Raw genomic sequence first — 54,652 nt, 5'->3', positions numbered from 1 at the left:
CTTGTCGTTTCTTGGGGGAATCGGGGGAGTGGCGCGTGCCGCTGGATCAGGTCCTGGTGTTGCTGACCGCGGCCGCAGGAGCAGGGTGGGTCGACGCCGTCGTGGGCGGCGGCGGCCTGCTGCAGCTGCCCGCCGTGCTGATGACCGGCATGCCGACGGTCGAGGCGATGGCCACCAACAAGCTCTCGTCCGTCTTCGGCACCACCTCGGCGGCCGTCGCCTACGCCCGCTCCACCAAGGTGGACCGCCAGGTGGTGCTGCCGGGCGCGGCCCTGGCCGTGGTGTGCGCCGGGCTGGGCGCGTGGGCCGCCGCCTCCATCTCGGCCGAGGTGCTGCGGCCGGCCGTCATCGTGGTGCTGCTGGCGGTGGCCGCGTTCGTGACGCTGCGGCCGGCGATGGGCGCGGTGCCCGTGCCGCACCTGCGCACCCGGTCCCGCGTCGTCGCGGCGGTGGCCACGGCCGGTGTCGGGATCGCCTTCTACGACGGCGTCCTGGGGCCGGGCACGGGAACGTTCTTCATCATCGCCTTCACCACCATCCTCGGGCTGGACTTCGTCTCGGCGTCGGCCTCTGCCAAGATCATCAATATCGGGACGAACCTGGGCGCGCTGGCGGTGTTCGCGGTGCAGGGGCACGTGCAGTGGGGGCTGGGCCTCGGCATGGCCGTGTGCAACGTGGCCGGCGCCCAGTTCGGCGCGCGGATGGCGCTCAGGCGGGGCGCGTCGTTCGTCCGGATCGTGCTGTTGTGCGTGGTCGTTGCGATGGTGATCAGGCTCGGCTGGCAGCAGTTCGCCTGACCGCCGCGCCCGTTCTGCCCGCGCCCGTTCTGCCCGCGCCCGTTCTGCCCGCGTCTGTCGCGCCCGCGCCCGTTCCCCGGCGCGCGCGTCGAGAGGCGCCGGACATCGCTCAGGGCGCCCGTTCCTCGGCGCGGACGCGCAGCGCCGTCGCGGCCAGGGCCACGAATGCGGCCAGCAGCGCGGGAACGGCGAGCGCCCGGGGCAGCCCCGTCAGCTCGGCCAGGCCTCCGATGAGCACCGGCCCGGTCAGGAACCCCAGGTAGCCGAGCGCCGCCACCCGCGCCAGCGACCGCCCGGCGTAGGCCGGATCCCGGTGCCCGGCGGCCGCGAACACCTGCGGCACGATGCACGACAAACCCGCCCCGAAGAGCCCGAACCCGGCCACGCCCGCCACCGGATGCCCGGCCAGCAACGCCAGCCCCAGCCCGGCCGCCGCCAGCAGGCCGCAGCAGCGCACCAGCGGCACCGGCCCGAACCGGGCGGCCAGCCGGTCACCTGCCAGCCGGCCCGCCGTCATCATGATCGAGAAGGCCGCGTACCCGGCGGCGGCGAACCCCGGCGCGGCGGCCAGGTCCTCGCTCAGGTAGACCGAGCTCCAGTCCGCCGCGGCCCCCTCGCCCACCAGGCAGCAGAACGCCAGCACGCCCAGGAACACGATGCCCTTCGGCAGCCCGGCCCGCCCCCGCGCGCCGTCCGCCGGCTCGGGCGCGGGCCGCAGCGCCCACCGCGCCGCCCAGACCGCCAGCGCCGCGATCACCGCCCCGGCCGACCAGAACGTGACCGCCGCCGTCAGCGCGAAGTGCGCGAACAGCCCGCCCACGCTCGCCCCGGCGAACCCGCCCACGCTGAAGACGGCGTGGAACGACGACATGACCGGCCGCCCCAGAGCCCGCTCCACCTGCACGGCGTTGGCGTTCATGGACACGTCGAGCACCCCGTGCACGAGCCCGAACAGCAGCAGCGCCCCCGCCAGCGACGCCAGGTCGAAGGCGTGGGCCGGCAGCACCAGGACCACGCCCTGGGCCAGCGCGGCCGGGATCATCACCCGGGCGCTGCCGTGGCGGTCCACCAGCCGGCCCACCACCGTCATGCCGAGCACCGACCCGGCGGCGATGGCCAGCAGGGCCAGGCTCAGCTGGCCGTCGCCGAGCCCCAGCCGTTCCTTGATGGCCGGGATGCGCGCCGTCCACGTGCCGATGGCCGCCCCGGCCAGGAAGAACAGCAGGTAGACGGCCATCCGCTCACGGACGAGGACCCGGGGGCCGCTCACCCGCTCTCCTTGACCGTCACGCCGGCCGCCACCAGGGCGTCGCGTTCCTCCGGCGGGATGCCGGGATCGGTCACCACCACGTCCAGCCGGCCGATCGGGCAGACCGCGCCGAACGCCGTACGCGCGAACTTGCCCGAGTCGCACACCACGACCACCCGCCGCGCCGAGGCGATGGCGGCCTGCTTGACGGCCACCTCCGGCAGGTCGTGCGCGGTCAGGCCGTGCTCGGCCGACAGGCCGCAGCAGCCGATCACGGCCGTGTCGAAGCGCAGCGCCCTGATCGAGCTCTCGGTGAGCGGGCCTGTGACGTTCAGCTCGCCCTTGCGCACCTCGCCGCCGGGCAGCACCACCCGCACCCGCGGCGCGCCCGCCAGCAGCGACACGGCCTGCAACGCCAGCGGCAGCACGGTCACCCGCCGGCCGGCCAGCGCGCGGGCCACCTCCAGCGCGGTCGTGCCGCCGTCCAGGATCACCGCCTCCCCGTCGGCGACCAGCTCCGCCGCCGCCTGCCCGATGCGCCGCTTGGCCTCCACCGCCTCGCGCTCACGCACCCCGAACGGCGGCTCCTCGCCGCGCAGCAGCAACGACAGCGCGCCGCCCCTGACCCGGCGGACCACCCCCTGCTGGGCCAGCTCGTCCAGGTCACGCCTGATCGTCATCTCCGACACGCCGTGCTCGGCGGCCAGCTCGGACACCGACACGCTGTCGGCGGTCCGCAGGGTGTTCATGATGGCGCGCACACGTTCCATCTGTTCATACAAACATGGACAATGTGCGCAATACAATGGCGGGTATGCGTGCCAGCCGCCTGCTCTCGCTTCTCCTGCTGCTGCAGACGCGCGGCCGCATGACCGCGCCGGAGCTGGCGGCCGAGCTGGAGGTGTCGGTACGCACCGTCTACCGCGACGTCGAGGCACTGTCGGCGGCCGGCGTCCCGGTCTACGCCGACCGCGGCCCGGCGGGCGGCTACCAGTTGCTCGACGGCTACCGCACCCGGCTCAACGGGCTGACCGCCGAGGAGGCGTCGTCGCTGTTCCTGGCCGGGCTGCCGGGCCCGGCAGCCGAGCTGGGCAGGGCGGAGCCGGCGGCCAACGCCGAGCTGAAACTGCTGGCCGCGCTGCCGCCCGAGCCGCGCTCGCACGCCTCCCGGATGCGGGAGCGGTTCCTGCTGGACGTGCCCGGCTGGTACCGCTCCTCCGACGACGTGCCGCACCTGAGCGAGGTGTCGGAGGCGGTGTGGGAGCAGCGGCCGCTGCACATGACCTACCGGCGCTGGGGCCAGAAGGAGGTCGACCGGATCATCCACCCGTACGGGCTCGTGCTCAAGGGCGGCTCCTGGTACCTGGTGGCGGCGCCGCCCGACGGCTCGCCGCGCACCTACCGGGTGGCGCGCATCCTGACGCTGGAGACGCTGCCCGGCCGCTTCGCCCGGCCGGACGGGTTCGAACTGGGCTCGTTCTGGCAGGCGTACGCCAAGGAGTTCCGCGAGCGGATGTACACCGCCGAGGCCGTCATCAAGGTGGCACCCGGGCGGGAGGACCTGCTGGCGTTCACGATGGGCGCCGACGTGGTCGGCGCCGCGCTGGCCGCCGCCGGCGAGCCCGACCCCGAGGGGTGGCGCACGCTGACCGTGCCGGTGGAGTCGATCACGCACGCGCGCTGGGTGCTGCTGCGGATGGGCGCCGACGTGGAGGTGCTGGGGCCGCCGCAGCTGCGCGCGCTCATGGGCGAGGCGGTCGCCGAGCTGGCCAAGCTGTACGGCTGACACCGGGACACGCACCGAAAACCAGGCGAAATCCGGGCGCGTGTCTGTCAGCATCCCCGCATGTACCTTCTCGCATTCGCGGGCGCGTGTGTCCTGGTGGCCATGGTGCCCGGGGTCAGCACGGCCATCATCCTGCGCCAGACGCTGCGCGCGGGCCGCGGCTCCGGCCTGGCCGCCACACTGGGCAACGAGACCGGGATCCTGGCGTGGGGCCTGGCCGCCGCGTTCGGCCTGTCGGCCCTGCTCGTGGCCTCGCAGCTGGCCTACGACGTCATGCGCGTGACCGGCGCCGTCCTGCTGGTCGCGATGGGCGCCCAGGCGCTGTGGCAGGCCCGCGAGGCGGCGCCGGCCAGGCAGGAGGCGGTGGTCGCGCCGGGGCGGCGCGGGCCGTACCTGGCCGGGCTCGGCACCTGCCTGGCCAACCCGAAGGCCGGCGTGTTCGCGATGTCGTTCCTGCCGCAGTTCGTCCCCGCCGGACACGACGTGCCGCTGACGCTGGTGACGCTCGCCCTGGTGTGGGTGGCGGTGGACCTGCTCTGGTACGGGCTGCTGGTCTGGGCGGTGGCCAGGGCCAGGGCCGTCCTGGAGCGGCCCGCGGTCAGGCGCAGGCTGGAGCGGATCTCCGGCGTGCTGCTCATCGGGCTGGGCGTGCGGATGGCGGTGGAGTCGCGATGACGATCTGGCACGCCGAACACGGCACGGGCGACCCGGTGGTGCTGCTGCACTCGTCGGCGGCCGCCTCCGGCATGTGGGACGCCCAGTGGGAGGCGCTGGCCGACCGCTTCCGGGTGATCAAGGTGGACTTCCGCGGGTACGGGCACACGCCCTACCGGGCCGACGGCCCCTACAACCACGCCGACGACGTGGCCAGGGTGCTGGCGGCGCTGGGCGTCACCCGGGCGGCCATGGTCGGCTCCTCGGGCGGGGGCCGGGTGGCGCTGGAGCTGGCCTCGGCCGGGCTGGCCGGGCGGCTGGTGCTGCTCAACCCCATCGTCGACCTGGAACCCACGCCGGATCTGCGGGCGTACTGGGACGAGGAGGCGCGCCTGCTGGAGCGCGGTCAGGTGGAGGAGGCCACCGAGCTCAACGTGCGCACCCTGCTGGGCCCCGAGGCGGACGAGGCGGCCCGGCTGCGGCTGGCGGCGATGCAGCGGCACGCGTTCGAGGTGCAGCTGGCCGCCGACCCCGAGCCGGAGCAGTTCGAACGGGAGCTGTCGCTGCCGGACCTGGACGTGCCCGCCCTGGTCGTGACCGGGGGGCACGAGCTGCCGTACTTCGTGGCCACCGCCCGCCAGGTGGCCGGTGAGCTGCCCGCGGGGCGGCTGCTGGAGCTGCCGTGGGCCGGTCACCTGCCGAGCCTGGAACGTCCTGAGGAGATCAACCGGCTGCTGCTGGACTACCTTTAGAACATGACGGACGACCTGGCGACCCTCGTGAGGCAGACGCAGGACGACGATCCGCTGCTGGCCCTGCGCGCCGCCACCGCGCTGCGCCGCGAGATCGAGCGGCTGGAGGCGGTCCAGGTCAGGCGCGCCCGGGTGGCCGGGCTCGCCTGGGCGCAGATCGCCGACGCGATCGGCGTGAGCAAACAGGCGGTGCACAAGAAGTACGGCCGCCGCTAGCCTCCCGGCGTGGCCGATGACGTGTGGCCGTCTCCGCTGGTCGCGTCAGTCGGGGACCCGCACCGTCGCGATGCCCAGCGTGCTGGTCATCGGCAGCAGCCCGGCCTCGAAGACCGCGCCGAGGAACGGGGAGGCGAGCTGGGCCAGCCGCCCGGCGCGCTCCTCCCCGAGCAGCCGCCACGGCTCGGCGGCCAGGTCGTCGGTCATGCGCTCCACCTGGTCACGCAGCTCACGGCCGCGCTCGGTGGCCTGTCCGGCGGCGTCCACCAGCCCTCTGGCGGCCAGCCGCTCCGTGGCCTCGGCCCACTCCTGCTCGCTCCAGCCCCGCCCGGCGAAGTTCGCCACCGGCGCGGCCCCGATCGCCGCGAACGACACCAGCGCCTCGCACGGATCCAGCTCCGCCGCGGCCAGGGCCGCCAGGTGGCCGTCGCCGCGGTGCTCGCGCAGCACGGTGGCGGCGTGCCAGAGCGCCAGGTGCGGCTCGTCCGGCCAGGGCAGGTCCAGGTTGGCCGCCGCGAACGGCCGCCCGCCCACCGTGACGCTCTGCGCCGCCCGCCTGGCCAGCTCCGCCGCCTCGGTCACGTCCGGCCCTGCCACCCGGTCGCCGAGCAGGTGGCGATAGGTCTGGTCGATCGCCTCCAGCCGGGTCCGCAGCACCTTCTCGGGCGAGGCCACGTCCCACACGGCGGGCACGTGCTCGGCCACCGTCGCCGGGCTGAAGCTGTAGTACGCCGCCGTGGCCAGCCGCGCGCCCGCCGCGCCCAGCGGGGCGGTGCGGTAGGCGAAATAGCTGGGCCAGCGCGACGTCATGTCGTACCCCAGCTCCGCGGCCGCGTCGTTCGCCTGCGGCGAGAAGTACAGCACGGCGTGCACCGGCTCCAGCTGATGCCACATGCGGCGGGCGAGCTTGGACTCTGCTCTCATGACCACAATCCCTCACTGTCTAGGTAAGCTATGCCAGTGACGATAGAGGCCTGGCGCATCACTGGTCAATCCCAAATAGACAGTTATGTCGGGAGGTGGGCGGAGCTCGGCGTCCTCCTGGTGAACGAACTGCACGTCACGCGCGCCCGCGGCCGTCCCGTCACCCCGCCGGAGAACCGGCGGGCCGCACTGGAGGAGGCGCTGCGCTCGCACGACTGGACGCCCGGTCGCCCGCTGACGGACGCCGACGCCGATCGGCTGGCCGGCGTGGCCGCCGAGCTCCACCCCGCCTTCGCCGGCGACATCACCGCGCTCAACCAGGCCCTGGTCCGCCACGGCGCCGTCCCCAGCCTGTACGGTGACCCGCCGCGCCTGGCCTTCCACAGTGCCGAGGCGAGCCTGCCCGACGCCTGGGCCGCCGACGCGGCCACGGCGCTGGCCATGGTGATCGGGGTCGGGCAGGGGGAGCGGCTGCGCTCGTGCGAGGCCGACGGGTGTGAGCTGGTCTTCTTCGACGTCACCAAGAACACCTCGCGGCGCTTCTGCGGCCTGTCCTGCCAGAACCGCGCCAAGGCCAGCGCCTACCGCGCCCGCCGCCGCGCCTGAACACCCGCTGGACGCGCGTCACCGGTCGCCTGCCGGTCGCCCCCGATCGTCGGCCGATGGTCCGGTAGCGGGGTTTGTGTCGGTGGCGGCGTCCATGATGGGTGCCATGGCTTCATGGAACGAGTTCGGCGAGCAGGCGCCGGAGCTGGCCGCGGTGGCGCGCCGCCTCATGGACGCGTACACGCACAAGGTGCTGGCCACGCTGCGCAAGGACGGCTCGCCCCGGGTGAGCGGCGTCGAGACGAGTTTCCGCGACGGGGAGCTGTGGACGGGCTCCATGCCGCGCGCGGTCAAGGCCGCCGACCTGCGCCGCGATCCGCGGATGGCGCTGCACGTGACCTCACGCGACCCCGACCCGGCCGACCCGTCCTCGTGGGAGGGGGACCTGAAGCTGGCCGGCCGGGCGGTGGAGATCACCGACGCGGAGCTGCTGGCGTCGTTCGGGCTGCCCGGCACCGAGTCCCACCTGTTCCGGATCGAGCTGAGCGAGGTGGCGTGGACCAGGGTCACCGGGGACGAGCTCGTCATCACCGCCTGGCGCGAGGGGGCGGGGGTGCGGGAGTTCCGCCGCGACTGATCTACTTTGTAAAGGCGCTCGGCGGCCGTACGAACAAGATCAGTGGACGGAGAAGCCTCCATCGACGAAGAGCATCTGGCCGGTGACGAAGGCGGAGGCGTTTCCGGCCAGGAAGACGGCGGCGCCCGCGAAGTCCTCCGGGACCCCGTTGCGGCCGGCCATGTGCCGCGCCGCCATGACCTCGACCCGGCCGGGGATGGCCTGCGCGGCCTCGGTCAGCGGGGTCAGCACGAACCCCGGCATGATCGTGTTCACGCACACCCCGTTTGCCGACCACGCTTCTGCCTGCGATCGGGTCAGCCCGGCGAGCGCCGCCTTGGACGCCCCGTAGACGCCGCTGTCGCCGAACGCGCTGATCGACTGCTGCGAGCCGACGTTCATGATCCGGCCCCAGCCGCGGGCGGCCATGCGCGGGCCGAAGTGCTGGCCGAGCAGGTAGGGGGCGGTCAGGTTGACGGCGATCGTGCGCTCGTAGTCGTCCACGGTGAGCTCGGCCATGGGCTTGCGGATGTTGTTGCCGGCGTCGTTGACCAGGATGTCGATGTCGCCGGCGCGCTCGCAGACCCGCTGGACGGCGGCGCGGTCGCCGAGGTCGGCGCTGATCGCGGAGGCGGTGACGCCGTGCTCGCGCAGCCGGGCGACCGCCTGGTCCAGTTCGGCCTGTCCGCGGGCGACCAGCACGACGCCGGCCCCGGCGCGCCCGATCGCCTCGGCGATGGCGTACCCGATCCCGGAACTGCCGCCGGTCACCAGCGCGCGCCGGCCGTGCAGGGAGAACAGCTCTCGCAGATAGTCGGACATGGACGGTCAAGCTAGCACCCGCCCGCACCGGCCGCGGCGGGTGGGCGAGGTGTGAGCAAGGCCACAGCCGCGCCCGCCGCCGGCCGGTGCCGGAGCGGAGCTGGAAGGCCCGCGCCCGCCGCTCAGGACGGCGCCGCCGGACGCCGGCCGCGCTCGCGGAGGGGAGTGAGGAGGGCGGCGGCACGGCGTTCCCGGCCCCCGTTCAGCGCCTTGCGGGAGGGTGTGGAAACGGCCTTTGACCAGGGCGTACGCGGGCCGTGGCGGCCTAAGATCGACGGGTCTGGCCGCGCGGGGCGGCCCCCTTCCTTGGAGGTCCCGGGTGAATCGCACCATCCGTACGATCGACGACGTCATGGAGCTGCTGGACCGGATGTTCGCCGCCGGCGCCGACCGGTGGACGGAGCAGGCGTCCGGCTGGTGGGACGAGTTCTACGCCGACCGCTCCAGGCAGGTGCCGTTCTTCACGGGCGGGCCGGACGAGAGCCTGGCCTCGTACGTGGACAGAGGGCTGCTGGTGCCCGGCCGCGCTCTGGACCTGGGCTGCGGCCCGGGACGCAACGCCGTCTACCTGGCCTTGCTCGGGTTCGAGGTGGACGCGGTGGACCTGTCGCCCACGGCCGTGGAGTGGGGGTGGGAGCGGGCTCGCGAGGCGGGGGCCGAGGTGCGTTTCGTGTGCGGGGACGCCTTCACCTCGGCGCCGGCGGGGCCGTACGACCTGGTGTACGACTCCGGCTGCCTGCACCACCTGCCGCCGCACCGCCGGGTGAGTTACCTCGCTCTGCTGGAACGGGTGCTCGCGCCCGGCGGCCACCTGGGGCTGACGTGCTTCGCGGCCGGCCGCATGGGCTCCGAGCAGCCCGACGAGGACTTCTACCGAGACGGCCGCCTGCACGGAGGGCTGGCCTACACGCCGCAGGAGTTGCGCCGGATCTTCTCCGGCTACACGGAGGTGGAGCTGCGCCCGATGACGGAGCAGCCGCGCGACGCCCCGCTGTTCGGCCAGGCGTTCCTGTTGTCGGCGCTGTTCCGCCGCACGTAGGTTCGCCGGCGGCGCGTCAGGAGAGGGCGTCGAGGAAGGCCAGCGTGCGAGACAGCAGCAACGTGGCGGCGTCCGGGTCGTAGGAGGGCAGGGTGGGGTCGGCGAAGTAGTGCTGGTCGCCGGGGTAGAGGAACAGCTCGCCCTGCCCGGCCGACTCGACCACCTGCCGGGCGAAGCCGAGGTCGCCCTCGCCGGCGAAGAAGGGGTCGGCGTCCATGCCGTGCACCTGGACCGGCACCCCGCCGGGCCAGGCGTCGCCGAACTCCGACAGCGGCACGCAGGCGTAGTACAGCAGCGCGCCCCGCGCGCCGGGCCGGGTCTGGGCCAGTTTCTGCGCGCTGAGCACCCCGATGGAGAAACCGGCGTAGACCAGTTCGGCGGGCAGGTCACCGGCCGCCCGGGTGCCCCGATCGATCACGGTGCCGAAGCCGATGTCCTGGACGTAGGCCATGCCCTCCTCGAGGCCGCCGAAGGTGCGGCCCTCGAACAGGTCGGGCGTGTGGACGGTGTGCCCGGCCCGGCGCAGGTCGTCGGCGAACACGGTGACGCCCGGGGTCAGCCCCAGTGCGTGATGAAAGAGAGCGACAGTCGCCATGGTCTTCTCCAACCCGTTCGCCGTCAGTACACGTGTTCGATCAGGCAGCCTATGCCTGTCTCCTCGCTCAGGGCCGAGTTTTCGCCCACAGAGCCGTCCTGAGCGATGCCGTCCTGAGCGATGAGTTCCGGCCGGGCCGGGGGTCTGTTCAGCCGGGACCGCGAACGGTGAGGAGGCCCGTGATGCAGCTGCTGCACGTGGCGGCGGTGTCGGCCGGCTGCGCGCTGGCCCTGGTCCCGGCGCTGCTGCCGCCGGCGCGTTCCGGCGGGAGGTGGCCGCACGTCGTCATGGCGCTGGGCATGGCGGCCGGGCACGCGGGGTTCGTGGTCGTCGCGGTGCTCGCGCTGCTGGCCGCCGGTTGGCTCTGCGGTTCGCCGTCCCGGCGGGCGGAGTCCGGTCATCACATCCACGACTTCGTGGTGATGTCGGTCCTGCTGGTGCTGACGGCGACAGGGGGATCCGATCACGTGGGGGCCGGGCACGCGCATGGGGGCGGCTCGGCGGCGGGGGTGGCGGTGGTGATCGGGGTGCTCTGGACCTGCGCCCGTCTCGTCCGGATCCTGCCGGAACGGGACGGGCGCCACCAGGAGCAGGGTCAGGGGCGGCGTCAGAGGCTGGGCCTGGAGCTGTGCTCGGCCGGAATGGCGGCCAGCATGGCTTTCATGGCCGTGCTGGCGCTCTGAAAGGTCGCGATCGGCACGCGGCTGCCCGCGGTGACGTCACGCGGGTGCGGAGAAGGGATTGCGCGGGCCTGTGGCGCGGCGCTAAGCTCGAACATTGCATGTCTGCAAGCGAGCCGTTCACAGACCTCCTGTTAGGAGTATACCAGGGAATGACTAATCGTCAAGATGGTCTTGCGCAAGCCCTTGACAGCGAGCAGCGCACTGTGGCGTGGCTCTACGACCTGCTCGACGTCGCCAGGCAGCGCGCCGAGGCGATGCTGCGCGAGGTGTACGCCAGGGGCGCCGGCGCGGGAACACGCCAGGCGATGGTGGAGCGCGAGGCGCTGGCCTCGGAGCAGGCGCGGCGGCTGGCGCAGCTGAACGCGGTCGAGCGGGGACTGTGCTTCGGCCGCGTGGACGACGGGTCGGGCCTGCGCACGTACATCGGCAGGATCGGCCTGCGCGACGAGCGGCACGAGTCGGTGCTGATCGACTGGCGGGCGCCGGCGGCGCGGCCGTTCTACGTGGCCACCGCGACCGATCCCGGCGGCCTGGTACGGCGCCGCCACCTGCACCTGAAGGACCGGGTCGTGGTCGGGATCGACGACGAGGTGTTCGACCTGGAGCGGATGAGCGAGGGGGATCGCCGCACGCTGGTGGGCGAGGCGGCGCTGCTGGCCGCGCTGCGCAGGGGCCGCACCGGCCGGATGGGCGACGTGGTGGCCACCATCCAGACCGAGCAGGACCGGGTGATCAGGGCCGGGCTGCAGGGGGCGCTGGTGGTGCAGGGCGGGCCGGGCACCGGTAAGACGGTGGCGGCGCTGCACCGGGCGGCGTACCTGCTCTACACCCACCGCGACACCCTCGAACGGCGCGGGGTGCTGGTCGTGGGCCCCAACCCGATGTTCCTGCGCTACATCGGCCAGGTGCTGCCCGCGCTGGGCGAGACGCAGGTGGTGATGACCACGGTCGGCGAGATGTTCCCCGGCGTGCGCGCGACGGCGGCCGACACACCGCAGGCGGCGGTGGTCAAGGGTGATCCGCGCATGGCCGAGGTGGTGGCCGAGGCGGTGCGGCTGCGTCAGCGGGTGCCGTCCGGCGAGCTGGTGGTGGAGCTCGACGGCCTGCGCCTGCGGGTGCCGCACGAGACGTGCGCCCGGCTGCGCGAGCGGGCGCGCGCGGTACGGCTGCCGCACAACATGGCGCGCAAGCTGTTCGTCACCGAGCTGCTCAAGGAGCTGGCCAGGGCCGAGGCGCGGGCGCTGGAGGAGTCGCTGCACATCGAGGAGCTGGTGATCGAGGGCGAGCCCGAGCTGAGCGAGCCGCTGGACCTGGAGGGCGATCTCGACGAGCTGGACGTGGAGCTGGCCTCGGCGCGGCTGTGGGGCGAGCCGGAGGTGCGCCGGGCGCTGGATGAGCTGTGGCCGGAGCTGACGCCGCAGCGGCTGGTGGCGGAGCTGCTCTCCTCGCCGGAGACGTTGTGGGCGGCCTGCCCGCCCGGCCTGGACTGGCACCTGCTGACGCGCCCGCCGGAGGCGGAGTGGACGGACGGGGACGTGCCGCTGCTGGACGAGGCGGCCGAGCTGCTCGGCGAGGACGACTCGGCGCTGCGGGTGGCGGCCAGGCGGGCGGAGCGGGAGCAGGCCGAGGAGCTGCTGTACGCGAGCGAGGTGCTGACCACGACGGGCGTGGCCGAGGCGGGCGTCCTCGACCGGGCCGACGTCCTGGCCGAGCGGCACGCCGACGACGGCACCGGCCTGACCACCGCCGACCGGGCGGCGGCCGACCGTAGCTGGGCCTACGGGCACGTGATCGTGGACGAGGCGCAGGAGCTGTCGCCGATGGCCTGGCGGATGATCATGAGGCGGGTGCCGGCCAAGTCGCTGACCGTGGTGGGCGACCTGGCCCAGACGGGCTCGGCGGCGGGGGCGCACACGTGGGCGGAAGTGCTGGACCCGTACCTGGAAGGGCGCTGGCGCGAGGAGCGGCTGCTGGTCAACTACCGCACGCCGGTGGAGATCATGCGGGTGGCGGCGGACGTGCTGCGCGCGTACGCGCCCGGGCAGGAGCCGCCGGAGTCGGTACGCGAGGGCGGCGCGGAGCCGCGGGCGGTCCGCATGCCGGTGTCCGGGCTGCCGGAGCTGGTGGCGGCCGAGCTGGCCGAACTCCGGGCCGAACTCGGCACGGACGGCGAGACCGGGATCGGAACCGGGACCGGGACCGGGACTGGGGGTGGCTCCGGCGCCGGGGCCGGGGAGGGCCGGTTGGGCGTGGTGACGCCGGACGCGCGGCACGCCGAGGTGGCCGCGCTGTTCCCGCGAGGGGACCTGGACGCGCCGGTGGTGGTGCTGACGGTGACGCAGGCCAAGGGGCTGGAGTTCGACGCGGTGGTGGTGGTCGACCCGGCGGGGATCCTGGGGCAGTCGCCGATGGGCGGCCAGGACCTGTACGTGGCGGTGACGCGGGCGACGCGGCGGCTGACGGTGGTGCACGAGGGCGAGCTGCCGCCGGTGCTGTCCCGCCTGGCGTAGAAATCTACAATGTAAAGGCGGTGGGCCGGTTCAAGGCCAGCCGCCCAGCAAAAAACCCTTGGCAGCGAGGCGGGAAGGGTCAGGCGTCGCCCTCGTGGGCGAGCTTCTCGGCCACGTCGCGGATCGTCCGGGTGACGCGGTCGAGGGCGCGCAGGGTCTCGGTGTCGAGGTGCTCCATGATGCGCCGGTAGTGCTGGGCGCCGCTGTTGTTGATGTCCTCGATCAGCTTGGTGCCGGCGGGGGTGAGCTGGACGCGGCGTACGCGGCGGTCATGGGGGTCCTCGTGCCGGCCGACGAGGCCGTGGGCGACGAGGCGGTCGACGATGCCGGTGACGGTGCCGAGGCCGACGCCGAGGTTGTGGGCCAGGTCCTGGCCGGAGGCGGAGCCGGTGGTGGACAGGATCAGGATGACCTTGAGCTGCCTCATGGTGAGGTTGGAGCTGAACAGGGGGGATTGGTGCTGGGCGAACAGCCTGCCCAGGCCACGCTGGGTCTGGGCGATCCGGCTGATCAGCTCTTCGCGTTCGTTGCTCACACTCACCTCTCGCTTCCTGAGAAGGTTATCAGGAAAGCTCGGTCCGTCTAAATATTCGTTCAAGGCGAAGTGTTAGTGTGGGGCGAACTCTTGGAGGGGGAGTATGACCGCATTCGCCCGGCTGAGCCTGCTCAACCGCAGCCTTGTCATCTTGGTGGCGATCGTGCTGACCGCGTTCGGCGCGTTCACGATCCCGCAGCTCAAACAGCAGTTGCTGCCGTCGCTGTCGTTTCCCGGCGCGTTCGTGATCGCGCCGTTCCCGGGTGCGTCACCGGAGATCGTCGAAGATCAGGTTACCGCTCCGATCGAGGACTCCTTCCAGGGACTGACCGGGATGGAGCAGATGACGTCGACCTCGAAGGAGGGCCTGGCACAGATCCAGGTGGCCTTCGAGTACGGCACCGACATCGAGTCGTCGCTGAACAAGATGCAGCAGGCGATCAGCAGGGTGCGGCTGCCGGACGGGGTGGATCCGCAGGTCGTGGCGGGCAGCACCGACGACATCCCGGTGCTGGTGCTGGCGGTCGGCGACGGCGGCGACGAGCGGGCGATGGCCGACAAGCTGCGCCGGATCGTGGTGCCGGAGCTGCAGAGCGTGGAGGGCGTGCGGGAGGCGACGGTCACGGGCACCCGTGACGAGGTCGTCACCATCGAGCCGGACACGAAGAAGATGGCGCTGGCGGGGGTGTCGGCGGCGCAGATCCCAGACGTACTGAAGGCGAACGGCACGCCGATCCCGGCGGGCACGCTGATCTCGGGCGAGAAGTCGCTGACGGTGCAGGTGGGCTCGCGGGTCGACTCGGTACGCAAGCTGAAGGACCTGTATCTGACGCCCGCCCAGCCCTCGGCCGCGCAACAGCAGCAACAACAGCAGCAGGCCCAAGCCCAAGCTCAGGCTCAGCAAGCGCAGCAGGCTCAGGCTCAGGCGGGCAGGCCGGGGCAGGGCCAGACGGCGCAGCAGCCGGTCGCGCCCCCCAAGCCGAAGCCGCTCAAGCCGGTCAAACTGGGCGACGTGGCGAAGATCACGCGCGGTCTTGAGGCCGCGACGGCCATCACCCGCACCGACGGCAAGACGAGCCTGGGCGTGTCGGTGACGATGGTGCCCGACGGCAACGCGGTGGCGATCTCGCACGCCATCGCCGAGAAGCTGCCCGACCTGACCAAGGCGCTGGGCGACTCCTCGGACACGGCGGTGTCGGTGGTGTTCGACCAGGCCCCGTACGTGGAGCAGTCGATCGAGAGCCTGACCACCGAGGGCCTGCTGGGGCTGGCGTTCGCGGTGCTGGTCATCCTGGTGTTCCTGCTGTCGGTGCGTTCGACGCTGGTGACGGCGGTGTCGATCCCGCTGTCGGTGGTGATCGCGCTGCTGGTGCTGTGGGCCGGCGACTACTCGCTGAACCTGCTGACGCTGGGCGCGCTGACGATCGCGGTTGGCCGGGTGGTGGACGACTCGATCGTGGTGCTGGAGAACATCAAACGCCATCTGGCCTACGGCGAGGCCAGGTTGCCGGCGATCTTGACGGCGGTGCGTGAGGTGTCGGGGGCGGTGACGGCCTCGACGTTGACGACGGTGGCGGTGTTCGCGCCGATCGCGCTGGTGGGCGGCCTGGTGGGCGAGCTGTTCAGCCCGTTCGCGATCACGGTGACGGTGGCGTTGCTGGCCTCGCTGGTGGTGTCGCTGACGGTGGTGCCGGTGCTGGCGTACTGGTTCCTGCGGACGCCGGACCTGACGCCGGAGCAGGCGCGCAAGCAGCGTGAGGAGGCCGAGGCCAAGGAGCTGCGCTCGCCGCTGCAGCGGGCCTACCTGCCGGTGCTGCGTTTCGCCACCAAGTTCAAGCTGGTGACGATCCTCATCGGGGTGGCGGTGTTCGTCGCCACGATGGGGCTGGCCGGCGGGCTGCAGACGAACTTCCTCGACTCCTCCGGGCAGAACACGCTGTCGCTGTCGCAGCGGATGCCGGTCGGCACGGACCTGGCGACGACGGACGAGGCGGCCAAGAAGGTCGAGGCGGTGCTGGGCGCGCAGGACGGCGTCGAGACGTACCAGGTGAACGTGGGTGGCGGCAACGCCATGATGGGCGGCACCGGCGGCGGCGCCGACCGGGCCTCCTACTCGGTGACGCTGGTGGAGGACTCCGACACCGCCACGATCGAGAAGGAGCTCCGTACGGCGATCGACGGCCTGTCCGGGGTCGGCGAGGTCACCATCGGCGGTGGTGGCGGCGGCGGGGGCGGGTTCGCCTCCGACTCGATCGACGTGATCGTGCGCGCGCCCGACACCGAGGCGCTGCGCGCCGCGACGGACGAGGTGAAGCGGGCGATGGGCGAGGTGTCCGGCCTGCGCGACCTGTCGTCGAACCTGGAGACCAGCGCGCCCCGCGTCGAGGTCGTGGTGGACCGGGAGGAGGCCGCCGAGCGCGGCCTGTCGGAGGCGCAGGTCGGGCAGGCGGTGGCGCAGGCGTTCCGCGGCGCGCCGCTGGGCCAGATCGTCCTGGACGGCCGTACGAGTGACCTGGTACTGCGCGGCGCCGACGCGCCGGACGACCTGAAGGCGATCGGGAACCTGAAGCTGCCCACGGCGGCCGGGCTGGTGAAGCTGTCGTCGGTGGCCGACGTGCGCGAGGTGGCCGGGCCGACGCAGGTGACCAGGATCGACGGGGAGCGTTCCGCGACGGTGTCGGCCAAGGCGGAGGACTCCGGCGACCTGGGCACGCTGACGCAGGCGCTGACGACGAAGCTGGACGGCCTGCAGCTGCAGGCGGGCGCCTCCTACGAGATCGGCGGGGTGTCGGCCGACCAGGCGGACGCGTTCGCCGACCTGGGGCTGGCGATGCTGGTGGCCATCGCGATCGTGTTCATGATCATGGTGGCGACGTTCCGCAGCTTCATCCAGCCGGTGATCCTGCTGGTGTCGATCCCGTTCGCGGCCACAGGCGCGATCGGGCTGCTGGTGGCGACGGACACGGCGCTGGGCGTGCCGGCGCTGATCGGCATGCTGATGCTGATCGGCATCGTGGTGACGAACGCGATCGTGCTGATCGACCTGATCAACCAGTACCGCGAGCAGGGCATGGGCGTGGTGCAGGCGGTGATCGAGGGCGGCCGGCGCCGGCTGCGGCCGATCCTGATGACGGCGGTGGCCACGATCTGCGCGCTGACGCCGATGGCGCTGGGGGTGACGGGGTCCGGCGGGTTCATCTCGCAGCCGCTGGCGATCGTGGTGATCGGCGGCCTGATCTCCTCGACGCTGCTGACCCTGGTGCTGGTGCCGACGCTGTACGTGGTGGTGACCCGGGAGCGTGGGGGCTCGCGGCACGCTTCCGGGCGTGCGGAGGGGGAGAGCGCCGGCGAGGCGGGCCAGGAGAAGCTGGCCGGCCAGCCCGCGTGACGACGCCAGGGAAGTGACGCTCCGGCGGGCGACGACACCGATCGTCGCCCGCCGTGGCGCGCCTGTTGTCTCACCCGTCGGCGGGCAGCCGGCCGAGGGTGCTCATGAGGGCGGTGCGGCCGGTACGCAGGGCGGCGGCCGGGTCCGTGCCGGCGGGTCCCTGCCAGCGCAGGTAGACCATGGTCGTGCCATGGCGCACACCCACCGCGACATGAGCCGTCGAGCGGCGGACGGCGCCCTTGGGCCTGGGCGGCGGTTCGGGGTGCTGTACGGCGAACGTTCTGATCTGTCCCGTCCACGGGCCGCTGGTGAAGGGGTCGAGCCGGGGCTGGATGCTGTAGGACTGCCCGTCCTCGTCGAAGGAGCATGAGCCGTCCCAGCTGAGCGGTTTCCTCAGGGCCCGTTCGGCGCTGCGCTCGTCCGGCAGGAACAGCACCGCCTCGTGGACCGAGACGTCGCCGATCAGGCGACGGGTGACGGCCGGAGCGCCGGCGTAGGCGTTCTCCTCACGAGAGGGGTCCCCGCAGACCAGTTCATGTGAACGCGGCCCGCTTCCCGGGGTCGGCCAGGACGCCATGTCCTTGCCGTAGGAGGAGGCAGGGGGCAGGGCCGCGGCCATCCTGGCCGACGCCGACCGCATGGTCATGGCGGTGGAGGCGACGGGCGCGGGTCTGGAGGGGTCGCCGCCGGCGGCTGCCAGCGCGGACGCGGCCGACGCGGTGCCCTGGAGCAGGGCGTGCCGGCCGGGCTCGCCGCCCGCCTCGAACGGCCAGGCCCACGTCACCTCCGCCAGCAGCCCGCCGCGCGCGGCCACGATCGTCGCCACGGCGCCCCGGGAATCGTCGTCCGTCCAGGTGTCCGTCGTGACCAGGGTCCGCACGCCGCGCCAGCCCAGCCGGTCGTAGCCCGCCACCTCCTTGAGCGTCTGGTGGCCGGGACGGTCGCACTCCCCGGCGCCGGGGCGGGCCGCGGTGACCGCGTCCGCCGCCCTCTCGGGGGAGGTGATCCAGAAGCGGACCCTCAGCGGCTCGTCCATCTCCGGGGGCAGCAGCTCGCCGCTGTAGGCGGGAACGCCGCCGGGCGGCATCCGGGCCTCGCCGCTTTGCGGCGGGCACGAGGCCAGGAGGGGAGCGGCCGCAGCGGTGACGTAGGGGGCGCGGGTGGGGTCGTCGTCGAGCTGTGCGCGCAGCCGATCGGCGATCTCCTCGGCCGAGGTGGCGGCTCCGGCGGGGGCGGGCAGGGCGGGTGTCTTCAGCTGGTCGAAGGTGCCGAGGGAGAGGAGCAGGGTGATGGCGGCGGCCGCGAGGCGTGGCTCCCGGCGTCCGGCGAGATCCGCGACGGTCACGGCGCGGGAGGTCCGGTCGCGGTCGTCCCGGATGAACGGGTTGCCTTGGTCATAAATCTACATTGTAAAGGCGCAGGCCTGTTGTCGGCCAAACAATCAACGATCACACAAACACCGCAACGAGGCTGGAGGCCGGCGGATCAGGCCGCGCGCTCTTCGTCGTAGGTCTCGCGGCCCTTGAGGTGGCGGCCCTTCCAGCGGGCCGGTGGGCCGGTCGCGCGGGCGGGAGCGGGTTGGCTGCTCGTGCCCGTGGCCGCTGATCCGGTGGCCGGGCGGGGTGAATACACTTGTGCGACGTGACGTCGAAGCCGCGTATCCCGAATGTCCTGGCCGGCCGCTACGCCTCGGCGGAGCTGGCCCGCCTGTGGTCGCCCGAATACAAGATCATCGCTGAGCGGCGGTTGTGGCTGGCGGTGCTGCGGGCGCAGGCCGAGCTGGGGGTCGCGGTGCCCGAGGGCGCGCCGGCCGCGTACGAGAAGGTGGTCGAGCAGGTCGACCTCGACTCCATCGCCGAGCGCGAGCGCGTCACCCGGCACGACGTGAAGGCCCGCATCGAGGAGTTCAACGCGCTGGCCGGCTACGAGCAGGTGCACAAGGGCATGACCTCGCGTGACCTGACCGAGAACGTGGAGCAGCTGCAGGTGCGCGACAGCCTGCTGCTGGTGCGCGACCGGGTGGTGGCGCTGCTGGCCCGGCTGGCGGCGCTGGCCGAGGAGCATGAGGCGACGGTGATCGCGGGCCGTTCGCACAACGTGGCGGCGCAGGCCACGACGCTGGGCAAGCGGTTCGCCACGGCGGCCGACGAGCTGCTGGTCGCCTACCGGCGGCTGGAGGAGCTCATCGCCCGCTACCCGCTGCGCGGCATCAAGGGCCCGGTCGGCACCGCCCAGGACATGCTCGACCTGCTCGGCGGCGACCGTGGCAAGCTGGCCGAGCTGGAGGGGCGGGTGGCCGCCCATCTGGGGTTCGAGCACCGCTTCACCAGCGTGGGGCAGGTCTATCCGCGTTCGCTGGACTTCGAGGTCGTCACCGCGCTGGTGCAGCTGGCGGCGGCGCCGTCGTCGCTGGCCAAGACGATCCGGCTGATGGCCGGCCAGGAGCTGGTGACGGAGGGCTTCAAGGAGGGGCAGGTCGGCTCCTCGGCGATGCCGCACAAGATGAACACCCGCTCCTGCGAGCGGGTCAACGGCCTGGCCGTGGTGCTGCGTGGTTACGCCTCCATGGTCGGCGAGCTGGCCGGCGACCAGTGGAACGAGGGCGACGTGTCCTGCTCGGTGGTGCGCCGGGTGGCGCTGCCGGACGCGTTCTTCGCCTTCGACGGGCTGGTGGAGACGATGCTGACGGTGCTGGAGGAGTTCGGGGCGTTCCCGGCGGTGATCGCCGCCGAGCTCAGCCGCTACCTGCCGTTCCTGGGCACGACGAAGATGCTGATGGCGGCGGTGCGGGCCGGGGTGGGCCGCGAGCAGGCGCACGAGCTGATCAAGGAGCACGCGGTGGGGGCGGCGCTGGCGATGCGTTCGCGCGGGGCGGCCAACGAGCTGCTGGACCGCCTGGGCGCCGATGAGCGGTTCCCACTGGACCGGGAGCGGCTGGAGGAGCTGCTGGCCGACCGGGTGTCGTTCACGGGGGCGGCGGCCGATCAGGTGGAGGCGGTCTCGCGGGCTGTGGGCGAGGTCGTGGCGGCGCACCCGGAGGCGGCCGCGTACCGTCCCGGCGCGATCCTGTGATCACCGAGCTGCGCTCGGTCCGCGAGCTCAGCTCGGCGTGCGATGACGACGACCTGGTGATGTGGGCGGCGCAGGGCCTGACCGGCGCGGGCCGGGCCTGGGCGCTGGGTGACGCGGTCGTGGCGGGCAGCCCGGAGATCTCGCGGCGTGACCGGCTGGCGGTGTGGGGTGACGCCGCGTGCGCGGTGGAGCTGGTACGGCACGCGCTGGGCGAGCTGGGGCCTTCGTACCGGCCGCTGGGGGAGGTGGAGCTGATGGGCGCCGTGACGGCGAAGCTGGACGGGGTGGATGAGGCCGGCAGGTTCTCATGGATGAGCCTGCCCACCGCCCCAGCCGCCGCCCCGGCCCTCGTTCCTATCGCGGGCGACGGCGTGGGCTGGCTGGAGACGGAGGCTGAGGTCGCGGCGTTGCTGGCGGCCGCGGCGCCGCACTCCTACGCCGTTCCCGGAGCGGCGGGGGTGAGCCGGTGGGCGGGCGTGCGCGTGGACGGCGCGCTCGCCGCCGTGGCGGCCGACGCGTGGTCGGCCCCGACGGTGGGCCTGCTGGCCGGCGTGGCGACCGCTTCGGCGTTCCGGGGGCGGGGGCTGGCCGAGCGGGTGTGCCGGTGGGTGTCGCGGGAGCTGGTGGTGGCGTACGGGCGGGCCGCGCTGATGGTGGACGACGTCAACGCCGCGGCGATCGGCGTGTACGAGCGGATCGGCTACCGGCGGCGGCCGGTGATGGCCGCGCAGGTCGCCCCCTGACCGCTCGTACTGGCCACGACTCACCGCGCCCCGGCCGCGCCTCGATCAGGCCCCAACCAGGCCCTGGCCGTGCCTGGTCACGGTGCCCGGGCGGCGGTCCCGGGGGCCGGCGGAAAAACCGGATGTGGTTCCGGAAGCGCTGGTGCAAAGTTGGCGGAGTGATGTCCGATTTTGTACCTGGTATCGAGTTGTCGCGCGCCTTCTACGGCGAAGTGGTGGCCCCTCTGCTGACGGGGGTCGCGCACGGGGCGGCGCTGATCGGGCCCGGCTCGGAGGTGCTGGAGTTCGACACGGCGCGTTCGGCCGACCATGACTGGGGCCCCAGGGTGCTGCTGTTCGTGCCGGGGGAGCGGGTGGCCGAGGTGGAGGCGAAGGTGGTGGCGGGGCTGCCGGAACGCTTCGCCGGCTACCCCACCGTGTTCGGCTACCACGGCGCGGTGCGGCCCGGGGTGACGGTGACGGAGCTGGGCGGGTGGCTGCGCGGGCGGCTCGGTTTCGATCCGCGCGAGGGGGTGAGCCTGCTGGACTGGCTGTCGGTGCCGTGGCAGCGCCTGGCGGAGGTGACGCGGGGCGAGGTGTTCTGCGACGGGCTGGGGGAGCCGGGGCTGGAGGCGGCCAGGGCGGCGTTGCGCTGGTATCCGCAGGACGTGTGGCGGTATGTGCTGGCCTGTCAGTGGCGCCGGATCTGGCAGGAGGAGCCGTTCCCCGGCCGGTGCGCGGAGGTGGGTGACGAGCTGGGCTCGGCCGTGGTGGGGGCACGGCTGGCGCGGGAGGTGATGCGGCTGGCGTTGCTGCTGCGCCGCCGCTATCCGCCGTACGCGAAATGGCTGGGCAGCGCGCTGGCGCGGATGCCGGGCTCGGCGGAGCTGGCCGAGTCGCTGGGGTCGGCGATGGCGGCGCGGTCGTGGCGGGATCGGGAGGAGGGGCTGTCGGCCGCGTACGCGCGGGTGGCGGGCTGGCAGAACCGGGCGGGGCTGGCCGAGCGGCTGGACGATCGGGTGCGGCCGTTTTTCGAGCGGCCGTTCCGGGTGATCGACGGGGAGCGGTTCGCGGGGGCGCTGATGGCGGCGGTGGGGGATGCGGCGGTGGCCGGGTTGCCGCTGCTGGGGTGTGTGGATCAGCTGACGGATTCGACGGATCTGCTGGTGGCGCCGGAGCGGGCGCGGGCGGTGACGGCGGCCGCGCTGGGCCTCACCATGTAGTGATCTACAGCGTAAAGGCCGAGGGTCGATGCAGAACACATCGACCCCATTATTCAAAAGCCCTGCTCGACGAGGGAAGCCGCCAGATCTTCGACGCGGACGCGCCAGGCGTCGAAGAAGGCCGTGTCGCCGGTGTGGGTGACGATGAGGCGGGGGCCCTGCCCGGTGCCCTCGGTGAACTCCCAGCGCACGCCGCCCTCCGGAGTGTCGTACGCGAGCAACTCGGCGGTCTCGGCGCGGGTGACAGGTCCGGCTTTGAGGCCGGGGACGGTGAACGCCTCGGGAGGCGGGCTGCCGGGCCGCGCGGCGGCGCCGCCGAGGAGTTGCCAGACGTCTTGGGCGGGGCGGGTGAGCTGGCGTTCGACGCGGACGCCGGCGCGGCCGTCGGCGGTGGTGTGGAGGGTGGTGGCGGGCAGGCCGAGGATGGCGATGTAGTCCTCGTGCAGGCGTGCGGACGTGGCGGGGTCGGGGGTTTGCGGCAGGCGGGTGGGGCGGCCGTCGAGGTGGGCGAGCATGGCCTTGATGCAGGTGTGCCAGCCTGCGGCGAAGCTGGCGGCGCCGTGGCGGTCGGTGAAGGTGTGGGTGAAGGTGAGCAGGGTGGCTTGGCCGTCGGGCTGGAGGTGCCAGCGGAGTTCGTCGTCGCCCCAGGTGTGGGCGAAGGTGCGGGGTGGGTCGTTTTCGGTGATGCGGCCGTCGGGGCCGAAGCCGTAGGTGATGCGGTCGCCGTCGATGGTGACGTCGGCGGGGAACCAGGCGGAGAGGTGTTCGGGGGTGGTGATGGCGCGCCAGACCTTGTGGGGTGGGTGGGGGAGGCGGCGCTGGAGTTGGAGGGTGGTGCGGCCGTCGGGGTGGAGGGTGAGGGTCTCGTTCATGGGGTGTGGTCTTCCGGGTGGTCGTGCATGGTGTCGAGGTGGGTTTCGAGGCGGTCGAGGGTGGTGTTCCAGAGGCGGCGGTAGGGGGTGAGCCAGGCGTCGATTTCGGCGAGGGGCTGGGGGCGGAGTTCGTACCAGCGGCGTTGGGCGTCTTTGCGGACGGTGACGAGGCCGGCTTGGCGGAGGGCGCGCAGGTGTTTGGAGGTGCCGGGTTGGGTGAGGCCGAGGTGGTGGGTGAGTTCGTTGACTTGGTGGGGGCGTTGGAGGAGGAGGTCGAGGATGTGGCGTCGTGCGGGTTCGGCTAGCACGTCGAAGGGCATGGCGGTGAATATACTCGACCGGCTATATGCCCGCAAGTGCATGTAGCGGGGTCAGGGCGTGGCGGCGCGGCGGGCGTTGGCGCGGAAGGCCTGGCCGAGATACGCGGCGAGACCGGGGTGGAGGGCGTCGAAGGTCTCGATGAAGCGGCTGTCCTCGGCGTACAGGTCGCCGATGCAGGCGTGCAGCTCGTGGTCGCAGTCGTAGAACCAGCGGTTCATGTGGCCGCGGTGGCGTTCGGCCAGGTCCATGACGTGGGGGCCGTCGGCGGGCAGGCCGGCCTTGCAGGCGGCGACGAAGTCGTCGTTGATGGCCTCGGTCTCGGCTTTGAGCTGGAGCCAGTCGGCCTTGGTGTAGGAGGCGACGCGCTCGCGGCTCTGCTCGTACTGGGGGGTGTGTCCCCAACGGCGTTCGACCTCGGCGTCGTGGTCCTCGGGTCGGAAGTGGCCGAAGATCTCGAAGCGTTCTTCCGGGGTGAGGGCGATGCCGGCCTGGCGGGCGTGGATGGCGCGTTCGACGGCTTCGATGACCTCGTGCAGGTGCTCGGCCTTGCGGGTGAGGAGTTCGTGCTGGCGGCGCAGGTGGGTGAGCTCGTCGGTGTGGGGCGCGTCGAGGATGACGGCGATCTCGTCGAGGGGGAAGCCGAGTTCGCGGTAGAGGAGGATCTGCTGCAGGCGGGTGAGGTCGTCGTCGGTGTAGCGGCGGTAGCCGGCGTGGGTGCGTTCGCTGGGGGTGAGCAGGCCGATCTCGTCGTAGTGGTGCAGGGTGCGTACGGTGATGCGGGCGATCCTGGCGACCTGTCCGACGGAGTGGCTCATGGGTCCAGCTTGCCGGGTGGCGGGGCGTGCGGGTCAAGCCGGGCGGTGCCGGGTTCAGGCGCCGGGTTCAGGCGCCGGATTCAACGGCGTACCGGGTGAACCTCATGGCCAGGTCAAAACTTGCTGTGGCTTCTTGACCAGGGGACACTCGCGCCGTCGCGGGGACATAGCCTGGGTGCGACGACGGGGTCGCGGCGCAGATGGCGACCCGCTGCCCTCGTCGGCAGAAGACACCATGACAGCGGTGACGATCAGGACCTCCCGGGGGCGCCGTGCGGGCTACCGGCCGGCTGAGGTGAGACGTTTCGTCGGGCGCCGGCACGAGGTGGCCGGGGCCGGACTCCGGTTCGCCGTGCCCTGTGCGCTTTCGTCCTGGGTCGTTGACCGTTCCCGCCTGCCGCTGTCCGGGGCCTGGGGCTGTGCTGCCCTGGCCGCGGGTGGTGCGGGCGCTGATGGAGTGGAGTTATCACCTGTGCTCGCGAGAAGAACTGTGGCGGGGCGCGCCGGTGTGCGGCGCGGGGCCCGGCCTGGAGGAGGTCCGTCCGGGCGGCGGCCCGGTGACCGTCCGGACAGATTCGTACGCGCCGGCCGGGGACGCCCGCCGGCGGATACCGGGCAGAGCACGCGCCTGCGGGGCCGGCTTGTCGCCCGGCTGCGACGGCCCGGCCGCGGGCCGCGACCGGCCACCGCCTTATTACGGCCTGCCGGGCCGGGCTCGGGCGGAGCCGTCAGGGCCGGAGCGGGCGCGGTGGTCCCGCAACCCGCGAGCCGGGCGAACGAGCCTGCCCGCCGCCCGGACACCATGACCACGAACGCCGCGGAGCCGCGCGGGCGCCCGCAGCTCGGCCACGGATCCACCGTGTGCCTGGAGCACCAGTTATTACCCGGGCGCACCCCTGCGACATCCTGCGCGTTATTACCCGGGCACTGACGAGACCGGGCCGGAAGAGTCGTCCCGGAGCCGCCAGACCGCCGGCACCGGCAAGGTGACGGCGGTGATGAGCACGGCGATCGCGGCGCACGCGATCAGCACGGGCCGCGTGCCGAAGAAGGAGGCCGCGGGCCCGGCCAGCCCCATGCCGACGGGCGCCGCCACGAGGGCGCCGAGCATGCTGACGGAGGCCGCCCGCGCGACGGCATCGGCGGGCAGGTGCCGCTGGAGGGCCGTGGTCTGGATGACGTTGTGCACCGTCACCTGCCCGCCGGCGGCGACGGCCGCGACGACGAGCTGCCAGAGGGGTGCGGGCACGGCGAGCAGGGCCGGCAGCGGCGCGATCAGCAGGAACGCCAGCAGGGCGGCCACCATGGGGCGGGCGGGCCGCCAGTGCGCGCTGACGACGCCTGCGGCCAGCCCGCCGGCGGCGTAGGCGATGCCGATCGCCGACCAGGCCGGCGCGCCGCCGAGGGAGCGGTCGGCGACGTACGGGCCGAGCACCAGGATGGGGGAGATCACGAGCGCGTTGGCGACGGCGAGGTGGACGATCCACACCCATAGCCAGGTGCGCCGGCGCACCTGGGCAAGCCCGTCGCCGATGCCGGCCAGCAGCCCGCGCGCCGGGACGCGTCCGCCTTCGGGGAGGTCGCGCGGGAGCCGGGCCAGGAACGCGGCGCTCACCGCGAACGTCATCGCGTCGATCGCGATCGCCCACCCCGGCCCGGCCCACGCCACGAGGGCTCCGGCGACGCCCAGCGCGACGATCGACACGGTGCTGCGGGAGATCGAGATGAGGCTGTTGGCCGCCTGGAGGTTCTCCTTGCCGGCCAGGGAGGCGACGAGCCCGACGGCGGCCGGGTTGAAGAACGCCGATCCGGCGCCGGCGATCAGTTGCAGGGCCACCAGCGTCCACAGGTGCGCGCTGCCGGTCAGCAGGAGCACGGCGGTGGCGCCGTGGGCGGCCAGGCGGGTCAGGTCGGCGATCAGCATGATGGAGCGGCGGGAGAAGCGGTCGCCGGCTGCTCCGCCGAGCAGGGTCAGGGCGATGATCGGCAGCCGGGTGCTGAGGACCACGATGCCGAGGTCGACGGCGGAGCCGGTGAGGTGCAGCACGGCGAACGCGACGGCGAGCGGGGTCAGGGCGTCGCCGAAGAAGGAGGCGGTCTGGCCGAGGTAGTAGCGGCGGAAGCCGGGTGCGGCCAGCGGGGAGAAGGCAGAGGCGCTCCGGCCTTCGGGCGCGGACGGTCCTCCTCACTGGTGTCGCCGCGGTCCGGGTTGCCGCCGGTGGGGTGAGCACGGCCGGGACCTCGCACGGAAGGCGCCTCTCTCACGCAGGGGGTGTCCGGCCGCCGGGGCCGGTGCCGCCACCCTCCCACACGGCCCCGTCAATTCCGGACCGCGAAGATCACGAACGTGGGCCTGGCGCCCGCCGCGGGGGCTCAGCGTTGCTGCTGGACGCGGACCATGTTGCCGGCCGGGTCGCGGAAGGCGCAGTCACGTACCCCGAACGGCTGCTCGACCGGCTCCTGCACCACCTCCGCGCCACCCGCACGCGCCCGTTCGAACAAGCCGTCGAGGTCGTCGGTGGCCAGCAGGATGCCGGCGTAGGTGCCCTTGGCCATCATCTGGGCGATGGTGACGCGTTCGGCGGCGGTGATGCCGGGATCGGCGGCCGGCGGCTGCAGGACGAGGGAGGCGCCGAGGCGGCCGGCGGGGCCGACGGTGATCCAGCGCAGGCCGTTGTAGCCGACGTCGTCGCGTACTTCGAAGCCGAGCAGGTCGCGGTAGAAGGCCAGGGAGGCGTCCGGGTCGTCGTGCGGCAGGAAGCTGGCGTGGATGGTGATGTCCATGGCCGTCACGTTAGGCGCGGTCCGGCGTGGGGTGCTTCTCGATTCCTGCCCGGTTCCCTGCCGGCCTCGGCCGGTTGGTGCGGGCGTGCGGCACAATGATCGGGTGACGAGCGACGGTGTCCCGGTCGAGCCCATGCCCGCTCTCGTGCGGACCGCGCGGGTGGTGCTCATCGTGCAGGTGGTCGCCAGTGTACTGGGGCTGGTCGTGATGGGCGGGGTGCTGGCGGCCGCGGCGAGCGCCCCCTCGCTGTTTCTGCTGTTGTTCCTGCTGCCGGCCGTCGTTCTGGTGGTGATGATGTGGCTGGTTCTGCGGTGGGGGTCGCGGCGGTCGTTCGTACGGTGGGCGGCGGTGGCGGTGGAGGCGATCCTGGGTGGCGGCAACCTGGTGTCGATGGTGCTGGCGGAGCGCTTCGTGTGGGCGTCGCTGCCGTTGAGCGTGCTCCTGCCGCTGGGGGTCGCCGGCGCGCTGCTCACCGCGCCCGCGGCCCGCTGGTTCGACCGCTGACCCCTTCGACCGCTGACCTCGGCCGGTGTGACGTTCGCCGGGGGAGGGCGGCTGCCGGTCTGGTCCGGTATTTCTATCCCGGGGTATAGCATGGGTGTCATGGTGCGACCCCCGCTGACCCCTGAAGAACGCCTGCGTGGCGAGCAGCTCGGCATGGTGCTGCGACGGGCCAGGGCGGAGCGGAGCATCGTCGAGGTCGCCGCGGCCGCCGGCATGTCCGCCGAGACGCTCCGCAAGATCGAGACCGGCCGGATCGCGACGCCGGCGTTCTTCACCATCGCGGCTCTGGCCGACGTGCTCGGCATCTCCCTCGACCATCTCGTCACCCGTTCCACCCCGGCCGCCGCCCCCTGACCCGCCGGCGCCGCACGTCCCCCTCCAGGAACGCGCGGCGCACCGCCGGGCGGGTCTACACGATCGCGGCCGTCCTTCGGGCGGGCGTCACAGCCACGGCCCGCACACCGTGCCGTCCGGGCGGCACGTCCGGAAGAACGTGCGCTGCCCCTGCAGCCGGCCCTTGATCGTCCCCGTGCCGCCGCGCACGAAGTACTCGCGCACGCGCGTCCCGTCGTTGCGGACCTGCACCTGCCGGGGGCCACCGCGCCCCTTGATCTTGTAGAACACCTGGAACCTGCCGCCCCCGATCCGCTTGAACGCCTTGCACACGGCCACGGCCGGGTCGCTCAGGTACAGGTGCACGTGCTGGACTTGATACCCCGGGTACGTCCTGCTCTTGCATCCCGGCACCGGATGAGCCGACGCGCTCGCGGCAGGCGTTCCGAGCACGCCCGCGGCGGCGAGGGATGCGACAGCGACGGCGAGGCCACGACGTCTGGCCTTCGCGGTCATGAGATCTCTCCTCTCGTGGAATCCTGCAATCCTGACCAGGCCGACGCTAAAACCGGTCAAGGCGCCGGTCTGCGCAGAAATCCACACTCAGCCGCGACGATCACACCAGGGCCAGCTGCGCCGCCACCGGCTCACGCGGCTCGACCGCCGGCGCCCCGCACCCCATCCCGTACATCCGGCACAACTGGGCGATCTGCCCCGTGATCCGGCCCTCGTACCCCTCGGACGGCAGGCCCGCCCGGTCGTACAGCTCCTCATACCGCTCCACCAGCTGCGGATGTGCCTCCTGCAGCCAGCTCAGGTACCACTCCCGGGTGCCCGGCGGCAGCCGAAGCACCACCGGCTCCACCGCGGCCGCGCCCGCCGACGCGATCCGCCGTACGGTCGCCGCGAGCTGGTCGGCGGCGTCGCTCAGCAGCGGCAGCACCGGCGACATCAGCACCCGGCACTCCACTCCCGCCTCCACCAGCGCCGACACGAGCTCCAGCCGGGCCTGCGCCGGTGGCGCTCCGGGCTCGACTGCCCGCCGGATCCGTTCGTCCACGAACGCGATCGACACTGCCACCCGCGCGCCCGCCCGCGCCAGCAGCTTCGCGTCCCGCAGCACCAGCGCGCTCTTGGTGTAGACCGTGAACGGCGCCCCCGCGCCCGCCAGTGCCCCGATCACGCCGGGCATCAGCCGGTAGCGTTCCTCCGCCGCCTGGTAGCAGTCGCCGCCCAGCCCGACCGCGAGCTCCGCGCCGTCCCAGCGGGTCAGCTCGGCCCGCAGCCGCTCGACCACGTTGGGCCTGACCACGATGCGGGTGTCGAAGTCGGCGCCCGCGTCGAGGCCGAGCCGGCGGTGACCCGCGCGGGCGCCGCAGCCGCGGCAGGCATGGGCGCAGCCACGGTAGGGGGAGACCGCCCACCGCTGGGCGATGCCCGCGACCTGCGGCACCCGCTCGATCACGGTGCGGGCCTGCATCTCGTAGAAGCCGTCGCGCACCACCGCGCGCCGCTCGATCAGCGGACGCTCATCGGCGGCGTCGACAAGCGCAAGCGCGTCCCAACCCACATCCCCAGTGGAACACGCATTCGACTCCGTTTTCAAGCCGTTCCCCCCAACCCCGCCCGCCCGTGCGGGGGAGCGGACCCACGATACTGGCGGCACACCCGCCCCATCCCGCCTTCGTCTGGAGCCCCGCACATGGCCTGGATCCTGCTCGCCCTCGCCATCGCCTCCGAAGTGGTCGCCACCACGGCGCTCAAACTCAGCAACGGCTTCACCCACCTCGGCTGGAGCATCACCGTCGCCGCCGGCTACATCATCTCCTTCCTGCTGCTCGCCCGCGTCCTGAAGCTCCAGCTCGACGTCGGTACGGCCTACGCCGTCTGGTCCGGCGCCGGGACGGCCGCCATCGCGCTCATCGGGGCCGCCTTCCTCGGCGAGACCCTGACCCTGGTCAAGGTCGGCGGTATCCTGCTCATCATCGCCGGCGTCGTCGTCCTCAACCTCGCCGGCGGCCACTGAAGCACAGCCATCGGACCCGCGCACCTGGCCGGCCGGGGGAGCGCGGCCGTCCCTCCCTCAGCGAACGGACACCATGATCCACCACCTCGCCCTGCGCACCGACTGGGAGAACGCCCGCGCCGCGGGGGAGTACCGCATCTCCACCCTCGGCCGCACCCTCGACCAGGTCGGCTTCATCCATTGCAGCCGCGACCTGGCCCAGTTGCACGGCGTCCACACCGCCTTCTACAGCCACCTCACCGAACCGCTGATCGTCCTCGACATCGACCCGGCCGGTCTCGACGTCCGCGTCGAGAACGGCTTCCCCCACCTGTACGGGCCGCTGCCCCTGACCAGCGTCGCCGCCACCCGCCCTTACACCGGCCCGGCCACTCCATGAGGCCTCCTACGGACATGACACCGCCCGCAGACGCGACGCCGCCCAGGGGCACGAGCCCGCTTATGGACACCCGCGCCGCCGCCCAGCGCTTCGCCGACACCTGGCAGCACGCCTGGACCCACCACGACGTCGCCGCCATCACCGCCCTCTATCGCGACGACGCCGTCCACACCAGCATGCCCTTCCGCCCCCCGCACCACGGCCGGCAAGCCATCGCCGACTACATCACCTGGTCCTTCGCCGGCGAGACCGACCCCCACGTCACCTTCGCCACGCCCGTCGTCGACGGCGACCAGGCCGCCATCGAGTTCCGTGTCCACGCCTACGACGACGGCCGCCCCATCACCCTGGCGGGTTGCGTCTTCGCCCGCTTCGACGCGGGCGGCCTCGCCGTACAGACGCGCGACTACTGGCACACCACCGACGGCCACCACGGCCACCACTAGACACCGGCGTCTCGGGGTGCGGTTGACCGGCGTGCCATCGGCTCATCTTGTGGCGGCTCAGGCCAGATGCTTGCCGAAGAACGTGCTCAGGCGCTCGACCGCCTGCGCGATGTACTCGGGCTCGTCGTACATCTCGTAGTGGCGTGCGCCCTCGACGACGAGGATGTCCTCCGCCTGACGTGCCAGCCGGGTCAGCAGCCGGCCGTCGTCGAGAGAGCCGGTCGACCCGCCCTCGCCGGCGACGACGACCTGGACGGGCTGGGTCAGCAACTCGTCGGCGAGGTGGAAGGCGTCGAAGCCCAGAATCAGCGCGTCGCTGCGGTAGTGGCGGCGGTTGGTCGAGCGTTCGTGGTGGCCGCGCGGGGTCCGGTAGTAGGTCACGGCCTGCAGCACGTCGATGTCGGTGATGCCGGCGGACTCCGCGTCCCGCACGGTGTCGGGGATCCACGGGTGCCGGACCGGCTGCCGGCCGCGCGCTTCGGCGGTGGCCTGCCGTGCCACGTCCTGGAGCACGCCCGTGACGGAGCCGGAGGCTGCCATGGCCGCTCGGAAGGCGCGGCCGATGTTGACCGGGACCACGGTGCCGACCGCCTTGATGCGGTGCTCGGTCATCGCGGCGCTGACGGCGTAGCCGCCGCCGGCGCAGATGCCCAGGACGCCGATGCGCTCCGCGTCCACGTGGTCCAGCGCGGTGAGGAAGTCGACGGCGTGGCGAAGATCGGCCACCCGTTCGGCGGGATCCTCCAGATCCCGGGGCTCCCCGCCGCTCTGGCCCTGGTAGGCGGGGTCGAACGCCAGAGCGACGAAGCCTTCCCGTGCCAGGGCGCGGGCGTAGTTGGCGCCGATCTGCTCCTTCACGCTGCTGCCCGGCGTGGCGATGATCACGGCCGGGTGCTGGTGGCCTGCGTCGAAGCCCTCGGGGAGATGAAGGTTCCCGGCGAGCTCGAAGCCGCCGCGGGAGATGGACGTGGTCTGGATGGAAGCCATGATCCCGTTCCGGTTGTATCCTAGTACGGCAACAGCACTAATACAGCTATCGATGTTGTACGAAACTGTACAATATCAGTGACTGTACGATCCTCGGGAAGGAGCACCCGCCAGGTGAATACCGCCGCGCGGATCTGGGGGCTCAACCACCGGCTGCTGACCGCGGTCATGAACAGCTGCAGCGAGCAGCTCGACGAGCTCGGCCTGGACACCAAGGAGTTCTTCGTACTCGGCGAGGTCGACGAATGCCGCTACCCGGCCGAACTCGCCGCCCGGCTGATGATGCCCAAGGCGAGCGTGACGGTGTACCTGCGCAACCTCGTGGCCAAGGGCTTCGTCCAGCGCGAGATCGACGAAGGCGACCTGCGCCGCCACCGCCTCGTGGTGACTCCGGACGGCCAGAAGGTACTCGATCGCGCACTGGCGACCCTGTCCGACAACTTCGAGCAGTGGCTCGCAAGACTCGAAACGCAAGAACGCGACGAACTCCAGCGACTCCTGGAGAAACTCCTCCGGCACCAGCAGTGACCCGCCACGTTGCGGCGGCTGCGGCGATCGTGGCAGCGAGAAGGGCACCCTGAGCGAGCCTGCTACCACATGCCGCTCATGGGCCGTTCAGGGCCTGGGGCCTTGAGGATCGGCGCCCATCCATGAAAAAGGCCCGCCGCGCCCCGCGCGACGAGCCGTACCGGACGAAGAGAGCGGCCACCCGTCCCCCCTCCTGGACGGGCCACCCCCAGCGATCAGCGCACCACCCGCAACGGCGCACGCCCCGCACCCGCAGGAACCGGCGCCGGAGCAGGGGAGGGGGCCGGCCGCGGACGCGCCACCTGCTGCGTCACCTCCTGGGCCGCCTCCTGAACCTGCTGCCGGGTCACCCGCTGCGCCTGATCCGCCGCCTCGGCACACCCGCCCGAGCAGTACCCGTTGGTCACGATCAGCCGCCCCCGCGACGCCGTGTACGACTCCTTACCGGAAGCGGGCAGAACCCCCCGACACATCGGACATAAAACCGACTGGTTCCCCACGTGCTGCTCCTCTCGCGGCGCGAATAGCAGGACTTCCACCCTAAAACCACATCTCCCGCCAAGGACAGCGAATCAACACAACGTCAAAACGCCCGTCAACGCCCCCCAGAACCCGCCACACCACCACGCCCACCCGCGAAACCCCCGCTCACCACACCCGCCCGGCCCATCTCATCACCCTCACAGACCGTACGAAGAGGGCGGAAAAATCTTCCCACCCGCCGCACCCGTCCTGCCCGGCGAGGGCGTGACACCGGGGGAGAGCCTGCCATGGAGGAGAATGGCCGCATGACCAACTGAAGAGCGCCCGGCGGCCGGCAGCGGTGGCTCAAGATCACGGCCGGATGGACGATTCCCGATGGTGACCGGCAGATCTGCGCGACCTGTGGGACGCCCGTCCGCTCATACGTGTACCGGTGCCATCCGCCTGAGTCCTCCATGTTCGAGCGGTGCGTCGGGTTCACCTGGTGTTCCGGCTGCCGCGTCTACTCCGGCACGATGGTGCACGTTCCCCAGAGGCGAATCCTCGTCGATGCCCTGGCGTCGCTGCCTCGCGACCGGCGGGAACGTCTCGAACGAAGCGAATCCGCACTGATCGAATACTTGGACCGGAAGTTGCGGGGAGGTGGGCCGCCATCCGGTCGTTGATCGCGGGCCGGATGCGTCCAGTGGTGCCCGGCTCGCCGTCGACGGCGGGGAGGTTCGATGAGGCGGCCCTCGTCTCCAACGAGATTCGGCAGCGCAGATCGTGAACGCGGCGAAGAGGCGCTCGCCCGCTGGAGGGGAGCGTCCGGCCCCTCCTCGGAACGGTTACTTGACATAATGTTCATTATCAAGCAACTACGGTAGCACCGGATAGTCCGAATAATCCGCGTCCGCGCGGGCAGGCGCAGCGCATGATCCCGCTCGACATCGCCGCCCCCAGCCTCGTCGCGCTCACCGCCGTCGTCACCGCCGGCGCCATCTGGCTGATCATCCTCGCGGTACGCCTCACCAAGAGCCCGCGCAACCGGCCCGGCATCAGTGTCGATCTTGTCGATCAGGTGCGCGAGCTGAAAGCGCTCGGCCAGATCCAGGAAGCCGTGTTCTTCGTGCGCGGTGAGACCGGGATGAGCCAGCGCGCCGCCGCCCGCTTCGTCAACCGGCTGTGACCCCCTGCCTGCGCCGGGTCATGCTTCGATGCCATACCATACAGAATGGGGCTTCTGTATGGTATGGGTAGATTTCGTACTGAATGCACGTTTTGTAGTCTCGGCGGCGGCCATCCACTGAGCTCTTCAGGACGTCGTCGGTGGCGGTTCGCCGTTCTCGTCGGCCGTCGCCAGGTGGGCGGATTCTAGGGTGGTGGCGCCTCGCCATGGCGCTCTGACCTGTGGAAATCGGCGAGTGTGTCAAGGCGGTGCCGACGTGCTTCTCCCCTGCCCCGTACGGCGTTGCGGTCGCGGCCGGGTAGGCCGCTCCCCTGCTGGGCGGCAGGATCCGCCAAGCGAACGCGTGTCCCTTTTGTCACGTATTGGGTGCTGTAGGTCGGAGAGGTGTCATGTGCGGCTCCCCCGGGGCTGCCTCGTTGTATCGGCGAATGGCCTCAGAGCCGGAGTGCCGCCCGCCCTACGCCCCCGTCTCCCCCTGCGAGCGTCGTCTCGGCACCCGCTGCGCGGGTGACCTTTACCTGCCCGAGACGAGCGATCCGGTGCCCGGGCTGGTGCTCGGGCACAGCGGGGTGATGGTCAAAGAGGCGCTGGCGTTCTTCGCGCCGACGGCCGTTGCTTCGCATCGTCGGCTCCGGCGCCCAGCTCGGTGATGCTGGTGTCGTGGTCGCGGAGCATGCGCATGACGGTGGCCGGGGAGGGGTGCCGGCCCCTCTTGGCGCCCTGGGTGATGACCAGGCGGGAGGCGATCTCGCGGAGGCTGAGGTCTTGGTCGCGCAGGTGCAGGGCCATGGACAGCATGGCCTCATCGGTGACGGTGGCGCCGCCGATGGCCGTGCCGTTCTTGCGGGCGGACTCGTGGCCTTCCAGGGTGCGGTCGCGTATGTATTCGCGTTCCATCCCGGACAGGGCGGCCAGCACGGTGAACACCACGCCGGAGGGGTCGTGGCTGCCTTGCAGCTCGCCGGTGAGGAACTCCAGGCCGACGTCGCAGGCGCGCAGCTGCTCGGCGAGCTCGGCCAGCGCGAGGCCGCGGCCGAGCCGCTTGTGCTCGTGGACGACCAGGGTGACCGCCACGCCGGAGGCGCGCATCTCCCGGGCCAGGGTGATGGCCCGCTCGAGTTCGGGGCGCCGCGTGGCGCGGGTGGAGATCTTCTCGGAGAAGATCCGGGTGACCCCGGCGGTCGTGAGGGAGTCGAGCTGGGTCTGCAGCGATTGGCGCTCCGTCGAGGCGCGGGCGTATCCGATCTTGGCGTGTCCGGACGTCTGGGTGCCGGCGGCGGGGCGGGGCAGTTCCACCCATGCGGTCCCGGGTTTGCGCAGCGCCGGGGTCGGCACGTTGAGCACTTTGGTCAGGGACGGCACGAGCCGGAACCGGGCGGTGTGGTACTGGGCGGCCACCTTGCCCCGGCCGGTGCGGCAGGGTGATCCGGCAGGGGCGGCGCAGGAGGACATCGGGCAGTCGAAGGCTTCCACGCGGGAAAAGTGGTCGTCGCTCACCCCGTGATCGTTTCATGGATGCGTTTCAAGGCTCCAGCGATTTGAAACGACTGATGGAACAGGATCGGGGCGGGAGCGCCCTGGACGGCCGGGCGCCGGGCCGCCGTTTCATAGGTGACCACTTGCGAAACAGGACGCCGCACCCATCTCGGCATGGCCCTCTCTTGGACCCCATCCATCTGGACCGGGGGCGGACGACATCGCCTGCTTATCGAGAGCTATTCTGTGAACAATAAACCAATCTGTTCAAATGGAGACAACATGCCGTCGGCGTTCTCCGAGGAAGAGCGGTTGCGGATCACCGAGCAGTTGCTCGACACCGCCACCCACCTCTTCTCGACCCAGGGGTTGCGCAAGACGTCCCTGGAAGAGTTGACCGCTCCTGCGGGCATCGCCAAGTCCTCGCTGTATGCCTTCTTCAACTCCAAGGAGGACCTGTACTTCGAGGCGATGCTGCGCCAGAGCGAGCAAGTCCGGCACCGGGTGATCGACGAGGGCCTCAACCGCGGCGCCGACACCCGCGACGCGCTGCGCCGCTTCCTGCGCGCCACAATCGCCGAACTCGACAGCAACCCGCTCTACCGGCGGCTGATGTCCCACCCCCAGGAGATGGCCGCGGTCGCCGCCAAGCTCACCCCCGAGCGCATGGCCGCAGCGACGGACGGCCCGACGGCCGATGTGCTCCAGTTCCTCAGCACCCATCTGAAAGACGATCCGCAAGTCCTGTTCGGCGTGCTGCGCGCGGTCCTGCTGACCCCGCTGCACGCCGAACACCTAGGCACCGAGATCTACCCGGCCGTGATGAACCGTCTGATCGACGCGGTCACAGAAGGGATCACCCCATGATGAACGGCCTGCCGTACCTGTCCGCCGGCGCGGGAGCACCCTTGGTCGTCCTGCTCTACACCCCGCAAGCGGCCAACCCGACGGGGTTGGCACGCTGGTCCACGATGCGGATGGTGCGACCGTTCACCAAACACTTCACCGTCTATGTCGTCAACCGGCCACCCGGGCTGCCGTCAACCACGACGATGGCCGGCCTCGCCGCCGTCTACGCGCAAGCGATCAAAACCACCTTCGACGGCCCGGTAAACATACTGGCCATCTCCACCGGCGGCTCCATCGCCCTGCAACTTGCCGCCGACCATCCCGGCCTGGTCAACCGACTGGTCCTGGCGGGCACGGCCTGCACTCTCGGCCCTGTGGGCAAGCGAGCCCAACGTAACTACATCGAACGCGCACGCCAATGCAGGCGGCCCAGCCCCGCCCTGGCCGAGATCGTTACCGAATCAGCGATCGGCCAGAGACTGCTCCGATGCCTGCTGTGGCTGTCGGACAGCGACCACAAGGACCACAGCGACGCCGTCACCGTTCTCAACGCCGAAGACGGCTTCGACGTGCGCGGTCGGCTGCACAACATCAAGGCGGCCACGCTGCTGATCCAGGGTGGCAAGGACCTCGTCTACCCGCTGGAACTGGCCCGGTACACGGTCGAGGGCATCCCCGACGCCCAACTCGTCGTCTACCCAGGCCGCCGCCACAGCGGCACATTCACCGATAAGCGCTTCACCTCCGACGCACTGGCCTTCCTGACAGACACGTGATCAAACTCAGCCGCCTGGGTGCGCCGGATACATCATCCACACCGGCGCAACCAAGCCTGGCGATCGGCATGGCCGTCTACCACTCCAGATACTTGGCGATCAGGCCCAGATGGTCCGAGCGGGTCTGGATGACGCGCGCGCTGGCGGGTCATTTCCCTTCTGGCGAACTGGCGCTCAACGGCTACACCCGCTTCGCCGCCTGGGCCATGCGGATGCTCACCCTCACCCTGCGCAGCCTGGAGCGCGACGGCCTGGTGGAGCGCACCGTCACCCCCACCTCGCCGCCTCGGGTGGACTATGCCCTGACCCCGGTCGGGGAGACGCTCTCGGCCCAGGTCTCTGGACTCATCACCTGGGCCGAGCAGCACCGCGCGTACGTCGCCGCCTCCCGCCTGCGCTACGACGCGTCCTGAGATGTCGACGACGGCGTTGGCGGAGGTGCCGCAGGTGCTGCCACCAGGGCGGACAGGCGGGCGTGTGGTTCGTCGGGGCCCGGTGGGAGGGCTTAAGGTGGGGCGCCATGGCACTGCGGCTGGTTCAGGTGAATGTCAAGGCCCGCGATGAGGTGGCGCTCGGCCGGTTCTGGGCGCAGGCGCTCGGTTACCGCATGTCGAGCGAGGGTCCCGGGGTGAGCAATCTCGAGCCGGAGGGTGTCGCGTGGCCGGATCCTGACGGCTTCTACGTCGATCTGGTACGGGTGCCGGACCCCGAGGCGGTGAGGTACCGGGTGCATCTCGATCTCGCGACCACCTCGGCGCGGCATCAGGCGGAGCTGGTGGCGCGGTTGCGGGAGCTCGGGGCGGCGCCGGTGGACGTGGGTCAGGGTGAGGTGCCGTGGGTGGTGCTGGCCGACCCTGAGGGCAACGTGTTCCGGGTGCGGGAGCCGCGGGAGGGGTATCGGGACACGGGGCCGATCGCGGCGGTAGTGGTGGGGTGTGCGGATCCGCGGGTGATGGCCGGGTTCTGGGGTGAGGCTGTCGGCTGGGTCGTGCACGAGGTGGGTGACGATCGGGCGGTGCTGCGTTCGGGCCGTGAGGTGGGGCCGTTCCTGGAGTTCGTGCGGCAGGTGCCGGGGGCGGAGCCGGTGTGGAGCCGGATTCATGTCGATCTGCTGCCGGAGGGTGGGAAGGAGCAGGCTGCTGAGGTGGCCCGGTTGCGGGAGCTGGGCGCCAGAAGCGCTGATGTGGGTCAGGGTGAGGTGTCGTGGGTGGTGCTGGCCGACCCTGAGGGCAACGAGTTCTGTGTGCTGGGGCGGGGTTCCTCCGCGCCGTAGTGATCGCGGGCTGTCAGGGGGTCAGGCCGGCGGTGATCAGCCAGATGTGTTCGCAAGTCGCCGACGCGCGTTGGAGGCTGTCGCCGGGTTCCTGTGAGGCGTGGTAGAAGCTGCGTTCGATCATCCAGCACAGGGCGCGGGCCATGGCGGCGGCCTGGTCGGGGCCGGTGCCGGGTGGGACGCCCGCCTTCTCCAGGACGGCGGTGATGGCGGTGATGAACAGGTCGGCGGTGTGGCGCCACAGGTCGCCGATCTCCGGGACGGTCAGCGACAGGTCGATGGCGGTGCGCATGACGAGGCCGTGCTCGTTCCACACTTCGACGGTGCGGCGCATGGCGGCGGCGATGGCCTGGCGCGGGTCGTCGCTCGCGGCCGTGGCGCGGGAGCGTTCCCACAGGTGCTGGACGGTCCGGGCCACGAGTGCGGTGACGACCTCCTGTTTGGAGCCGAAATAGAAGTACAGGGCGCCGCGGGTGATGCCGGCGCCCTGGGCGATGTCGCCGACGGTCATCGCCTCGTAGCCCTTGTCAGCCAGGAGGGCTTCGCAGGTGTCGAGGATGGCGCGTTCGCGCAGGTCGCCTTTGCGCTCGCCGGCGCGGCGGCCGCGCGGGGGGTGCTGGGCGGGCATCAGAGCTGGGCGCCTTTGGGGAAGTCGGTGCTGCGCGAGAGTGTCTGCCAGGTGCGGATGTCGTCGTCGACGGCGGTGCGGGCGGCGCCGATCAGCCGCAGCGCGTCGGAGCCCAGGACGAGGTGGGCGGGCGGGTGTTCGAGTGAGGCGATGTGGACGACGGCCTCGCCCGCCTTGGCGGGGTTGCCGAGCTGGTTGCCGCTGGCCTTGCGGCGGGCCTGGCGGATCGGGGTGAACAGCTCGTCGTAGTCGGTGATGGAGCGGTCGGCGCGGGTCATGGATCGTCCGGCCCAGTCGGTGCGGAAGCTGCCGGGCTCGATGGCGGTGACGTGGATGCCGAACGGGGCGACCTCCTTGCCGAGCGCTTCGAGGACGCCTTCGAGGGCGAACTTGCTGCCGCAGTAGGCGGACATGCCGGGCACGGCCATGAGGCCGGCCATGGAGGTGACGGCCATCAGGTGGCCGCGGCGGCGCCGGCGCATGTGGGGCAGGGCCGCCTGGAGGGTGGCCATGGCGCCGAAGACGTTGACGTCGAACTGGCGCCGTACCTCGGTCAGCGGGGTCTCTTCGAAGATGCCTTCCAGGCCGTAGCCGGCGTTGGCGATGACGACGTCGAGCGGGCCGATGGTGTGTTCGATGTCGTCGATGGTGGCCGGGACGGCGTCGCCGTCGGTGACGTCGAGGATGCGGGCGTGGGCGTGGCCGGGGTCGAGTGCTTCGAAGGCGCGCAGGTCGTCGTGGGTACGGACGGTGCCGGTGACGGTGTGGCCGGCGGTCAGGGCGGCTTGGGCGAAGGCGCGTCCGAGGCCGGTGCTGACGCCGGTGATGAGCCAGTTCTGGGTGTGCATCGCTTTCTCCGTGCGGGGTGTCGAGGGGGCTGAGCCGCTCCCCTGCGATGAAATTCTACACTATGTCGATTTTTGTCATCACAGTGTTGATTCTGGGGGTGGGTGGAGGGTGCCCGGTGTCCGGGTCGTGCTCGCGGTAGGTTGCCCGCCATGATGAAGATCGGACCCGTCGCCTGGCTCCCTGAGCCGATCACGACCGAGCGGCTCCTGCTGCGCGAGTCGCAGGCGCGCGACCGTACGGCGTTTGTCGAGCTGCTGGCGTCGGAGCGGGTGCACACCTACCTCGGGGGCGCGCGGCCGCGGGCGGAGCTGGAACGTGAGCTGCCCGACGTGCCGGGGCGCTCGGCCGGGAGCTTCGTCGTCGAGCTCGGCGGGGAGATGATCGGACTGGTCCAGCTCAGGAGGGCGGCCGAGCATCACAGCCCGGCCGCGGTGGGCAAGGCCGATCTCGGGTACCTGTTCCTGCCGCGGGCGTGGGGGTCCGGGTATGCCGGGGAGGCGTGCGGGGCGGCACTCGGCTGGTTCGACGGCGTCCTTCCCGGCGAGCCGGTGATCCTGACCACCCAGACCGCCAACATCCGCTCGATGCGGCTGGCGGCCCGGCTGGGGTTCGAAGAGGTGGAACGGTTCACGGCGTGGGGCGCCGAGCAGTGGCTCGGCCTGCGGCCGCCTTCCGGCGGGGGTGCTGCGGGTTAGGCGGGGCCGGTCAGGCCGTCGCGGAAGGCGATGGCCGCCGCCTCGGTCCGCGTGGCGGCGCCCAGTTTGGCCAGGATGTGGGAGACGTGCACGCCCGCCGTGCTCGGTGAGATGTGCAGGCGGGCGGCGATCTGCCGGTTGCTCAGCCCTTCGGCGATCAGCCTGAGGACGTCGTGCTCGCGCTCGGTGAGCCCGTCGGCGGTCTGCCGGGGGCGGGTGAGCAGGGCGATGTCGCGGGTGAGCGGCGCGGCGCCCAGCTCGGCGGCCAGTGCCGCGGCCTCGCTGAGGCGGGCCGTCGCGCCGGGCCGGTCGCCGGTCTCCAGTGCGGCCCGTGCGCCGTGGTAGAGGCTCAGGGCCAGCTCGTACGGCTGGCGCAGCTCCCGGAAGGCGCGTACGGCGTCGTCCCAGCCGTCGTCGCCGATCAGGGCGTGCAGCATGATCCGCCAGGCGCGGTCGAGCCGCCCGTCCACGCCGAGCGCGGCGTCGGCCGCGGCGAGTTCGGCCTGGCGTCGCGCCACCCGCTCCCGCAGGTCCTGGCCGGCGGCGGGGGTGAGGCGGGCCCGCTGGGCGAGCGCGCCGGCAAGGAGGACCGGGCGGGCGTCACTGCTGTAGACGCGGTACAGGGCCGGATCGGCCAGGGCCCGCTCCAGGAGCAGGTCGGCGCGCTCCGGGTCGCCCTGGGCGACGGCGAGTAGGCAGAGCAGCTGATGGCGGGGAAACAGGCTCGCACTGCCCGAGCGCTCGGCGGGGTGCCCGGCGCCGGCGTCCGCTTCGATGCCGGCCGAGGCTTCTGCGGCGGACGCGGCTTCGCATGCGATGCCCGGCGCGGTTTCGGCGGTGGACGCTGCTTCGGCGTCGGATGCGGCGCGGGCGGCGGCGGGAACGTCGCCGCGCAGCAACGCCAGGTAGCCGGTCAGGACGAGCAGGGCCTGGCGGGACAGCGGCGGCGGATCCTCCTGAAGGCTTTCACGCAGGACGGTGCCCGCCTCCTCCCACCGGCCGGCCAGGATCAGGCTGCGGCCGGCGTAACAGGCCAGTTCGGCGCCGCGGCTTCGGCCCAGCCCGTACCGGCGGGCGTGACGGATGCCGTCGCGGGCCGCCTCGGCGGCGCGCGGGTGGTCGCCGGCCTTGGTGTGCAGGGTGGCCTCGTACATGGGGACGGTCATGAGCAGGTCGTGACCGTCCAGGCGGCCCGCCAGGGTGCGGGCCTCGGCCAGCATGCCGAGGTCGCCGGTCATGGAGGCGACGCCGAGCAGGCCGCGGATCGTGACGGTGGCGTCGCCGGTGCGCCTGCCGATGGCCAGCGCCTCCTCGAACGAGGCGCGGGCCCTGTCCTCCTCCGGCAGCAGGCCCATGGCCAGCACTCCAAGCAACTGCCCGCGCTGGACGCCGGCGGGACCGGCCGGGCCGGCGGGCAGCAGGCGCAGGGCGTCTTCCCAGTCGCTGACCCCGGTCCCGTTCAGGCGATGGCGCAGCCTGCCGCGATGCTCCAGCAGCTGCGCCGCCCGCGCCGGATCGCCGCGCCGATCCACGGCGGCGAGCCCAGAGGTGGCGTAGCCGATGCCGCGGGCGTAGTCGCCGCTGAGCATGCACGCCTGCGCGGCGTCGGTCAACACGTCGATCTCGTCGCGGCCCAGGGGCACGTCCGGGTCCCACAGCCGCAGGACCTGCTCCAGCATGCGGACCTGCTCCTCGTAGGCGTAGGAGGCGCGGGCCTGGTCGGCGGCGTGGCAGGCGGCGGTCAGGGCGGTGCGGTGGTCGCCGGCGGCGTGGGCGTGCGCGGCCAGTTCGGCGTGGGCGCCGGTGCCGTGCAGGGCTTCGGCGTAGCGGGCGTGCAGGCGGGCCCGTTCGCCCGGCAGGAGGTCCTCGTAGACCACGTGCCGGATGAGGGCGTGGCGGAAGTCGTAGCCGTCTCCTGCGGTGAGCAGGAGGCTGCGGTCGACGAGTTCGCGCAGCAGGGCGTCGAGTGCGGCGCCGTCCTTCCCGCTCACCCGCGCCAGCAGGCGGTGGGAGAGGCGGCCTCCTGCGACGGAGGCGACGCCGAGCAGGTCGCGGGCCGGGCCGGGGAGTGATCGGGGGCCGTACAGGAGCAGGTCGCGCAGGCTGTCGGGGGTGTGTTCGCCGGCGCGGGCCAGGGCTTCGACGAACAGGGGGTTGCCGTCGCTGCGTTCGTGGACGCGGCGTACGGCGTCAGGGCCGGGTTCTGTGCCGAGGATGGCGGCCAGCTGGCGGGCGACGTCGTGGCGGTCGAGGCGTTCCAGGCGCAGCATGGTGGTGCGCGGGCGGCGCGACAGCTCGGCCAGCAGGGGGCCGAGTTGCCCGTCGGCGGGGCCGGGCGGGCGGTGGGTGATCGCGAGCAGGACGCCGGGCTGGGTGAGGTTCCTGGACAGGAAGCCGAGCAGCTCGCGGGTGGCGGCGTCGGCCCAGTGCAGGTCCTCGATGAAGACGACGAGGGGCCGGTCGGCGGCCACGCGTTCGACGAGCGTGAGGATCTCCTCGTACAGGCGGTGCTTGCCGCCTTCGGCCTCGCCCGGCTCGCCGAGCTCGGGGAACCAGCGGGCCAGTTGCCTGTAGGGGCCGGGCAGCACGCCGTCCAGGCGGATCAGGCGGCGCAGTACGGTGACGAACGGCGCGTACGGCAGGGCGTCGCTGCCGAGCTCGGCGCAGGCGCCCTCGGCCACGCGCACGCCGGGCCCGAGTGAGCGGGCGAACTCGGCGAGCAGCCGTGACTTGCCGATCCCGGCCTCCCCCGCCACCAGCGCCACCGCCGGCCCCTGCCCGACGGCGGCCTCCAGGGCCGCGGCCAGGGCGCCCGACTCCTCGCCCCGGCCGACGAACACCGGGCTGACCACGCGTTCCGCCACCACCGCGCCAGCATATAAATAGGCAGATCGCCTGATGCGCGGCGCCTGTTTACCCGGTCAGGCTACGAGGCATGACAACGACTTACCCGCTGCGGGTCATCACCGCCGACCAGGTCGACGCGTGGGCTCGCATGGTCACCACGACGTACGGCCAGGACTGGATCGAGGGCGGCCTCAGGAACGCCGCCGTCTCGCTCGATCCCGGTCGCACGCTGGCCGCCTTCGACGGCGGGGACATCGTCGGCGGCGCCTCCGTCTACGGGCGCGTCATGACGGTCCCCGGCGCGACGGTACCCGTCGCCGGGATCACGCTGGTGGCGGTGCTGCCGACGCACCGGCGCCGCGGCATCCTCACCGCGATGATGCGCGAGCAGCTCACCGGCCTGTACGAGTCGGGCGGCGAACCGGTCGCGGCGCTCAACGCGGCCGAGGCGACGATCTACGGGCGGTTCGGGTACGGGGTGGCCAGCCAGGTGGCCGAGATCCGGGGGGACAAGAGGTTCATGGCGCTGCGGCCCGGCGCCGATCTCGGTGACGGGACGATCCGGCTGCTGGGCCGGCAGGAGGCGCTGCCGTTGCTGGAGAAGACCTACGACGTCGCCCGGCGGGACGGGGCCGGGTGGGTGGACCGGACGGAGCGGTTCTGGCGGGCGCGGCTGGCCGACGGGGAGCGGGTGCGTGAGGGCGGCGGGACGGCGCTGCGGTTCGCCGTGCACACCGAGCCGGGCGGGGAGGTGAGCGGGTATGTCCTGTACCGCTCGAAGCAGAAGGTGGTGCGGGTCGTCGAGCTCGTGTCCACCACGCGGCAGGCGTACGCCGCGCTGTGGCGTTTCCTCATCGACCTCGACGCCCACACCGGCCTGAGCTACGACGGCGCGGTGGACGAGCCCTTGAAGCACCTGCTGGCCGATCCGCGCGCGGCTCACACCACGGTGGTCGACAATCTGTGGGTGCGGCTGGTGGACGTGCCGCGGGCGCTGGCGGCCCGCCGCTACTCGGCGCCGCTGGACGTGGTCGTGGAGGTGCAGGATCCGTTCTGCCCGTGGAACGCCGGCCGTTACCGGCTGCGGGCCGGTGGGGAGGCGGTCACCTGTGAACGTACGCGGGCCGCTGCCGATCTGCGGCTGACCTCTGCCGAGCTGGGCGCGGCGTACCTGGGCGGCACCACCTTGTCGTCCCTGGCGGCGGCCGGCCGGGTCGAGGAGCTGCGGCCCGGGGCGGTCGCGGCGGCCTCGCGGGCCTTTCGCGGGGAGCGGGAGCCGTTCCACCCCTCGGGCGCGGCCTTCCCCGCCTTCTGAACCGCGCGATGTATGGCCTTCCCGCTGCTGCATCCCGTGCGGGAACGGGAGAGGCACGGCCGCCGGTGACGGTGGCCGTGCCTCTGGCCGGTGGTCAGGTCCGCGGGCGCCTCACTGGGGCATGAGGACCTTGTCGACGATGTAGACGGTGGCGTTGCTGGTCGGCACGTTGCCGCAGACGATCTTGGCGTCGTTGACGGTCAGGTCGTCGCCGGTGCCCTTGACGGTCAGCTCGCCGCCCTCGAGTGTCTTGAGCGTGGCTCCTTCCTTCAGGTCGTCGGGTCCGAGCTTGCCTTCGACGACGTGGTAGGACAGGGCCTTGGTCAGGATGGTCTTGTCGGCCATGATCTTGTCGCGGGCGTCCTTCGGGATGGCCTCGAAGGCGGCGTTGTCGGGTGCGAAGACGGTGATGTCCTGGGCGGAGTTGAGCTTCTCCTCCAGACCGGCCTGCTTGATCGCCTCCGACAGCATGGACAGGTCCGTGACTTTCGACAGGGCGGTGGCGACGGGCTGGTCGGCGCTGCCGGTGAGGCTCTCCTCCAGTGGCGCGCAGCCGGGGCCGGACGGGCTCGCGGTGGCTCCCGGTGTGCTCTCCCCCGGTGTCGTCTCGCCCGGGGCGGGTTCGTCGGTCGCCGTCTCCTCGGGTCCCGTCTCCTCCGGCGTCGTCTCCTCGGGCGCGGTCTCCTCAGGTGAGGTCTCTTCGGGTGAGGTCTCGGTCTCTCCCGGCATGGTGGTGGTCTCGCCCGGCACCGGTGAGCCTTCCGGCTCTGGGGTGAGGGCGGAGGCGGCCGTGGTCCCGGCGGTGGCGGTGGTCAGCGCCAGTGCCGCTGCGAGAAGCACTCGTTTCACTGGTGTCCCCCGAATCTTTCGAGCCGGCGGGCGGGCCCGCTGCGGCTCCGATCGACGCAGAACTCATCGTGCGAGTGCTTCCAGTGTCCGTGCTGGCAGGAGAAGCCCAAGTACGGTGCCCGCTATGAGGCGACAAAGTAGGTAATGGTCGGTTAATGCGGGGGCGGCGATCGCCGTTCAAACCCCCTTCCGGCGGCCTTCTTAGCGGACCGCCACAGGCGCCCGGCGGCCCGGGCCGCGGGACGAGGCGGCCTGGCCGGGCAGGCGGCGCCGGGTGACGTCCTGGACGCGGCAGGAGCCGAGCGCGCGCACGTGGCGGGCTTCTCGGCCGGCGCCTGGACCGCGGTCTGGGCCGCGGTGAGCCGGCCACCCGGTCAGGGCGGCCGGATCACGGCGAGAGGCACGGCGAGCATCATGGCGGGAAGGTGGCGGGCATGCCCCGGCAGGTGGGCCATGAGGCGCGGCGGCGCCGGCTGACCGAGGCGCTGCTGCGCATCGCCGGCACCCGCGGCCTGCGGGCGGTGTCGATGCGGGAGATCGCCGCCGAGGCCGGGGTGTCGCTGCGCGTCGTGCAGTACTACTTCGCCGGCAAACAGGCCCTGCTCGAATCCGGGCTCGCCGAGCTGGGCGCCCGCATGGACCGCCGGGTCAGGCGGCGCATCGCCGCCGCGGGCGAGCTGACGGCGCGGGGCGTGCTGGCCGCCGTCCTGGCCACGATCGTGCCCTGCGACGAGGACAGCCGCCTGGACTCCATGGCCTGGACCGCCTACTTCACCGCCGCGCTCACCGACCCGGCGCTCGCCGCGGCTGGGCTGCCCCTGCCCGGCGCGCTGGAGAACGTCCTCACCGCCCGGCTGGCCGGCGCGCAGCGGGCCGGGCAGATCCCGCCGGGCCGTGACCCGCGTACCGAGGTAGCCGCCCTGCTGGCCCTGGCCAACGGCCTGACCTCCAGTGTCCTCAGCGGGCAGCGCGACCACCGGGCCGCCATGGAGATCGTCGCCTACCAGCTGGACCACCTGTTCGGCCCCGAGCCGTCGTCCTGACCGAGACCGGCGGTCACGCTGGGCGACGGGGTGCGGGCGGATCGTGGCGCGGGCGGGGTGTCGTTGAGGGGGTGGGGGTTTGGATCGCGGTTGGGCGGGGTTGTTCAAAGGCCATGACGGTGACTCCTGCCCTGGGCGTGACCTGCGAAGACGGGCCGCGGGGCGATGCTGGGGGTGTGCCGGAGCACGCCGCGTCGCCGGGTGACGAAGCGGGTGGGTCTCCGGTGCGGGTGGTGCGCTCGTCAAGGAGGGCGTGTCATCGCTGGGGGCCCGGGCAGCTCCCCCGCCCGGGCCCCTTCGGCGGGGCCTCTAACGGTGGAGTCCCTTCGCGGGCCCGCCGGCGCGTTCCTCCCGGCGGGGTCTCCGGTGGCCGGCGGGCCCGGCCCGCGCGGGCCGGGATTTTCGGCCGCGGGACGGCCGGGGTGCATGCGGAGGCTCCACCCACCCTGCGGGATTTTTCCGACAAAGTGGGTCATTTGGGTCCGCGTGGTGCGGTTTTTTGCGGTGAATCGTCACGAGCAGTAGAGGATTCGTGTCAGCATCGATGACATGTATGGGTCATATGGGATTGCCGTAAATGGGTGTGACCGGTGGGACCACCGGCTGTCCGCCCGGTAGTCCCCGCCCCGGTGCCACTGCTCCCCCTGCCTGGAAAGAAGTCCCGCGTTGCGTATCTTGCTGCTCTGCTCCTCCTTCAACGGCCTGACCCAGCGTGCCTGGCTGGAGTTGCGCCGGGCCGGTCATGACGTGAGCGTCGAGCTGGCCGTCTCGCAGGAGGCGATGGTGGAGGCGGCCGAGCTGGCCAAGCCGGACCTGATCATCTGCCCGTTCCTGAAGGAGCGGGTGCCGGACGGCTTGTGGCGGGCCTACCGTACGGTGATCATCCACCCGGGGCCTCCCGGGGACCGGGGGCCCTCCTCGCTGGACTGGGCGATCGCGGACGCCGAGCCGGAGTGGGGGGTCACGGCGCTGCAGGCGGTGGAGGAGATGGACGCGGGCCCGATCTGGGGGTTCCGGACGTTCCCGATGCCGGCCGAGCCGCCGCGCAAGTCGGCGCTGTACAACGGGCCGGTGGCCGACGCGGCGGTGGAGCTGGTGGCCGAGGTGGCGGCCAAGGCGGGCGAGTCCTCGTTCGTGCCGGAACCGCTGGACTACCGCTCCCCCGAGGTGCGCGGGCGGCTGCGGCGGGCGATGCGGCACTCCGACCGGGAGTTCGCCTGGGAGGAGCCGACGCAGGACATCGTGCGGCGGGTGCGGGCGGCCGACGGCGCGCCGGGTGGGCGGGCGCGGCTGTGCGACCTGCCGGTACGGGTGTTCGACGTCTACCGCGGGCCCGAGCTGGAGGGCACGCCCGGGCAGGTGGCGGCGCGGCGTGAGGGCGCGGTTCTGGTGCACACCGGCGACGGCACGGTGTGGGTCGGCCATCTGAGGCTGGAGAAGGAGGGCGCGATCAAGCTGCCTGCGGCGATGGCGCTGGGCGAGCTGGTGGCGCAGGTGCCGGAGCGTTCGGGCTACAGCGAGATCACCTACGACCGCAGCGAGGGCGTCGGCGTGGTCAGCTTCGACTTCTACAACGGGGCCATGTCGACCGATCAGTGCCGGCGGCTGGCCTCGGCGCTGCGCTACGCGGTGGCGCAGGACACGCGGGTGCTGGTGGTGCGGGGCGGGGAGGTGTTCTCCAACGGCATCCACCTGAACGTGATCGACGCGGCCCGCCATCCGGAGCTGGAGGCGTGGATGAACATCAACGCCATCAACGCGGTGTGCCGGGAGATCGCGGCGTGCACGACGCAGCTGGTGGTGGCCTCGATCGGGGGCAACGCGGGCGCCGGCGGGGTGATGATGGGGCTGGGCGCCGACCGGGTGATCATCCGTGACTCGGTGGTGCTGAACCCGCACTACCGCACGATGGGGTTGTTCGGGTCGGAGCTGTGGACGTACACGCTGCCGCGGCGGGTGGGCGCCGAGCGGGCGCGCCGGCTGACCCAGGACGCGCTGCCGATCGGGGCGGCCGAGGCGGTGGAGTGCGGGCTGGCCGACCGGGCGCTCGGCGGGTCGCGGCTGGACTTCGAGCGGCGGGTGCTGGAGTACGCCGAGCGGCTGGCCGCCGATCCGGGTTATGATCGGTTGCTGGCCGGTCGGCGGTCGGTGCGCGAGGTGGACGAGCGCCGCAAGCCGCTCGACGCCTACCGCGCCGAGGAGCTGGCCGAGATGAGCCGCGACATGTTCGACGACCGCAGCGGGTTCCGTGAAGCCCGGCGGGCGTTCGTGCACAAGGCGAAGGCGCAGGCGACGCCGGAGCATCTGGCGCGTCATCGGGAGTTGTCCGGCGCGTCGGCCCCCAGTGGCACCGGGGCATCTCATATGTGAGATATGGTCTGCTGTTGTGGCAGATGATTACCTTGTGCGGATCGGGCGGCTGATCCGGGACGCGCGCCAGCATCGCGGATGGACGCAGCTGCAGCTGGCCGACGCGCTGGCGACGAGTCAGAGCGCCGTCAACCGGATCGAGCGCGGCAACCAGAACATCAGTCTTGAGATGATCGCCCGTATCGGCGAGGCGCTCGACAGCGAGATCGTCTCGCTCGGCTACGCCGGGCCGATGCATCTGCGGGTGGTGGGCGGGCGCCGGCTGTCGGGCAGCATCGACGTCAAGACGTCCAAGAACGCGTGCGTGGCGCTGCTGTGCGCGTCGCTGCTCAACTCCGGCCGTACGATCTTGCGGAAGGTCGCCCGGATCGAGGAGGTCTACCGCATCCTGGAGGTGCTCGCCTCGATCGGGGTGCGGGCGCGGTGGATCAACGAGGGCAGCGACCTGGAGATCGTGCCTCCGGCCCGGCTGGAGCTGGAGGCGATGGACACCGAGGCGGCCCGGCGCACCAGGAGCGTGATCATGTTCCTGGGGCCGCTGATGCACCGCACCGAGCAGTTCCAGATCCCGTACGCGGGCGGCTGCGACCTCGGCACCCGTACCGTGCAGCCGCACATGTCGGCGCTGCGCCACTTCGGGCTCGACATCACCGCGACCGGCGGCTTCTACCACGCGCGGGTCGACCGCGGCGCGGCGCCGGCCCGGCCGATCGTGCTGACCGAGCGCGGCGACACCGTCACCGAGAACGCCCTGCTGGCCGCGGCCCGCCACGACGGGGTGACGGTCATCCGCAACGCCTCCTCCAACTACATGGTCCAGGACCTGTGCTTCTTCCTGGAGCAGCTCGGCGTGCGGGTCGAGGGCATCGGCACCACGACCCTGACCGTGCACGGGCTGGCCTCCATCGAGCGTGACGTCGACTACTCGCCGTCCGAAGACCCGGTCGAGGCGATGAGCCTGCTGGCCGCCGCGGTGGTGACCTCCTCGGAGCTGACGATCTGCCGGGTGCCGGTGGAGTTCCTGGAGATCGAGCTCGCGGTGCTGGAGGAGATGGGGCTCGACCACGACCGGGGGCGCGAATACCCGGCGGCCAACGGCCGTACCCGGCTGGTCGACCTGACGGTGCGGCCCTCGAAGCTCATCTCCCCCATCGACAAGATCCACCCCATGCCGTTCCCCGGTCTGAACATCGACAACGTGCCCTTCTTCGCCGCCATCGCCGCCTCGGCGCAGGGCTCGACACTGATCCACGACTGGGTCTACGACAACCGGGCCATCTACCTGACCGAGCTCACCCGGCTCGGCGCCTCGGTCAAGCTGCTGGACCCGCACCGGGTGCTGGTGGAAGGGCCGACGCGCTGGCGCAGCGCGGAGATGATGTGCCCGCCGGCGCTGCGGCCGGCCGTGGTGGTGCTGCTGGCCATGATGGCGGCCGAGGGCACCTCGGTGCTGCGCAACGTCTACGTCATCAACCGCGGCTATGAGGACCTGGCCGAACGGCTGAACGCCCTGGGCGCCAGGATCGAGACCTTCCGCGACATCTGACTTTTCGTCGGTGGCGGCCGATACCGTCGTCCTTGGATCTTCGTGACGCGAGGAGAAGGGGGTTGCCGGTGCGGCCTGCGGAGCTCGACCGGTTGACGGTGGCGGAGGCGGCGGACCGCTATGTGGAGCTGGTGCGAGCCAGGACACTGACGGGGGCGCTGTCCCCCGCCACGGCCGAGGTCTACGCGCGCGACGTCGGCACGCTGGTGGAGCTGGCCGGGGCCGACGTCGTGCTGGACGACCTGACGGGCGCCGACGTGGACGCGATCCTGCTGGCCTTCGCCCGCAAACCGGACGGCCGCACCACAGCCGGCCGCGCGGCGGGCGACCGTGCGGCGGGCGGCGCCGGGGCAGCAGGCGCGGGAGCAAGCGGCGCGAGGGCGGGTGGGGCCGGAGCAAGCAGCACGGGGGCGAGAGGCGCTGGCGGGGCCGGAGCACGATCAGGACAGTCTCCGTCGTCACAGGCACGCTTCCGGCGCTCGATCTCCGCGCTGTTCAAACACGCCGCCCTGGCCGGATGGGTGCAGCTCAACCCGATGACCCGCTCGGCCGTGACCGCCAAGGAACGCGGCGGGCTGCGGCCGGAGCGCCGGGCCCTGACCCGCGAGCAGGCCCAGGGCCTGGTCGCGGCCGCCCGCGAACTCCCGCAGGCCCAGGCCGACCAGAACAAACGCCGCGACCAGCGCACGGAGCTGCGCGACGCGGTGATCGTGCTGCTGCTGACCACCGTCGGGCCACGCGTGTCGGAGCTGGTGCGCGCCAACGTCGAAGACTTCTTCACCAACGACGGCGTCCGCTACTGGCGCATCTTCGGCAAGGGCGGCCGCACCCGCGACGTGCCACTGCCCGGCGACGTGGCCCTGGTGCTGCAGGAATACCTCACGCGCGGACGGCCGGACGGGCAGGACAAGGCGCTGCTGCTGTCCTGGCGCGGCCGGCGCCTGGCCCGCGGCGACGTCCAGGCCGTGATCGACCGCGTGCAGCGGCGGGTGGACCCCGACCAGCGGCGCACGGTCACCCCCCACGGCCTGCGCCACACCACCGCCACCCACCTGCTGGCCGACGCCGTCGACATGGACGCGGTACGGCGGGTGCTCGGTCACAGCGACCTGTCCACGCTCGGCCGCTACCGCGACGACCTGCCGGGCGAGCTGGAGGTCGCCATGCGCACCCACCCCCTGCTCCGCGACCGCCCGCCCACCTGACCGCGGACGAGCCCGCAGGCCGGGAGAGGTGGTCAATCGGCATCCGCGTCCCAGGCAGGCCATCAGGGGTGGTCAGCGGAAGTCGGCGGCGTGCTCTCGCGCCCATTCGGCGAAGGTCTGGGCGGGTCGTCCGGTGAGCTTGCCGACGATGACGGAGGTCTCGGGCACGGCCTCGGCGCCCGCCGTCCACGCGCGCATGATGGCCTCCACCCCCATCGCGGGCATCGCCCGGCCCAGGTCGGCCCGCGCCTGCTCGGGGGTGACCACCTCGATCGGGATCCGCCTGCCGGCGGCGGGCAACGTTTCCGGCACCTCCAGATCCGCCGCCACATGAGAGGCGTCCGGCGTCCTGCTCGTCAGCCGGACCGGCACGCCCGACGCGGTCAGGCCCGCGGCGACGTGGCGGCCGATGCTGCCCCAGGCGCCGAAGACGACAGTGATCATGGTGTGGGCCTCTCCTCATCCTCGGTGAGCAGTGCGACGAGCTGGGTGCGAAGGAGCCGCCGGGGCTCCGGTGAGAGGGGGTCGCCGCCGAGGATGTCGCGGACCAGCTGCGGCATCGTGATGGGCGCGAAGATGATCGCGTAGGCGGCCAGGAGCGCGAACGCGGGATCGAGCCCGGCGCGGATCTCACCGTCCTGCCGGCGCCGGCGGGTCCTGTCCACCGACGCCGCCATCGCCTCCCGCTGCCGCTCCGCGTCCCGCCCGCCCTCTTCGGCGTCGGTGAACGGGCAGTCGCCCAAGGCCTGCCAGACCACGAGCCTGGCCCAGTCGGGCTGATCGAGCGTCGCGTCGAGCTGCGCGCCGAGAGACTCGGCGAACGACGCCCCGGGCGGGACGAGCTCCGCCTGCGCCTCCCGCCACCGGCGCCGGAGCTCGTCGAGCAGCCCTGCTTGCCGCCGAAGTAGTAGGAGATGAGCTGCTGGTTGACGCCCGCCCGCGCGGCGATGCCCGCCGTCCGGGCCCTGGAGGGCTCTGGGCCGCCTCGTCGGTGCGGACGGCACCGCGCCCCGACGAGGCGGAGGCCGTCAAGCCGGGAGGGGCGGGGCCTCCGGGTCGTGGCCGAGGGTGGCGCGCAGGGAGCTCAGCGCCTCCGGGAGCAGATCGCGCAGGGCCCTGGTCTCGCCAGGCCGTGTCCAGGCCCGGAAGGCCACCTGCTGGGCGAGCATGGCGACGCTGGCGGCGAGGTAGGCGGCTTCCGGATCTCCGCCCCGTGCGCGCAGCGCGGCCGCGATGGCCTCGGTGAGCGCGGCGTGCTTGCCCAGCTCGCGTTCCAGCAGCTCCGGGTTGGCGGCGATGACGGCGTAACGGTGCCTCACCACGGCCCGGCGATGCTCGAACATCTTGTCGGCGACGGCCTCCAGCGCGCGCATGACGACGTCGAGCGGCGGCAAGGCTTCGTCGCCGGCCGCGATCTCGCCGATGATCTCCTGCTGCAGCTCCGAGCTCAGCCCGAACAGCACCTCGCGCTTGTCGCTGAAGTGGTTGAAGAACGTTCGCTGGGTGAGCCCCGCTCGCTGGACGATCTCGGCGACCGTCGTGCGCTCGAAGCCCTGTTCGTCGAAGAGCTCGAGCGCGGCGGCCTGCAGGCGCTCGACGGCGCCCGGTTTCCATCGCGGCATGCCACGATTCTAACGCGACTTCACATTGTGCATTCATCGGTGCTAGCGTCATGATTACACAAGATGCAATCACTTTTGGGAGGTCTCCCCATGGTCAAGGTGTCGATCGTCGGCCCCGGCGACGGCGAGCTCATCGCCAACGGCCCGTCACAGATCCGGATCCTCGAAGACGGCAGCAACACCGATCACCGCCTGGGAATCGGCGAAGTCGTCATCCCCCCGCACACCCCCGGCCCGCCGCAGCACCGCCACGCCCAGCACGACGAAGGCTTCTACGTGCTGTCGGGCAACGTGCGCTTCACCATCGGGGTGGACGACCACGACGTCGGCCCCGGCACGTGGGTCACCGTCCCGCCGGGCGCGCCGCACACCTTCGCCAACCCGGGCGACGAGCCGGCGGTCATGCTCACCACCTTCACTCCGGACCTGTACGTGCAGTACTTCCGCGACCTCAAGGCCATGGTCGAGTCCGGCCGGCCCATGAACCGCGAGACCATGGCGCCGATCTGGAAGAACTACGCCACCGAACCGTCCACCGAATTCGCGCCCTGACCTCCCGCCGGGCAGAGGGCAGGGGGCAGGGGGGCGATCCGGCGGGCCAGGACCCTTGAGCCCGCCGGCCTCCCGGGCGCTTCGGTTCGGCGGGATTCGAGATGTCCTGATACGGTCACTGCAGGTGCGCCGGGAAGTCTGGTCGGCAGGTCCCCGTCCCGTCGCCTGAAGGATGTGCTCACATGCGCACCCGTGACCTGCCCGCCGGCGTTCCCCTGCCCGATGACGACCGCCGCCTCCCGGCACCGGCGGCCCGGGTCCGGACGTCCGCGGCATGAGCGTCCTGTCCTGGGTCAGCGTGGCGGTCTTCCTGGCCGCCTACGCGCTGATCGCCACCGAGCGGATCCACCGGGTCGCCGCCGCGCTCGGCGGCGCGGGCGTCATGCTGGCCGTCCACGCCACCGGCGCCGAGGCGGCGTTCTTCTCCGAGCACTCCGGCATCGACTGGAACGTCATCTTCCTGCTGCTCGGCATGATGATCATCGTCGGGGTGCTGAAGCGGACCGGCGTGTTCGAATACTTGGCCATCTGGGCGGCCAAACGCGCCCGCGGCCGGCCGTTCCGGCTCATGGTGCTGCTGGTGCTGATCACCGCCGGGGCGTCGGCGCTGCTGGACAATGTGACGACGGTGCTGCTGATCGCGCCGGTGACGTTCCTGGTGTGTGAGCGGCTCGCGGTGAACCCGGTCCCGTTTCTGATCGCCGAGGCGATGGCGTCCAACATCGGCGGCGCCGCAACGCTGGTCGGTGACCCGCCGAACATCATCATCGCCAGCCGCGCCGGCCTGAGCTTCAACGACTTCCTGATCCACATGGCGCCGATGGTGATCGTGCTGATGGCGGTGTTCGTCGGTCTGTGCCGGCTGATGTTCGGCCGTTCGTTCCGGTACGACCCGGAACGCGCCGCATCGATCATGGCGCTGGATGAGCGGGAGGCGATCGCGGACCGGCGGCTGCTGTGGCAGAGCCTGGCGGTGCTGGC

General features: G+C 72.1%; 55 protein-coding genes and 1 pseudogene. 33 read left to right on the top strand and 23 right to left on the bottom strand.

Annotation, left to right across the window (positions count from 1 at the left end):
• Positions 1-35 precede the first annotated feature (35 nt).
• Positions 36-797, top strand: a complete 762-nt coding sequence (locus AB0C27_RS47100) for a TSUP family transporter (protein ID WP_357859645.1) — start codon at positions 36-38, stop codon at positions 795-797.
• A gap of 109 nt (positions 798-906) precedes the next feature.
• Here the strand turns inward: AB0C27_RS47100 and AB0C27_RS47095 are convergent, their stop codons facing one another.
• Entirely contained in the window at positions 907-2,067 is a 1,161-nt protein-coding gene (locus AB0C27_RS47095; RefSeq protein ID WP_357859642.1) for an MFS transporter, read from the bottom strand.
• The gene (locus tag AB0C27_RS47090) at positions 2,064-2,816 is read right to left on the bottom strand and encodes a DeoR/GlpR family DNA-binding transcription regulator (protein ID WP_357859639.1); all 753 of its coding nucleotides are present in this window, start codon (positions 2,814-2,816) and stop codon (positions 2,064-2,066) included. Before AB0C27_RS47090 ends, AB0C27_RS47095 begins: the two co-directional genes overlap by 4 nt.
• 44 nt (positions 2,817-2,860) lie before the next feature.
• Here AB0C27_RS47090 and AB0C27_RS47085 point away from each other — a divergent pair, with 44 nt between their 5' ends.
• Genes AB0C27_RS47085 through AB0C27_RS47070 form a run of 4 tightly spaced genes read left to right on the top strand, consistent with a single transcriptional unit; the run spans position 2,861 to position 5,454 of the window.
• On the top strand, positions 2,861-3,832 hold the full coding sequence (locus AB0C27_RS47085) for a WYL domain-containing protein (protein WP_357859636.1): 972 nt from the start codon (positions 2,861-2,863) through the stop codon (positions 3,830-3,832).
• 60 nt (positions 3,833-3,892) lie between these two features.
• Positions 3,893-4,507 (top strand): LysE family translocator, encoded by a 615-nt coding sequence (locus tag AB0C27_RS47080; RefSeq protein ID WP_357859634.1) that lies wholly within the window; start codon positions 3,893-3,895, stop codon positions 4,505-4,507.
• Positions 4,504-5,238 (top strand): alpha/beta hydrolase, encoded by a 735-nt coding sequence (locus AB0C27_RS47075; protein WP_357859631.1) that lies wholly within the window; start codon positions 4,504-4,506, stop codon positions 5,236-5,238. The genes AB0C27_RS47080 and AB0C27_RS47075 overlap by 4 nt, the downstream gene beginning before the upstream one ends.
• A gap of 3 nt (positions 5,239-5,241) precedes the next feature.
• A complete protein-coding gene (locus AB0C27_RS47070; RefSeq protein WP_346101938.1) occupies positions 5,242-5,454 on the top strand; it encodes a hypothetical protein in 213 nt (70 codons plus the stop codon).
• 45 nt (positions 5,455-5,499) lie between these two features.
• Here AB0C27_RS47070 and AB0C27_RS47065 read toward each other — a convergent pair whose 3' ends face one another.
• Positions 5,500-6,378 carry a hypothetical protein gene (locus AB0C27_RS47065; protein WP_357859627.1) on the bottom strand — a complete coding sequence of 293 codons (879 nt, stop codon included), beginning with the start codon at positions 6,376-6,378 and terminating at the stop codon, positions 5,500-5,502.
• A gap of 36 nt (positions 6,379-6,414) precedes the next feature.
• On the opposite strand from AB0C27_RS47065, the gene AB0C27_RS47060 reads away from it, so the two are divergent.
• Positions 6,415-6,984 (top strand): CGNR zinc finger domain-containing protein, encoded by a 570-nt coding sequence (locus AB0C27_RS47060; protein WP_357859624.1) that lies wholly within the window; start codon positions 6,415-6,417, stop codon positions 6,982-6,984.
• Between the two features lie 106 nt (positions 6,985-7,090).
• Positions 7,091-7,561, top strand: coding sequence for a pyridoxamine 5'-phosphate oxidase family protein (locus AB0C27_RS47055; RefSeq protein WP_357859621.1), 471 nt, complete (start codon positions 7,091-7,093; stop codon positions 7,559-7,561).
• A gap of 39 nt (positions 7,562-7,600) precedes the next feature.
• On the opposite strand, the gene AB0C27_RS47050 is transcribed toward AB0C27_RS47055, so the two are convergent.
• Positions 7,601-8,362 (bottom strand): SDR family oxidoreductase, encoded by a 762-nt coding sequence (locus tag AB0C27_RS47050; protein WP_357859619.1) that lies wholly within the window; start codon positions 8,360-8,362, stop codon positions 7,601-7,603.
• Positions 8,363-8,681: 319 nt separating this feature from the next.
• On the opposite strand from AB0C27_RS47050, the gene AB0C27_RS47045 reads away from it, so the two are divergent.
• Positions 8,682-9,401 carry a class I SAM-dependent methyltransferase gene (locus tag AB0C27_RS47045; protein WP_357859616.1) on the top strand — a complete coding sequence of 240 codons (720 nt, stop codon included), beginning with the start codon at positions 8,682-8,684 and terminating at the stop codon, positions 9,399-9,401.
• A gap of 16 nt (positions 9,402-9,417) precedes the next feature.
• Here AB0C27_RS47045 and AB0C27_RS47040 read toward each other — a convergent pair whose 3' ends face one another.
• The gene (locus AB0C27_RS47040) at positions 9,418-9,996 is read right to left on the bottom strand and encodes a dienelactone hydrolase family protein (protein ID WP_357859613.1); all 579 of its coding nucleotides are present in this window, start codon (positions 9,994-9,996) and stop codon (positions 9,418-9,420) included.
• A 182-nt stretch (positions 9,997-10,178) separates the two neighbouring features.
• Here AB0C27_RS47040 and AB0C27_RS47035 point away from each other — a divergent pair, with 182 nt between their 5' ends.
• Positions 10,179-10,679, top strand: coding sequence for a hypothetical protein (locus tag AB0C27_RS47035; RefSeq protein ID WP_357859610.1), 501 nt, complete (start codon positions 10,179-10,181; stop codon positions 10,677-10,679).
• 149 nt (positions 10,680-10,828) lie between these two features.
• Positions 10,829-13,189, top strand: a complete 2,361-nt coding sequence (locus tag AB0C27_RS47030; RefSeq protein WP_357859607.1) for an ATP-binding domain-containing protein — start codon at positions 10,829-10,831, stop codon at positions 13,187-13,189.
• A gap of 79 nt (positions 13,190-13,268) precedes the next feature.
• Here the strand turns inward: AB0C27_RS47030 and AB0C27_RS47025 are convergent, their stop codons facing one another.
• Positions 13,269-13,724: a MarR family transcriptional regulator gene (locus AB0C27_RS47025; RefSeq protein ID WP_357859604.1), complete on the bottom strand. Its 456-nt coding sequence runs from the start codon at positions 13,722-13,724 to the stop codon at positions 13,269-13,271.
• Between the two features lie 103 nt (positions 13,725-13,827).
• Here AB0C27_RS47025 and AB0C27_RS47020 point away from each other — a divergent pair, with 103 nt between their 5' ends.
• Complete coding sequence (locus AB0C27_RS47020; protein ID WP_357859601.1) at positions 13,828-17,112, top strand: efflux RND transporter permease subunit; 3,285 nt, start codon at positions 13,828-13,830, stop codon at positions 17,110-17,112.
• 70 nt (positions 17,113-17,182) lie between these two features.
• On the opposite strand, the gene AB0C27_RS47015 is transcribed toward AB0C27_RS47020, so the two are convergent.
• Positions 17,183-18,457, bottom strand: coding sequence for a hypothetical protein (locus AB0C27_RS47015; protein ID WP_357859598.1), 1,275 nt, complete (start codon positions 18,455-18,457; stop codon positions 17,183-17,185).
• 296 nt (positions 18,458-18,753) lie between these two features.
• Here AB0C27_RS47015 and purB point away from each other — a divergent pair, with 296 nt between their 5' ends.
• From purB to AB0C27_RS47000, 3 genes are all read left to right on the top strand, one after another.
• The gene (gene purB / locus AB0C27_RS47010) at positions 18,754-20,184 is read left to right on the top strand and encodes an adenylosuccinate lyase (protein WP_357859595.1); all 1,431 of its coding nucleotides are present in this window, start codon (positions 18,754-18,756) and stop codon (positions 20,182-20,184) included.
• Positions 20,181-20,927: a GNAT family N-acetyltransferase gene (locus tag AB0C27_RS47005; RefSeq protein ID WP_357859592.1), complete on the top strand. Its 747-nt coding sequence runs from the start codon at positions 20,181-20,183 to the stop codon at positions 20,925-20,927. The genes purB and AB0C27_RS47005 overlap by 4 nt, the downstream gene beginning before the upstream one ends.
• Positions 20,928-21,088: 161 nt before the next feature.
• Positions 21,089-22,129, top strand: a complete 1,041-nt coding sequence (locus tag AB0C27_RS47000; RefSeq protein WP_357859589.1) for a DUF4037 domain-containing protein — start codon at positions 21,089-21,091, stop codon at positions 22,127-22,129.
• Between the two features lie 53 nt (positions 22,130-22,182).
• Here the strand turns inward: AB0C27_RS47000 and AB0C27_RS46995 are convergent, their stop codons facing one another.
• From AB0C27_RS46995 to AB0C27_RS46975, 5 genes and pseudogenes are all read right to left on the bottom strand, one after another.
• A complete protein-coding gene (locus AB0C27_RS46995) occupies positions 22,183-23,001 on the bottom strand; it encodes an SRPBCC domain-containing protein (protein WP_357859585.1) in 819 nt (272 codons plus the stop codon).
• Entirely contained in the window at positions 22,998-23,321 is a 324-nt protein-coding gene (locus AB0C27_RS46990; RefSeq protein WP_357859582.1) for a metalloregulator ArsR/SmtB family transcription factor, read from the bottom strand. The genes AB0C27_RS46995 and AB0C27_RS46990 overlap by 4 nt, the downstream gene beginning before the upstream one ends.
• A 51-nt stretch (positions 23,322-23,372) precedes the next feature.
• Entirely contained in the window at positions 23,373-24,137 is a 765-nt protein-coding gene (locus AB0C27_RS46985; RefSeq protein WP_357859579.1) for a MerR family transcriptional regulator, read from the bottom strand.
• A gap of 916 nt (positions 24,138-25,053) precedes the next feature.
• Positions 25,054-26,280 (bottom strand): annotated as a pseudogene (locus AB0C27_RS46980) (MFS transporter); the annotation flags it as partial.
• Between the two features lie 230 nt (positions 26,281-26,510).
• Positions 26,511-26,921, bottom strand: coding sequence for a VOC family protein (locus AB0C27_RS46975; RefSeq protein ID WP_357859577.1), 411 nt, complete (start codon positions 26,919-26,921; stop codon positions 26,511-26,513).
• Between the two features lie 103 nt (positions 26,922-27,024).
• Between AB0C27_RS46975 and AB0C27_RS46970 the strand changes: the two genes are divergently transcribed.
• Both AB0C27_RS46970 and AB0C27_RS46965 read left to right on the top strand, forming a co-directional pair.
• Positions 27,025-27,426, top strand: a complete 402-nt coding sequence (locus AB0C27_RS46970) for a hypothetical protein (RefSeq protein WP_357859574.1) — start codon at positions 27,025-27,027, stop codon at positions 27,424-27,426.
• 99 nt (positions 27,427-27,525) lie between these two features.
• On the top strand, positions 27,526-27,780 hold the full coding sequence (locus AB0C27_RS46965; protein WP_346101996.1) for a helix-turn-helix transcriptional regulator: 255 nt from the start codon (positions 27,526-27,528) through the stop codon (positions 27,778-27,780).
• A gap of 87 nt (positions 27,781-27,867) precedes the next feature.
• Here the strand turns inward: AB0C27_RS46965 and AB0C27_RS46960 are convergent, their stop codons facing one another.
• Together AB0C27_RS46960 and AB0C27_RS46955 are read right to left on the bottom strand one after the other, a co-directional pair.
• Positions 27,868-28,275, bottom strand: coding sequence for a hypothetical protein (locus tag AB0C27_RS46960; protein ID WP_357859571.1), 408 nt, complete (start codon positions 28,273-28,275; stop codon positions 27,868-27,870).
• Between the two features lie 100 nt (positions 28,276-28,375).
• Entirely contained in the window at positions 28,376-29,329 is a 954-nt protein-coding gene (locus tag AB0C27_RS46955) for a radical SAM protein (RefSeq protein WP_357859568.1), read from the bottom strand.
• A gap of 132 nt (positions 29,330-29,461) precedes the next feature.
• Here AB0C27_RS46955 and AB0C27_RS46950 point away from each other — a divergent pair, with 132 nt between their 5' ends.
• The 3 genes from AB0C27_RS46950 (at position 29,462) to AB0C27_RS46940 (ending at position 30,610) form a co-directional block, all read left to right on the top strand.
• Positions 29,462-29,785 (top strand): multidrug efflux SMR transporter, encoded by a 324-nt coding sequence (locus AB0C27_RS46950; protein WP_357859565.1) that lies wholly within the window; start codon positions 29,462-29,464, stop codon positions 29,783-29,785.
• Positions 29,786-29,858: 73 nt separating this feature from the next.
• Positions 29,859-30,164, top strand: a complete 306-nt coding sequence (locus AB0C27_RS46945; protein WP_357859562.1) for a DUF952 domain-containing protein — start codon at positions 29,859-29,861, stop codon at positions 30,162-30,164.
• Between the two features lie 14 nt (positions 30,165-30,178).
• Positions 30,179-30,610 carry a nuclear transport factor 2 family protein gene (locus AB0C27_RS46940; RefSeq protein ID WP_357859559.1) on the top strand — a complete coding sequence of 144 codons (432 nt, stop codon included), beginning with the start codon at positions 30,179-30,181 and terminating at the stop codon, positions 30,608-30,610.
• Positions 30,611-30,667: 57 nt separating this feature from the next.
• Here the strand turns inward: AB0C27_RS46940 and AB0C27_RS46935 are convergent, their stop codons facing one another.
• Positions 30,668-31,597 (bottom strand): alpha/beta hydrolase, encoded by a 930-nt coding sequence (locus AB0C27_RS46935; protein WP_357859556.1) that lies wholly within the window; start codon positions 31,595-31,597, stop codon positions 30,668-30,670.
• Positions 31,598-31,711: 114 nt separating this feature from the next.
• On the opposite strand from AB0C27_RS46935, the gene AB0C27_RS46930 reads away from it, so the two are divergent.
• Positions 31,712-32,125, top strand: coding sequence for a MarR family winged helix-turn-helix transcriptional regulator (locus tag AB0C27_RS46930; RefSeq protein ID WP_357859553.1), 414 nt, complete (start codon positions 31,712-31,714; stop codon positions 32,123-32,125).
• 1,396 nt (positions 32,126-33,521) lie between these two features.
• Positions 33,522-33,776, top strand: coding sequence for a hypothetical protein (locus AB0C27_RS46925; protein ID WP_357859550.1), 255 nt, complete (start codon positions 33,522-33,524; stop codon positions 33,774-33,776).
• Between the two features lie 576 nt (positions 33,777-34,352).
• Here the strand turns inward: AB0C27_RS46925 and AB0C27_RS46920 are convergent.
• On the bottom strand, positions 34,353-35,249 hold the full coding sequence (locus tag AB0C27_RS46920) for a recombinase family protein (protein WP_357859547.1): 897 nt from the start codon (positions 35,247-35,249) through the stop codon (positions 34,353-34,355).
• Between the two features lie 285 nt (positions 35,250-35,534).
• Between AB0C27_RS46920 and AB0C27_RS46915 the strand changes: the two genes are divergently transcribed.
• The 4 genes from AB0C27_RS46915 (at position 35,535) to AB0C27_RS46900 (ending at position 38,150) form a co-directional block, all read left to right on the top strand.
• A complete protein-coding gene (locus AB0C27_RS46915) occupies positions 35,535-36,119 on the top strand; it encodes a TetR/AcrR family transcriptional regulator (RefSeq protein WP_357859545.1) in 585 nt (194 codons plus the stop codon).
• Complete coding sequence (locus tag AB0C27_RS46910; protein WP_357859542.1) at positions 36,116-36,877, top strand: alpha/beta hydrolase; 762 nt, start codon at positions 36,116-36,118, stop codon at positions 36,875-36,877. Before AB0C27_RS46915 ends, AB0C27_RS46910 begins: the two co-directional genes overlap by 4 nt.
• Positions 36,878-37,005: 128 nt before the next feature.
• A complete protein-coding gene (locus AB0C27_RS46905; protein ID WP_357859539.1) occupies positions 37,006-37,290 on the top strand; it encodes a helix-turn-helix domain-containing protein in 285 nt (94 codons plus the stop codon).
• 107 nt (positions 37,291-37,397) lie between these two features.
• Positions 37,398-38,150 (top strand): VOC family protein, encoded by a 753-nt coding sequence (locus AB0C27_RS46900; protein WP_357859536.1) that lies wholly within the window; start codon positions 37,398-37,400, stop codon positions 38,148-38,150.
• A 13-nt stretch (positions 38,151-38,163) separates the two neighbouring features.
• Here the strand turns inward: AB0C27_RS46900 and AB0C27_RS46895 are convergent, their stop codons facing one another.
• The gene (locus AB0C27_RS46895) at positions 38,164-38,778 is read right to left on the bottom strand and encodes a TetR/AcrR family transcriptional regulator (RefSeq protein WP_357859533.1); all 615 of its coding nucleotides are present in this window, start codon (positions 38,776-38,778) and stop codon (positions 38,164-38,166) included.
• On the bottom strand, positions 38,778-39,626 hold the full coding sequence (locus tag AB0C27_RS46890; protein ID WP_357859530.1) for an oxidoreductase: 849 nt from the start codon (positions 39,624-39,626) through the stop codon (positions 38,778-38,780). Before AB0C27_RS46890 ends, AB0C27_RS46895 begins: the two co-directional genes overlap by 1 nt.
• A 150-nt stretch (positions 39,627-39,776) precedes the next feature.
• Between AB0C27_RS46890 and AB0C27_RS46885 the strand changes: the two genes are divergently transcribed.
• Positions 39,777-40,322 carry a GNAT family N-acetyltransferase gene (locus tag AB0C27_RS46885; RefSeq protein WP_357859527.1) on the top strand — a complete coding sequence of 182 codons (546 nt, stop codon included), beginning with the start codon at positions 39,777-39,779 and terminating at the stop codon, positions 40,320-40,322.
• Here AB0C27_RS46885 and AB0C27_RS46880 read toward each other — a convergent pair.
• Positions 40,319-43,189 (bottom strand): AAA family ATPase, encoded by a 2,871-nt coding sequence (locus AB0C27_RS46880; protein ID WP_357859524.1) that lies wholly within the window; start codon positions 43,187-43,189, stop codon positions 40,319-40,321. The genes AB0C27_RS46885 and AB0C27_RS46880 overlap by 4 nt on opposite strands.
• Positions 43,190-43,257: 68 nt before the next feature.
• Between AB0C27_RS46880 and AB0C27_RS46875 the strand changes: the two genes are divergently transcribed.
• On the top strand, positions 43,258-44,484 hold the full coding sequence (locus AB0C27_RS46875) for a GNAT family N-acetyltransferase (protein WP_357859521.1): 1,227 nt from the start codon (positions 43,258-43,260) through the stop codon (positions 44,482-44,484).
• A 111-nt stretch (positions 44,485-44,595) separates the two neighbouring features.
• On the opposite strand, the gene AB0C27_RS46870 is transcribed toward AB0C27_RS46875, so the two are convergent.
• Positions 44,596-45,333, bottom strand: a complete 738-nt coding sequence (locus AB0C27_RS46870) for a fasciclin domain-containing protein (protein ID WP_357859518.1) — start codon at positions 45,331-45,333, stop codon at positions 44,596-44,598.
• A gap of 434 nt (positions 45,334-45,767) precedes the next feature.
• Here AB0C27_RS46870 and AB0C27_RS46865 point away from each other — a divergent pair, with 434 nt between their 5' ends.
• From AB0C27_RS46865 to AB0C27_RS46850, 4 genes are all read left to right on the top strand, one after another.
• On the top strand, positions 45,768-46,376 hold the full coding sequence (locus AB0C27_RS46865; protein ID WP_357859515.1) for a TetR/AcrR family transcriptional regulator: 609 nt from the start codon (positions 45,768-45,770) through the stop codon (positions 46,374-46,376).
• 666 nt (positions 46,377-47,042) lie between these two features.
• Positions 47,043-48,746, top strand: coding sequence for an enoyl-CoA hydratase-related protein (locus tag AB0C27_RS46860; RefSeq protein WP_357859512.1), 1,704 nt, complete (start codon positions 47,043-47,045; stop codon positions 48,744-48,746).
• 16 nt (positions 48,747-48,762) lie between these two features.
• Positions 48,763-50,292 (top strand): UDP-N-acetylglucosamine 1-carboxyvinyltransferase, encoded by a 1,530-nt coding sequence (locus AB0C27_RS46855; RefSeq protein ID WP_346102029.1) that lies wholly within the window; start codon positions 48,763-48,765, stop codon positions 50,290-50,292.
• A 68-nt stretch (positions 50,293-50,360) separates the two neighbouring features.
• Positions 50,361-51,497 (top strand): tyrosine-type recombinase/integrase, encoded by a 1,137-nt coding sequence (locus AB0C27_RS46850; protein ID WP_357859509.1) that lies wholly within the window; start codon positions 50,361-50,363, stop codon positions 51,495-51,497.
• 72 nt (positions 51,498-51,569) lie between these two features.
• On the opposite strand, the gene AB0C27_RS46845 is transcribed toward AB0C27_RS46850, so the two are convergent.
• The 3 genes from AB0C27_RS46845 to AB0C27_RS46835 are packed head-to-tail and all read right to left on the bottom strand — an operon-like array spanning position 51,570 to position 53,119.
• The gene (locus AB0C27_RS46845; RefSeq protein WP_357859506.1) at positions 51,570-51,941 is read right to left on the bottom strand and encodes a hypothetical protein; all 372 of its coding nucleotides are present in this window, start codon (positions 51,939-51,941) and stop codon (positions 51,570-51,572) included.
• Complete coding sequence (locus AB0C27_RS46840; RefSeq protein WP_357859503.1) at positions 51,938-52,501, bottom strand: hypothetical protein; 564 nt, start codon at positions 52,499-52,501, stop codon at positions 51,938-51,940. Before AB0C27_RS46840 ends, AB0C27_RS46845 begins: the two co-directional genes overlap by 4 nt.
• A 24-nt stretch (positions 52,502-52,525) precedes the next feature.
• Complete coding sequence (locus tag AB0C27_RS46835) at positions 52,526-53,119, bottom strand: helix-turn-helix domain-containing protein (protein ID WP_357859500.1); 594 nt, start codon at positions 53,117-53,119, stop codon at positions 52,526-52,528.
• A gap of 90 nt (positions 53,120-53,209) precedes the next feature.
• On the opposite strand from AB0C27_RS46835, the gene AB0C27_RS46830 reads away from it, so the two are divergent.
• Positions 53,210-53,671: a cupin domain-containing protein gene (locus AB0C27_RS46830; protein ID WP_357859497.1), complete on the top strand. Its 462-nt coding sequence runs from the start codon at positions 53,210-53,212 to the stop codon at positions 53,669-53,671.
• Between the two features lie 274 nt (positions 53,672-53,945).
• Positions 53,946-54,652: SLC13 family permease (locus AB0C27_RS46825; RefSeq protein ID WP_357859494.1), on the top strand; the 707-nt coding region annotated here is incomplete at its 3' end.

Origin of the sequence: Nonomuraea sp. NPDC048882, from assembly GCF_040649755.1 — a bacterium.
In the GTDB taxonomy this organism is placed as follows: domain Bacteria; phylum Actinomycetota; class Actinomycetes; order Streptosporangiales; family Streptosporangiaceae; genus Nonomuraea; species Nonomuraea maheshkhaliensis.
Note: the sequence above shows the minus strand (reverse complement) of the source record. Positions and strands in the feature narration are given on the sequence as shown.

What these genes read in the sequence shown, in the direction of transcription:
- AB0C27_RS47090 (WP_357859639.1), bottom strand. Translation starts at nt 2,816, where the DNA reads ATGGAACGTGTGCGCGCCATCATGAACACCCTGCGGACCGCCGACAGC.
- AB0C27_RS47085 (WP_357859636.1), top strand. Translation starts at nt 2,861, where the DNA reads ATGCGTGCCAGCCGCCTGCTCTCGCTTCTCCTGCTGCTGCAGACGCGC.
- AB0C27_RS47080 (WP_357859634.1), top strand. Translation starts at nt 3,893, where the DNA reads ATGTACCTTCTCGCATTCGCGGGCGCGTGTGTCCTGGTGGCCATGGTG.
- AB0C27_RS47075 (WP_357859631.1), top strand. Translation starts at nt 4,504, where the DNA reads ATGACGATCTGGCACGCCGAACACGGCACGGGCGACCCGGTGGTGCTG.
- AB0C27_RS47070 (WP_346101938.1), top strand. Translation starts at nt 5,242, where the DNA reads ATGACGGACGACCTGGCGACCCTCGTGAGGCAGACGCAGGACGACGAT.
- AB0C27_RS47065 (WP_357859627.1), bottom strand. Translation starts at nt 6,378, where the DNA reads ATGAGAGCAGAGTCCAAGCTCGCCCGCCGCATGTGGCATCAGCTGGAG.
- AB0C27_RS47055 (WP_357859621.1), top strand. Translation starts at nt 7,091, where the DNA reads ATGGCTTCATGGAACGAGTTCGGCGAGCAGGCGCCGGAGCTGGCCGCG.
- AB0C27_RS47050 (WP_357859619.1), bottom strand. Translation starts at nt 8,362, where the DNA reads ATGTCCGACTATCTGCGAGAGCTGTTCTCCCTGCACGGCCGGCGCGCG.
- AB0C27_RS47040 (WP_357859613.1), bottom strand. Translation starts at nt 9,996, where the DNA reads ATGGCGACTGTCGCTCTCTTTCATCACGCACTGGGGCTGACCCCGGGC.
- AB0C27_RS47035 (WP_357859610.1), top strand. Translation starts at nt 10,179, where the DNA reads ATGCAGCTGCTGCACGTGGCGGCGGTGTCGGCCGGCTGCGCGCTGGCC.
- AB0C27_RS47030 (WP_357859607.1), top strand. Translation starts at nt 10,829, where the DNA reads ATGACTAATCGTCAAGATGGTCTTGCGCAAGCCCTTGACAGCGAGCAG.
- AB0C27_RS47020 (WP_357859601.1), top strand. Translation starts at nt 13,828, where the DNA reads ATGACCGCATTCGCCCGGCTGAGCCTGCTCAACCGCAGCCTTGTCATC.
- AB0C27_RS47000 (WP_357859589.1), top strand. Translation starts at nt 21,089, where the DNA reads ATGTCCGATTTTGTACCTGGTATCGAGTTGTCGCGCGCCTTCTACGGC.
- AB0C27_RS46995 (WP_357859585.1), bottom strand. Translation starts at nt 23,001, where the DNA reads ATGAACGAGACCCTCACCCTCCACCCCGACGGCCGCACCACCCTCCAA.
- AB0C27_RS46990 (WP_357859582.1), bottom strand. Translation starts at nt 23,321, where the DNA reads ATGCCCTTCGACGTGCTAGCCGAACCCGCACGACGCCACATCCTCGAC.
- AB0C27_RS46985 (WP_357859579.1), bottom strand. Translation starts at nt 24,137, where the DNA reads ATGAGCCACTCCGTCGGACAGGTCGCCAGGATCGCCCGCATCACCGTA.
- AB0C27_RS46975 (WP_357859577.1), bottom strand. Translation starts at nt 26,921, where the DNA reads ATGGACATCACCATCCACGCCAGCTTCCTGCCGCACGACGACCCGGAC.
- AB0C27_RS46965 (WP_346101996.1), top strand. Translation starts at nt 27,526, where the DNA reads ATGGTGCGACCCCCGCTGACCCCTGAAGAACGCCTGCGTGGCGAGCAG.
- AB0C27_RS46960 (WP_357859571.1), bottom strand. Translation starts at nt 28,275, where the DNA reads ATGACCGCGAAGGCCAGACGTCGTGGCCTCGCCGTCGCTGTCGCATCC.
- AB0C27_RS46950 (WP_357859565.1), top strand. Translation starts at nt 29,462, where the DNA reads ATGGCCTGGATCCTGCTCGCCCTCGCCATCGCCTCCGAAGTGGTCGCC.
- AB0C27_RS46945 (WP_357859562.1), top strand. Translation starts at nt 29,859, where the DNA reads ATGATCCACCACCTCGCCCTGCGCACCGACTGGGAGAACGCCCGCGCC.
- AB0C27_RS46940 (WP_357859559.1), top strand. Translation starts at nt 30,179, where the DNA reads ATGACACCGCCCGCAGACGCGACGCCGCCCAGGGGCACGAGCCCGCTT.
- AB0C27_RS46935 (WP_357859556.1), bottom strand. Translation starts at nt 31,597, where the DNA reads ATGGCTTCCATCCAGACCACGTCCATCTCCCGCGGCGGCTTCGAGCTC.
- AB0C27_RS46925 (WP_357859550.1), top strand. Translation starts at nt 33,522, where the DNA reads ATGATCCCGCTCGACATCGCCGCCCCCAGCCTCGTCGCGCTCACCGCC.
- AB0C27_RS46915 (WP_357859545.1), top strand. Translation starts at nt 35,535, where the DNA reads ATGCCGTCGGCGTTCTCCGAGGAAGAGCGGTTGCGGATCACCGAGCAG.
- AB0C27_RS46910 (WP_357859542.1), top strand. Translation starts at nt 36,116, where the DNA reads ATGATGAACGGCCTGCCGTACCTGTCCGCCGGCGCGGGAGCACCCTTG.
- AB0C27_RS46905 (WP_357859539.1), top strand. Translation starts at nt 37,006, where the DNA reads ATGACGCGCGCGCTGGCGGGTCATTTCCCTTCTGGCGAACTGGCGCTC.
- AB0C27_RS46900 (WP_357859536.1), top strand. Translation starts at nt 37,398, where the DNA reads ATGGCACTGCGGCTGGTTCAGGTGAATGTCAAGGCCCGCGATGAGGTG.
- AB0C27_RS46895 (WP_357859533.1), bottom strand. Translation starts at nt 38,778, where the DNA reads ATGCCCGCCCAGCACCCCCCGCGCGGCCGCCGCGCCGGCGAGCGCAAA.
- AB0C27_RS46890 (WP_357859530.1), bottom strand. Translation starts at nt 39,626, where the DNA reads ATGCACACCCAGAACTGGCTCATCACCGGCGTCAGCACCGGCCTCGGA.
- AB0C27_RS46885 (WP_357859527.1), top strand. Translation starts at nt 39,777, where the DNA reads ATGATGAAGATCGGACCCGTCGCCTGGCTCCCTGAGCCGATCACGACC.
- AB0C27_RS46875 (WP_357859521.1), top strand. Translation starts at nt 43,258, where the DNA reads ATGACAACGACTTACCCGCTGCGGGTCATCACCGCCGACCAGGTCGAC.
- AB0C27_RS46865 (WP_357859515.1), top strand. Translation starts at nt 45,768, where the DNA reads ATGCCCCGGCAGGTGGGCCATGAGGCGCGGCGGCGCCGGCTGACCGAG.
- AB0C27_RS46845 (WP_357859506.1), bottom strand. Translation starts at nt 51,941, where the DNA reads ATGATCACTGTCGTCTTCGGCGCCTGGGGCAGCATCGGCCGCCACGTC.
- AB0C27_RS46835 (WP_357859500.1), bottom strand. Translation starts at nt 53,119, where the DNA reads ATGCCGCGATGGAAACCGGGCGCCGTCGAGCGCCTGCAGGCCGCCGCG.
- AB0C27_RS46830 (WP_357859497.1), top strand. Translation starts at nt 53,210, where the DNA reads ATGGTCAAGGTGTCGATCGTCGGCCCCGGCGACGGCGAGCTCATCGCC.